At 74.0% G+C, this 47,229-nt stretch carries 41 protein-coding genes and 1 pseudogene (1 of these 42 running past the window's edge); 19 read left to right on the forward strand and 23 right to left on the reverse strand.

The genetic code is table 11. The features are described from left to right. Window positions 1–3,016: the 5' portion of an AfsR/SARP family transcriptional regulator gene (locus ABWI04_RS06695; RefSeq protein ID WP_353831770.1), read on the reverse strand. Its footprint begins 164 nt before the window's first position; only the first 3,016 of its 3,180 coding nucleotides appear in the window; the start codon lies at window positions 3,014–3,016; its stop codon lies off the left edge, out of view. A gap of 134 nt (window positions 3,017–3,150) precedes the next feature. Between ABWI04_RS06695 and ABWI04_RS06700 the strand changes: the two genes are divergently transcribed. Next, window positions 3,151–4,575 carry an MFS transporter gene (locus ABWI04_RS06700; RefSeq protein WP_353831771.1) on the forward strand — a complete coding sequence of 475 codons (1,425 nt, stop codon included), beginning with the start codon at window positions 3,151–3,153 and terminating at the stop codon, window positions 4,573–4,575. A 13-nt stretch (window positions 4,576–4,588) separates the two neighbouring features. On the opposite strand, the gene ABWI04_RS06705 is transcribed toward ABWI04_RS06700, so the two are convergent. Continuing rightward, on the reverse strand, window positions 4,589–5,434 hold the full coding sequence (locus ABWI04_RS06705; protein ID WP_353831772.1) for a hypothetical protein: 846 nt from the start codon (window positions 5,432–5,434) through the stop codon (window positions 4,589–4,591). Between the two features lie 66 nt (window positions 5,435–5,500). Here ABWI04_RS06705 and ABWI04_RS06710 point away from each other — a divergent pair, with 66 nt between their 5' ends. The 5 genes from ABWI04_RS06710 to ABWI04_RS06730 all read left to right on the forward strand — a co-directional run bounded on the left by ABWI04_RS06710 (window position 5,501) and on the right by ABWI04_RS06730 (window position 13,004). Then, entirely contained in the window at window positions 5,501–5,881 is a 381-nt protein-coding gene (locus ABWI04_RS06710) for a DUF3054 domain-containing protein (RefSeq protein ID WP_353831773.1), read from the forward strand. Between the two features lie 135 nt (window positions 5,882–6,016). After that, entirely contained in the window at window positions 6,017–7,666 is a 1,650-nt protein-coding gene (locus tag ABWI04_RS06715) for an AMP-binding protein (RefSeq protein WP_353831774.1), read from the forward strand. Window positions 7,667–7,719: 53 nt separating this feature from the next. Continuing rightward, window positions 7,720–10,740, forward strand: a complete 3,021-nt coding sequence (locus tag ABWI04_RS06720; RefSeq protein ID WP_353831775.1) for an AMP-binding protein — start codon at window positions 7,720–7,722, stop codon at window positions 10,738–10,740. A gap of 99 nt (window positions 10,741–10,839) precedes the next feature. Next, window positions 10,840–12,192: a cytochrome P450 gene (locus tag ABWI04_RS06725; RefSeq protein ID WP_353831776.1), complete on the forward strand. Its 1,353-nt coding sequence runs from the start codon at window positions 10,840–10,842 to the stop codon at window positions 12,190–12,192. A gap of 2 nt (window positions 12,193–12,194) precedes the next feature. After that, window positions 12,195–13,004, forward strand: a complete 810-nt coding sequence (locus ABWI04_RS06730; RefSeq protein WP_353831777.1) for an SDR family oxidoreductase — start codon at window positions 12,195–12,197, stop codon at window positions 13,002–13,004. Here the strand turns inward: ABWI04_RS06730 and ABWI04_RS06735 are convergent. Beyond that, complete coding sequence (locus tag ABWI04_RS06735; protein ID WP_345184940.1) at window positions 13,001–13,861, reverse strand: oxygenase MpaB family protein; 861 nt, start codon at window positions 13,859–13,861, stop codon at window positions 13,001–13,003. The two genes, ABWI04_RS06730 and ABWI04_RS06735, sit on opposite strands and share 4 nt — an antisense overlap. Window positions 13,862–13,963: 102 nt before the next feature. On the opposite strand from ABWI04_RS06735, the gene ABWI04_RS06740 reads away from it, so the two are divergent. Together ABWI04_RS06740 and ABWI04_RS06745 are read left to right on the forward strand one after the other, a co-directional pair. Continuing rightward, window positions 13,964–14,584 (forward strand): TetR/AcrR family transcriptional regulator, encoded by a 621-nt coding sequence (locus ABWI04_RS06740; protein WP_345184943.1) that lies wholly within the window; start codon window positions 13,964–13,966, stop codon window positions 14,582–14,584. Between the two features lie 393 nt (window positions 14,585–14,977). Beyond that, window positions 14,978–16,450, forward strand: a complete 1,473-nt coding sequence (locus ABWI04_RS06745) for a carboxylesterase/lipase family protein (RefSeq protein WP_353831778.1) — start codon at window positions 14,978–14,980, stop codon at window positions 16,448–16,450. Here ABWI04_RS06745 and lhgD read toward each other — a convergent pair. From lhgD to hisN, 3 genes are all read right to left on the reverse strand, one after another. Continuing rightward, window positions 16,447–17,637, reverse strand: a complete 1,191-nt coding sequence (lhgD, locus tag ABWI04_RS06750) for an L-2-hydroxyglutarate dehydrogenase (RefSeq protein WP_353831779.1) — start codon at window positions 17,635–17,637, stop codon at window positions 16,447–16,449. The genes ABWI04_RS06745 and lhgD overlap by 4 nt on opposite strands. A 25-nt stretch (window positions 17,638–17,662) precedes the next feature. Then, window positions 17,663–17,854 carry a tail-anchor membrane protein gene (locus ABWI04_RS06755; protein WP_141577897.1) on the reverse strand — a complete coding sequence of 64 codons (192 nt, stop codon included), beginning with the start codon at window positions 17,852–17,854 and terminating at the stop codon, window positions 17,663–17,665. A 147-nt stretch (window positions 17,855–18,001) separates the two neighbouring features. Further along, the gene (gene hisN, locus ABWI04_RS06760) at window positions 18,002–18,805 is read right to left on the reverse strand and encodes a histidinol-phosphatase (RefSeq protein ID WP_345184954.1); all 804 of its coding nucleotides are present in this window, start codon (window positions 18,803–18,805) and stop codon (window positions 18,002–18,004) included. A 135-nt stretch (window positions 18,806–18,940) separates the two neighbouring features. On the opposite strand from hisN, the gene ABWI04_RS06765 reads away from it, so the two are divergent. Further along, entirely contained in the window at window positions 18,941–19,789 is an 849-nt protein-coding gene (locus ABWI04_RS06765; protein WP_345184957.1) for a hypothetical protein, read from the forward strand. Here the strand turns inward: ABWI04_RS06765 and ABWI04_RS06770 are convergent. The 6 genes from ABWI04_RS06770 to ABWI04_RS06795 all read right to left on the reverse strand — a co-directional run bounded on the left by ABWI04_RS06770 (window position 19,786) and on the right by ABWI04_RS06795 (window position 26,253). Next, the gene (locus tag ABWI04_RS06770; RefSeq protein ID WP_353831780.1) at window positions 19,786–21,297 is read right to left on the reverse strand and encodes an FAD-binding oxidoreductase; all 1,512 of its coding nucleotides are present in this window, start codon (window positions 21,295–21,297) and stop codon (window positions 19,786–19,788) included. The two genes, ABWI04_RS06765 and ABWI04_RS06770, sit on opposite strands and share 4 nt — an antisense overlap. 56 nt (window positions 21,298–21,353) lie before the next feature. Continuing rightward, complete coding sequence (rsgA, locus tag ABWI04_RS06775; protein ID WP_345185038.1) at window positions 21,354–22,358, reverse strand: ribosome small subunit-dependent GTPase A; 1,005 nt, start codon at window positions 22,356–22,358, stop codon at window positions 21,354–21,356. A gap of 17 nt (window positions 22,359–22,375) precedes the next feature. Beyond that, on the reverse strand, window positions 22,376–23,647 hold the full coding sequence (gene aroA / locus ABWI04_RS06780; protein ID WP_353831781.1) for a 3-phosphoshikimate 1-carboxyvinyltransferase: 1,272 nt from the start codon (window positions 23,645–23,647) through the stop codon (window positions 22,376–22,378). 150 nt (window positions 23,648–23,797) lie between these two features. Beyond that, entirely contained in the window at window positions 23,798–24,523 is a 726-nt protein-coding gene (locus ABWI04_RS06785) for an anti-sigma factor family protein (RefSeq protein WP_353831782.1), read from the reverse strand. Further along, window positions 24,520–25,011, reverse strand: a complete 492-nt coding sequence (locus tag ABWI04_RS06790) for a sigma-70 family RNA polymerase sigma factor (RefSeq protein ID WP_218826252.1) — start codon at window positions 25,009–25,011, stop codon at window positions 24,520–24,522. Before ABWI04_RS06790 ends, ABWI04_RS06785 begins: the two co-directional genes overlap by 4 nt. Window positions 25,012–25,221: 210 nt before the next feature. Beyond that, window positions 25,222–26,253 carry a DoxX family membrane protein gene (locus ABWI04_RS06795; protein ID WP_345184965.1) on the reverse strand — a complete coding sequence of 344 codons (1,032 nt, stop codon included), beginning with the start codon at window positions 26,251–26,253 and terminating at the stop codon, window positions 25,222–25,224. 52 nt (window positions 26,254–26,305) lie between these two features. Here ABWI04_RS06795 and ABWI04_RS06800 point away from each other — a divergent pair, with 52 nt between their 5' ends. Continuing rightward, window positions 26,306–27,100 carry an SOS response-associated peptidase gene (locus ABWI04_RS06800; protein WP_353831783.1) on the forward strand — a complete coding sequence of 265 codons (795 nt, stop codon included), beginning with the start codon at window positions 26,306–26,308 and terminating at the stop codon, window positions 27,098–27,100. Between the two features lie 104 nt (window positions 27,101–27,204). Here ABWI04_RS06800 and ABWI04_RS06805 read toward each other — a convergent pair whose 3' ends face one another. Next, window positions 27,205–28,011: a class I SAM-dependent methyltransferase gene (locus tag ABWI04_RS06805; protein WP_353831784.1), complete on the reverse strand. Its 807-nt coding sequence runs from the start codon at window positions 28,009–28,011 to the stop codon at window positions 27,205–27,207. 362 nt (window positions 28,012–28,373) lie between these two features. Between ABWI04_RS06805 and ABWI04_RS06810 the strand changes: the two genes are divergently transcribed. The 5 genes from ABWI04_RS06810 (at window position 28,374) to ABWI04_RS06830 (ending at window position 33,492) form a co-directional block, all read left to right on the forward strand. Then, window positions 28,374–28,979: a sigma-70 family RNA polymerase sigma factor gene (locus ABWI04_RS06810; RefSeq protein WP_345184972.1), complete on the forward strand. Its 606-nt coding sequence runs from the start codon at window positions 28,374–28,376 to the stop codon at window positions 28,977–28,979. After that, a complete protein-coding gene (rsrA, locus tag ABWI04_RS06815) occupies window positions 28,976–29,296 on the forward strand; it encodes a mycothiol system anti-sigma-R factor (RefSeq protein ID WP_345184974.1) in 321 nt (106 codons plus the stop codon). Before ABWI04_RS06810 ends, rsrA begins: the two co-directional genes overlap by 4 nt. Before the next feature lie 19 nt (window positions 29,297–29,315). Continuing rightward, complete coding sequence (locus ABWI04_RS06820) at window positions 29,316–30,242, forward strand: NAD-dependent epimerase/dehydratase family protein (protein WP_345184976.1); 927 nt, start codon at window positions 29,316–29,318, stop codon at window positions 30,240–30,242. Window positions 30,243–30,803: 561 nt separating this feature from the next. Then, window positions 30,804–32,153, forward strand: coding sequence for an HD-GYP domain-containing protein (locus tag ABWI04_RS06825; RefSeq protein ID WP_345184980.1), 1,350 nt, complete (start codon window positions 30,804–30,806; stop codon window positions 32,151–32,153). Between the two features lie 10 nt (window positions 32,154–32,163). Next, window positions 32,164–33,492, forward strand: a complete 1,329-nt coding sequence (locus ABWI04_RS06830) for an HD-GYP domain-containing protein (protein ID WP_353831786.1) — start codon at window positions 32,164–32,166, stop codon at window positions 33,490–33,492. Window positions 33,493–33,542: 50 nt separating this feature from the next. Here ABWI04_RS06830 and ABWI04_RS06835 read toward each other — a convergent pair. Next, window positions 33,543–35,225 (reverse strand): annotated as a pseudogene (locus tag ABWI04_RS06835) (bifunctional copper resistance protein CopD/cytochrome c oxidase assembly protein); the annotation flags it as partial. A 142-nt stretch (window positions 35,226–35,367) separates the two neighbouring features. Here ABWI04_RS06835 and ABWI04_RS06840 point away from each other — a divergent pair. Further along, complete coding sequence (locus ABWI04_RS06840) at window positions 35,368–36,771, forward strand: SPFH domain-containing protein (RefSeq protein WP_353831787.1); 1,404 nt, start codon at window positions 35,368–35,370, stop codon at window positions 36,769–36,771. Here the strand turns inward: ABWI04_RS06840 and ABWI04_RS06845 are convergent. From ABWI04_RS06845 to ABWI04_RS06865, 5 genes are read right to left on the reverse strand one after another with little or no spacing between them, the layout of a single operon-like run. Next, the gene (locus tag ABWI04_RS06845) at window positions 36,740–37,936 is read right to left on the reverse strand and encodes a cytochrome P450 (RefSeq protein ID WP_353831788.1); all 1,197 of its coding nucleotides are present in this window, start codon (window positions 37,934–37,936) and stop codon (window positions 36,740–36,742) included. The genes ABWI04_RS06840 and ABWI04_RS06845 overlap by 32 nt on opposite strands. Beyond that, the gene (locus tag ABWI04_RS06850; RefSeq protein WP_345184990.1) at window positions 37,933–38,529 is read right to left on the reverse strand and encodes a GTP-binding protein; all 597 of its coding nucleotides are present in this window, start codon (window positions 38,527–38,529) and stop codon (window positions 37,933–37,935) included. The genes ABWI04_RS06845 and ABWI04_RS06850 overlap by 4 nt, the downstream gene beginning before the upstream one ends. Continuing rightward, on the reverse strand, window positions 38,507–38,863 hold the full coding sequence (locus tag ABWI04_RS06855; protein ID WP_345184993.1) for a DUF742 domain-containing protein: 357 nt from the start codon (window positions 38,861–38,863) through the stop codon (window positions 38,507–38,509). The genes ABWI04_RS06850 and ABWI04_RS06855 overlap by 23 nt, the downstream gene beginning before the upstream one ends. Beyond that, a complete protein-coding gene (locus ABWI04_RS06860) occupies window positions 38,860–39,294 on the reverse strand; it encodes a roadblock/LC7 domain-containing protein (protein WP_345184995.1) in 435 nt (144 codons plus the stop codon). Before ABWI04_RS06860 ends, ABWI04_RS06855 begins: the two co-directional genes overlap by 4 nt. Continuing rightward, on the reverse strand, window positions 39,291–40,607 hold the full coding sequence (locus ABWI04_RS06865) for an ATP-binding protein (RefSeq protein WP_353831789.1): 1,317 nt from the start codon (window positions 40,605–40,607) through the stop codon (window positions 39,291–39,293). The genes ABWI04_RS06860 and ABWI04_RS06865 overlap by 4 nt, the downstream gene beginning before the upstream one ends. Before the next feature lie 294 nt (window positions 40,608–40,901). Between ABWI04_RS06865 and ABWI04_RS06870 the strand changes: the two genes are divergently transcribed. After that, the gene (locus ABWI04_RS06870; protein WP_353831790.1) at window positions 40,902–41,723 is read left to right on the forward strand and encodes a helix-turn-helix domain-containing protein; all 822 of its coding nucleotides are present in this window, start codon (window positions 40,902–40,904) and stop codon (window positions 41,721–41,723) included. A 93-nt stretch (window positions 41,724–41,816) separates the two neighbouring features. Beyond that, window positions 41,817–42,872 carry a LysR family transcriptional regulator gene (locus tag ABWI04_RS06875; protein WP_345185002.1) on the forward strand — a complete coding sequence of 352 codons (1,056 nt, stop codon included), beginning with the start codon at window positions 41,817–41,819 and terminating at the stop codon, window positions 42,870–42,872. Here the strand turns inward: ABWI04_RS06875 and ABWI04_RS06880 are convergent. The 4 genes from ABWI04_RS06880 to ABWI04_RS06895 all read right to left on the reverse strand — a co-directional run bounded on the left by ABWI04_RS06880 (window position 42,869) and on the right by ABWI04_RS06895 (window position 46,355). After that, the gene (locus tag ABWI04_RS06880; RefSeq protein WP_353831791.1) at window positions 42,869–43,663 is read right to left on the reverse strand and encodes a hypothetical protein; all 795 of its coding nucleotides are present in this window, start codon (window positions 43,661–43,663) and stop codon (window positions 42,869–42,871) included. The two genes, ABWI04_RS06875 and ABWI04_RS06880, sit on opposite strands and share 4 nt — an antisense overlap. Before the next feature lies 1 nt (window position 43,664). Continuing rightward, window positions 43,665–44,234, reverse strand: a complete 570-nt coding sequence (locus tag ABWI04_RS06885) for a papain-like cysteine protease family protein (protein WP_345185006.1) — start codon at window positions 44,232–44,234, stop codon at window positions 43,665–43,667. 223 nt (window positions 44,235–44,457) lie between these two features. Further along, entirely contained in the window at window positions 44,458–45,702 is a 1,245-nt protein-coding gene (locus ABWI04_RS06890) for a sensor histidine kinase (RefSeq protein ID WP_345185009.1), read from the reverse strand. Beyond that, window positions 45,699–46,355 carry a response regulator transcription factor gene (locus ABWI04_RS06895; RefSeq protein ID WP_353831792.1) on the reverse strand — a complete coding sequence of 219 codons (657 nt, stop codon included), beginning with the start codon at window positions 46,353–46,355 and terminating at the stop codon, window positions 45,699–45,701. Before ABWI04_RS06895 ends, ABWI04_RS06890 begins: the two co-directional genes overlap by 4 nt. A 165-nt stretch (window positions 46,356–46,520) precedes the next feature. On the opposite strand from ABWI04_RS06895, the gene ABWI04_RS06900 reads away from it, so the two are divergent. After that, window positions 46,521–47,033, forward strand: a complete 513-nt coding sequence (locus tag ABWI04_RS06900) for a hypothetical protein (RefSeq protein ID WP_345185013.1) — start codon at window positions 46,521–46,523, stop codon at window positions 47,031–47,033. The last annotated feature ends 196 nt before the right edge of the window (window positions 47,034–47,229 follow it).

The raw sequence follows: 47,229 nt of genomic DNA on the forward strand, positions 1-47,229 counted from the left end.
CCGCGCCCAGCAGACGCGCGGCCCGGTGGTGTTCGCCCGCCAGGGTGTGGGCGGCCGCCAGCCCTTCCAGCGCCAGCGCCGCCGCCCGCGGGTCGCCGGTGCGGCGCGCTACGGCCAGGGCCTCCAGGTGCGCCTCGCGGGCGGCTCCGGCGTCGCCGCGCTGCTCGGCCACGAAGCCCAGTTCCGACAGGGTGAGCGCTACACCGGGGTCGAACCCGACGCGCCGCTGCCAGTCGAGCGCGTCGCGCAAGAGCTTCTCCGCCACGTCCAGCCGACCCTGCCGCCGCGCCCCCATCGCCAGGCCCAGTTCGGCGAACACCTCTCCGGGGCGGTTGCTCTGCTCGGTCGCCAGCCGCATGGCCTTCTCGTGGAGCCGCTCCGCCCCGGCCAGGTCGCCCGTCATCATCGCGATCCTGCCCAGCCCGGACAGCAGGTACGAGACCTGCGTCCAGATCCCTAGGTCCTCGGCCAGCCGCAGCCCCTCGCGGAGCAGACGGGCGGCGCCCTGGAGGTCACCGCGGATCTCGGCGAGCCTGCCTCGCAGATCGGCGGCCCTCAACCGGCCCCAGCGGTCGCCGAGCTCGTCGAAGAGCGCCGCGCCCTGTTCGGTGTGGCGCGCGCAGGCGGCCAGATCCCCGCGGATCAGCGCGTAGTGGGCCAGCGTGGTCAGCGCGGCCGCCGTGCCCCAGCGGTCCCCGGCCTCGCCGAAGGCGGCAAGGGCCCGCCGCGCCAGCCCTTCGCCGGTGGCCGAGTCCGCGCCGCCCAGCAGGATCTCGGCGAGGAACCACTCCGCTCGGGCCCGGCCGTCCGGGTCGTCCAGGCGGTCGTAAGGTTCCAGCGCCGCCTCGACCTGCCGCGTCCGGTCGATGCCATGGCGGCCGAGCATCTCCATGCCCGTCCGCCACGCCCCGGCCGCGGCCCGTGAGGAGGACGCCGCCGTGCCGTCGTGGCTGAGCGCCAGATCCAGCAGGCGGCGCCCCTCGCTGAGCCGCCCGCGCAGAAACCAGTACCAGGCCATCGCGTTGACCAGGCGCAGCGCGAGATCCGGGCGGTCGTGCCGCACGGTGCTCTCGATGGCGGCGCGCAGATTGGCGTGTTCCAGGTCCAGGTGCTGGAGCCAACGCCGCTGGTCGGGGCCGCGGAGTCGCTCCGCCGCCCGCTCCGCGAACCCGACGTGGTACCCGTCGCGCCGGGCTCGGGCATGCTCGGACTCGCCGGCCTCCCGCAGGCGCTCGGCGCAGTAGGCGGCGACGGACTCCAGCAGCCGGTAGCGGTGGCCGCGCACGCCGTCGGAGACCACGACCATGGAGCGGTCGACCAGGCGGGACAGCAGCTCCGCGACGTCCTCGCCCGCGACCCCGTCCCCGGCGCAGACCGCCTCGGCCGCCTCCAGCGAGCAGCCGTCGGCATGCACCGACAACCGCCGCAGGACGGCGCGCTCCGGCCCGGTCAGCAGGTCCCAGCTCCAGTCGATCGCCGCGCGCAGCGTCCGCTGCCGCCGCGGGACGTCCCGCCGGCCGGCCGACAGCAGCCGGAACCGGTCGTCCAACCGGGCCGCCAGCTCGTCCGCGCCGAGCGCGCGGACCCGCGTGGCCGCCAGTTCCAGCGCCAGCGGGATGCCGTCGAGACGGCGGCAGATCGCCGCGACGGCGCGGGCGTTGCCGGCGGTGAGAGCGAAACCGGGAGACGCGGCGGCGGCACGCGCGACGAACAGCCGGACGGCGCTGGACCGGCGCAGGGCCGACGGGCCCGCCTCCTCCGCCTCGCCGGGCGGCTCCAGCGGCGGCACCGACCAGATCGCCTCACCGCCGACCCCCAGCGGTTCCCGGCTCGTCGTGAGGATCCGCACCTGCGGCGCCGCCGCCAGCAGCCGGTGCGCCAGATCCGCCGCGGGCTCGATCAGGTGCTCGCAGTTGTCGAGCACCAGCAGCAGCCGCCTGCCGCGCAGCGCACAGGCGACCCGGTCGGCGGCAGGGACGGCTCCTCCACCGGCGTCATCGCGGACGCCGAGCGTGGCGGCGACCGCGTCCGCCAGCGCGTCCGGCCGGTCGTGACCGCCGAGACCGACCGACCACACCCCGTCGGGAAACGCGTCGAGAGCCCCGGCGGCGATCTCCAGGGCCAGCCGGGTCTTGCCGACCCCTCCCGGCCCCGTGAGCGTGACGAGACGGAACCGCTCCAGCAGCGCCCGCACCTCGCGGACCGCCTCCTCGCGGCCGATCAGCTCGCCGGGCGGCGCGGGCAGGTTGGTCCGGGGACGTCCGGGCGCCAGGTCCGGGTCCCGGGTGAGGATCGCCTGCCGGAGATCCGCCAGCTCGGGGCTCGGATCCAGACCCAGATCCTCGCGCAGCCGGTCGCGCAGCTCCCCGAAGCTGTCCAGGGCCTCGTGCTGCCTTCCGGCCCCGTACAGAGCGCGCATCAGAGCGGCGTGCAGCCGTTCCCTGAGGGGGTGGCGGGCCACCAGGTCGCGCAGCTCGCCCACCAGCGCGCTGTGCTCGCCCAGGGCGAGCCGGGCCTCGACGAGATCCTCCACGGCCGCCAGCCGCTGCTCCTCCAGGCGAAGGATCGCGGCCCGCGCGAACGGCTCGTCGCCGAAGGGGGCGTAGGCGGGGCCCCTCCACAGGGCCGACGCTTCGGTGAGCAGCGCGGCCCTGGCCCGAGGGTCGGCGGTCTCCCGCGCCCGGGCGACGAGCGCGGCGAACCGGCCCGCGTCCACCGCCTCGGAATCGACCCGCAGCAGATACCCCGGCGCCTGGTACACCACCAGATCCCTGCCGCCCGGCTCGGCGTCCTCCAGCGCCCGGCGCAACTGGGACACCTTGACCTGCAGGGCCCCCGCCGGGTCCGCCGGACGCGCCGGCCCCCACAGATCGTCGATCAGCCGGTCCGCCGACACCGGCCGCCCGTCCTGGACGAGCAGATCGGCCAGCAGCGCCCGGACCTTCAGCCCCCGGACCGCGACCTGGGTGCCGTCGGCCGTCCAGACCGCCAGCGGTCCGAGCACCCCGAAACGCATGATCCCCACGATAACGCCCTGACCGGGGCCTACGGCGGCGCCCGGGAGACGGTAGGCGGAGGGAAAGCGGGCGGTAAGCGGCCCGCCGCATAGTCGGGCGACGGCACCAGAACCTCTACCGAAGAAGGTCCATCATGCGTTCCGCGCCCAGGCCGGGATTGAGCCTGGCCCTGCTGGCGTTCTCCAGCCTCATCACCTCGCTCGACTTCACCATCGTGTACGTGGCGCTGCCCGACCTCGTCCGCGACGTCGGCTTCTCCGAGGGCTCGGCCCAGTGGGTGATCAGCGCCTACGCCGTGTTCTTCGGCGGCTTCCTGCTGCTCGGCGGCCGCTCGGGCGACCTGCTGGGACGCCGCCGCATGTTCGTCCTCGGCATGGTCGCGTTCGGCGGCGCGTCCCTGCTCGGCGGCCTCGCCACCTCCCCGGGCACGCTCGTCGCCGCCCGCGCGATCCAGGGGGTCGGCGCCGCGATCGTGTTCCCCGCCACCCTCGCGCAGGTCAACACCATGTTCGCGGAGGGACGCGAACGGCTCAGGGCGCTCGGGGTGTGGGCCATGGCCGGCGCCGGAGGGCTCAGCGCCGGGGCGCTCCTCGGCGGCGTCCTCACCCACGCGTTCGGCTGGGAGGCCGTGTTCCTCGTGAACGTGCCGCTGGTGGCCGCCGCGGCCGCCGCCGCGTTCCGGCTGCTGCCGGCGGACGGACCGGTCGACCGCGGCCGCGGGTACGACCTGCCCGGCGTGGTCACCGGCACCGCGGGCGCCACCCTCCTCGTGTACACGATCGCCGAGGTCCCCGACACGGGCTGGACCTCCGCGGAGTTCGCCGTCGGGGCCCTGCTCGCACTCGGCCTGCTGGCCGCCTTCCTCGCCGTCGAGGCGCGCAGCCGCAGCCCGCTGATGCCGCTGCGCCTCCTGCGCGACCGCGACCTGGCCCCCGCCCTTGTGATCATCTTCGTGTTCGGGGCGACCATGCAGAACGTCGTGTACTTCCTCACCCTGTACTTCCAGGACGTGCTGGGCTACACGGCCCTGCGGGCGGGACTGGCGTTCCTCGGCCTGTCCGCGGTGATCGCCCTGGGGAACTTCGCCGCCGGACGGCTGATGCTGCGCATCGGCATCCGCGGCACCCTCATCACCGCGCTCCTGCTCGGGGCAGGGGGCAGCGCCCTCCTGGCGGCCGGAATGATGGCCGACGGCTCGTACCTCACCGTCCTGGCCGGGATCGCCGTGTACGGGATGGGCATGGGCACGATCTACCCCACCCAGTTCGCCGCCGCGGCCACCGGCGTGGACGCGCGTGAGCAGGGCATCGCGGGCGGCATGGCCAACACCGCCATGCAGATCGGTGTGGGCGTCGGGCTGGCCGTGCTCGTCGGCGTCGCGGCATCCGGCAGCGGCGCCGCCGCCGGCCTGCGCGCCGCCGTCGCCGTGTCGGCCGCCCTGACCCTGGTAGGTGTCATCGCGGCTCTCGCCCTTCCCGGCCGCCCCGCCGGCGGGCCCAGCGGTGAGGTCTCCGGGAGTGCGGCGGCATCACCGGCCCCAAAGGTCGGCACGACCTGATGTGGGGAGCGTTCTACTCGGGTCTTGGTGTCCGCACGATCGCATCCGGATTCATCGGCCACTCCGCCGTGGTGAGGCTCAGGCGGTCGTTGTAGGGAAAGCGGTCGTCCTCGTCGCGGGGGAGGGCGGTGCGGACGAAGCAGCGGTGCAGCAGCAGCTCACGGCGCTCGTCCAGCGGGGCCTCATCCTCCAGGCGGCCGGCCGGACGGTGCGGAGGGTCCTCGCCGATGTCGATCGCGCCGTCCCAGTTGAGGTGCAGGCCGGCCTCGTCGGCGTAGAAACGGGGGAAGCTCGTCCGCCACTGCGATTGGGAACCCCAGCCGTGTGACAGGTCGCCGGCCGGGCGCGAGGCGCGGCGGAAGGTGAAGTACAGCGTCGAGGTCGTGGCGACCGCGGCGTCGATCAGATGCCGCGGCGCCCGCACCCGCACGCCGGCGCGGCAGAACAGCAGGTCACCGAACCAGAAACCGGGCCACAGCACCTCCTCCACGGTGACCCGCGTCGCGCCCGGATCCTGCACCACGGCGGAGATCTCGTGGTGGAACGGGGAGAACGCCTCCGCGTGCTCGAACGGGGTCAGCCCGATCTCGGTGAAGAAGTGCGTGTGGGCGGCGCCGCCCTGCTCGATCAGGTAGTCGCTGACCCGGCTCAGCGCGTACAGCTTCATCATCCGCCACAGGTGCTCGTCGTCCCCGGTGCAGCCGCCCGGCGGGATGCGCTCACGCCTGCGCAGGGGCGCCAGCCCGGCCAGGTGGGCGGCCACCGTCCGCCGCCGGCCCGCCAGGAACCGGCGGGGCTCGCCGTCGTGGTCCAGCAGATCCTCGTAGAGGCGGCGGAAGCAGGCCCGGTCGAAGTCCATCGCGCGATGATGGCGCGGCTGCTCCCCGGCGGCAAGAGCGCAGGCGGCGGCCCTTAGCCTGGAGGGGTGAGGAAGGTCTTGGGTGCGGTCGCCGACGTTCTCTGCGTGCTCGTTTTCGTCGCCATCGGGCGGGCTTCGCATGAGGAGGCGGCCAGTCTGGGCGGGTTCCTGTCCACCGCCTGGCCGTTCCTCGTGGGGCTCGGCGCCGGATGGGGTCTTCTGCGGGCCTGGCGGCGGCCTGAGGAGGTCTTTCCGGCCGGGGTCGGGATCTGGGTCTCGTCCGTGGCCGTGGGAATGGTGCTGCGGGTCGTGTCCGGGCAGGGCACCGCTCTCGCGTTCGTGATCGTGGCTTCGGTGTTCCTCGGCGCCGCGCTGCTCGGATGGCGGGTCGCGGCCCGGCTCGTGGCCCGGCTGGCGGCGGCTCGGAAGGTGTCCGCCTCCGGGTGAGGGGCCCTGGAGGACGCCCCCGAATGACCGGGCGGTCTCTTCGGCTGATCGAACCGGTTGACGGCGTCGCGCCGCCCTGGTGAAGTTACCCGCGAGTCATGTACGGGCGCGAGCCTTTCCTGTGAAGGGGACACGATGCCATCTGCGCTGCGCGACTGGCTGGACAAGCCGAACACCGGACGCGGCGTCCACCTGGCGGCCGACGACGGCGGCTGGGAGTTCCGCGACTACGGTGAGCTGGCGTCGGCCGCGCGGCGCACCGCGGGGGCGCTGGTCGAGGAGGGCGTCCGGCCGGGCGACGTGGTGTGCCTGATCCTGCCCACGGACTTCACCTGCGTCGAGACGTACTTCGCGGTCTGGGCCGCGGGCGCCACGGTGTGCCTGATCACTCCGCCGCTGTTCCAGGACGGCGACGACTACGTCGCGCACGTGGCGGCGATCCTGCGCCAGGCGTCGCCGGCGCTGGTCGTGGCCTCCGACGGGCTGGCCGACTACGCGAGGCGGGCCATGGCCGGCGCCGGGCTGGACGGGGAGCCGTGGCGGCCCCGCAAGGCCGACGAGGAGGCCGAGGTCCGGCCCGCCGGCGAGCTCGCCCTGCTGCAGTTCACGTCCGGGTCCAGCGGGTCCCCCCGGGGCGTCATGGTCACCTGGGAGAACCTGGAGGCCAACAGCGATCTGATCGCGCGGGAGGCCGGCTACGAGGACGGGGACGTGGTGGCCTCCTGGCTGCCGCTCTACCACGACATGGGGCTGATCGGCTGCTTCCTCACGCCCATCGCGCGGCAGGGGACGCTGAAGCTGATGCGGCCCGACCACTTCATCCGCGACCCGGCACGGTGGCTGCGGTGCTTCGGGGAGGCGGCCCACACGGCGGCGCCGCCGTTCGCGTACGCCTACTGCGCGCGGCGGGTCAAGCCCGAGCAGCTGGAGGGGCTCGACGTGTCCGGGTGGAAGATGGCGCTGATCGGCGCCGAGCCCATCGACCCGCACACGCTCGAGGTGTTCGCGCAGCTCATGGAGCCGTTCGGGTTCTCCCGGACGATGTTCAAGCCCGCCTACGGGATGGCCGAGACGACGCTGCTCGTCACCATGGACGACGTCCCGCGCAACCCGCTGGCGGTCCGGCCCGACCCGGAGGCGCTGGCGTTCGGGCAGCCCGTCCGGATCCTGGAGCAGCACCCGCTCGGACCGGAGTCCCTCGGCGCCAAGGCCGGCTGGGTCGTCGGCTGCGGGACGCCCGAGGACGACGTGCCCGTCGCCATCGTCGACGACGAGGGGAACGAGCTGGAGAGCGGCCTCCTCGGCGAGATCGTCGTCGGGGGACCGTCGGCGTGCCCGGGGTACTTCGCGGGGGCCGAGGCCAAGTCGACCCGGTTCATGGACGGGAAGGTCTACACCGGCGACGCCGGGTTCTTCCACGAGGGGCAGCTGTTCGTCCTCGGGCGGATGGGCGACAGCATCAAGGTGCGGGGGCGCTCGGTCTACGTCGAGGACCTCGAATCCAAGATCGCCGAGGTGAGCGGGCTCGGTAAGGGCCGCATCGTCGTGGTCGGCGTCCCCGGCGCCGGGCGCAAGGGGCTCGCGCTGTTCGCCGAGACGCAGGACGAGACCTGGATCGGCGGGGTGCGCGAGATGCTGCGGCGCCGGCTCGGAGACGACGTGGAGCTGACCATCGTCGTCGGCACCGGCCTGATCCAGCGCACCTCCAGCGGCAAGCCCCGCCGCAGGTACATGTGGGAGCGGTTGCAGGGCGGCCACCTGGAGGGCGCGCGGATCATCAGCTGATTGCTAAAGCCGGTGATAACAGGACAACATGGCGTTGACGCTGTGAGAGGGCCATGATGCCGGCTGTTGCCAAGACGCTGCTGAAGCTGGGCTCCCGCCTGGGTTCCACCGCCCAGAACGCCCTGGAGGTCGCCCGGTTCGGAGGGTTCGACACCGACGAGGACGCCTCGCCCTGCGAGGTGGTGACCGAGCAGCGCGTCTACCGGCTGCGGCACTACTTCCCCGGCGCGGGCGGCGGGCCGGTCGTGCTGCTCGTCCCGCCGCTGATGATCACCGCGGAGGTGTACGACATCTCCTCGCGGGTCAGCGCGGTGCGCGTGCTGCGCGACCTCGGCGTCGACCCGTGGGTGGTCGACTTCGGGGCGCCCGAGCGGGAGCCCGGCGGGCTGGAGCGGACGGTCAGCGACCACGTCCTGGCCGTCAGTGACGCGGTGGACCGGATCCGGGAGGCCACCGGCCGGGACGTGCACCTCGCCGGGTACTCGCAGGGCGGCATGTTCGTCTACCAGGCCGCCGCGTACCGGCGCAGCGAGGGCGTCGCGTCCGTGGTGACGTTCGGGAGCCCGGCCGACACCAGCGTCGGGCTGCCGTTCGGGCTGCCGAGCTGGCTCGCGTCCGAGGGCGTCGAGCGCATCCCCGACGCCCTGCTCGGCGGGTTCGCGGTGCCGGGCTGGGTCACGCGGCTCGGGTTCCAGCTCCTCAGCCCCGTGAAGTCGGTGCGCTCCCGGGTCGACTTCATCCTCCAGCTCCACGACCGGGAGCGGCTCGCGCCCCGGGAGCGCCAGCGCCGCTTCCTGGAGCGGGAGGGCTGGGTGTCGTGGCCCGGACCGGCGCTGGCGGAGTTCATCCGCCAGTTCATCCAGCACAACCGCATGCTGACCGGCGGGTTCCTCATCGGCGACCGGCTCGTCACGCTCGCCGACATCACCTGCCCCGTCCTGACGTTCGTCGGGGAGGTGGACGAGATCGCGGCGCCGCCGATGGTGCGCGGGATCCGCCGTGCCGCGCCGCGCGCCCAGGTGTACGAGGCGTCGCTGCGCGCCGGGCACTTCGGGCTCGTCGTCGGCAGCCTCGCCATCGCGCGGACGTGGCCGGCCGTCGCCGCGTGGGCGCGCTGGCGGGACGGCGAGGCGGAGCTCCCCGAGATCGTCGTGCCCGTCGCCGGGGACGAGGAGGCCGCGTCCGCCGGGCTCCCGGGCGGCCCCGCCGGGTACGGCCTCCAGCTCGCCATGGGCGTCGGGGCGAGCGCCGCCCGCTCGGCGTACCGGACGGCCTCGCGGGCCGTGCACGGAACCCGCCAGCTCGGCGGGGAGGCCGCGCAGAACCTGCCGCGCCTGGCCCGGCTGGAGCGCATCCAGTCCGACACCCGCATGTCCATGGGGCTGCTGCTGGACGAGCAGGCCCGCCGCATGCCGGACGAGGTCTTCTTCCTCTACCAGGGGCGCGGGCACACCCACGACGCGGCCAGGCGCCGCATCGACGCCGTGGTCCGCGGCCTGATCCACATCGGGGTGCGGCGCGGCGACGCGGTCGGGGTGCTGATGGGCACCCGGCCGACCGCGCTCGCTCTCGTCGCCGCGCTCAACCGGCTCGGCGCCGTCGCGGTGCTGCTGCGGCCCGACGGCGACCCGGCCGCCGAGGCGCGGCTCGGCCAGGTCACGCGGGTCATCGCCGACCCCGAGCACGCCGCGGCCGCCGCGGGGCTGGAGGACGTGCCCGGCTTCCTGCTGGGCGGCGCGGGACGCGGCGAGCGCGGTCCGCTGATGGACATGGAGGCCATCGACCCGGACCGGGTCGAGCTTCCCGGCTGGTACCGGCCCAACCCGGGCCGGGCCGGCGACCTGGCGTTCGTGGTCTTCCGCGGTGACGGGGACCAGCTGCGCGCCAGCCGCATCACCAACCGGCGGTGGGCCCTGTCGGCGTTCGGGACGGCGTCCTCGGCCTCCCTGTCCTCGTCCGACACCGTCTACAGCCTCACGCCGCTCCAGCATCCGTCCGCGCTGCTGATGAGCCTCGGAGGAGCCGTCGCGGGCGGTGCGCGACTGGCCCTGGCGAGCGCCCACGCCGATCCCGGGGGGAGCGGGGGGTCGTCCCCCCGCAAGGAGTACGACCCCGAGACGTTCTGGGACGAGGCGCGGCGCTACGGCGTGACCGTCGCCTCCTACACCTGGACGCTGCTGCGCGAGCTCGTGAACGCGCCGCCGGACCCGGCCGAGCGGCACCACGCCGTCCGGCTGTTCATCGGGTCGGGCATGCCGCGCAACCTGTGGCAGCGGGTCGAGGAGCGGTTCGCGCCCGCGCGGGTCCTGGAGTTCTACGCCTCCACCGAGGGCGAGTCGGTGCTGGTCAACCTGAGCGGCAAGAAGCCCGGGTCGCTCGGGCGGCCGCTGCCGGGCAGCGCCGGGGTGCGCCTGGCCCGCTACGACCTGGAGAACGGCCGGCTCGCCGAGGGGCCGGACGGGTTCGCCATCCCCTGCGAGCCCGGCGAGATCGGCATGCTGCTCGCCCGGGTGCGGCTGTCGGCGATCGGGTCGGCGGCCCGTCCCGTGCGGGGCGTGTTCCGCCCCGAGGACGCCTGGACGATCACCGGGGACCTGTTCCGGCGGGACGCCGACGGCGACTTCTGGCTCGTCGGCCGGGAGACCGAGCTGATCCGCACGGCCGACGGCATCGTCCCGCCCGGCCCCATCCGGGACGCGCTGGGCGACCTGCCCTACGTCGACGCCGTCGCCGTCTACGGGATCCCGGTGGGCGACACGGAACTGGCCGCGGCAGCCGTCAGCCTGCGGGCCGCCCCCGGGTCTTCCGCCGAGGGCGCCGTCAAGCCGGTGGACCTGTCCGAGGCGCTGCTGCGGGTGGAGCCGGGGCTGCGGCCCGCGATCGTGCGGATCGTGGACGAGGTGCCCGTCACGGCGGGACGGCGGCTGCGGACGGCGCCGCTGCGGGACGAGGGAGTCCCGCCGGCGGGGGACGGGCGCGCCTTCTACCGGGACAAGGCGGGCGCGTACCGGCCGCTGACGGACGCCGCGCGGCGGCGGCTCCTCAAGGCGGCGCCCGCCCGCGAGGCCCGCTGACGCCCAAGTCACCGCCGATAAGTCTGGACTTACAGGCGGCCGTTGCGTTAGAACAAAGCGACAGAATTCGCGCATTTGTTGCACGCGTCCGGAGGGGTCATGACGAGTGTTCTCGCGCCGCCGCCGCAGGGCAGCGACCTGAAACCGGTGCCCGGCGTCCCCGGCGTCCCCTACATCGGCAGCACGCTCGCGGTGATGCGCGACCCGATCGGGATGGCCCGCAAGCGGTACGCCGAGTACGGCCCGGTCGCCTGGGGATGGCTGCTCGGCCAGCGGATGGTCACCGTCCACGGCCCCGAGGCCGCCGAGGTCGTCCTGGTCAACCGCGACAAGGCGTTCGCGAACGGGCCCGCGTGGAGCTACTTCATCGGCCCGTTCTTCAACCGCGGCATCATGCTCCTGGACTTCGAGGAGCACCTGCACCACCGCCGCATCATGCAGCAGGCGTTCACCCGCCCCCGGCTGCGCTCCTACATGGACGCGATGGCCCCCGGCATCGTCAAGGGCGTGGAGTCGTGGGAGCCCGGGCAGGGCTTCAAGGTCTACGACCACATCAAGAAGCTCACGCTCGACCTCGCGGTGGACGTCTTCATGGGCGTCGAGCTCGACGACGCCGAGCGGGCGCGGGTCAACGGCGCGTTCATCGACGCCGTCCGGGCGGGGACGGCCTACGTCCGCTTCCCGGTGCCCGGCCTGCGCTGGCACAAGGGCCTCCAGGCGCGCAAGGTGCTGGAGGAGTTCTTCCACCGGCACCTGCCCGCCAAGCGCCGGGGCGACGGGAGCGACCTGTTCTCGGCGCTCTGCCAGGCCGAGACCGACGACGGCGAGCGGTTCACCGACGAGGACGTCGTCAACCACATGATCTTCGCGTTGATGGCGGCGCACGACACCACCACCATCACGCTGACGACGATGGCCTACTACCTGGCCAGGTACCCCGAGTGGCAGGAGCGGCTCCGCGAGCAGTCCCTGGGGCTCGGCAAGGAGAGCCCCGGCTTCGACGACCTGGACGCCTTCACCGGCATCGACATGGTGATGAAGGAGTCGATGCGGTTGGTCACGCCCGTCCCGGCGCTCCCGCGCAAGGTCGTCAAGGACACCTCCATCCTCGGCTTCCACGTCCCCGCCGGGACGACCGTCGTGGTGCCGATGCTCAGCAACCACCACATGGCCGACTGGTGGACCGACCCCGACGAGTTCGACCCCGAGCGGTTCTCCCCGGAGCGCCGCGAGGACAAGGTCCACAAGTACGCCTGGGCGCCGTTCGGGGGCGGGGCGCACAAGTGCATCGGGCTGCACTTCGCCGGAATGCAGGTCAGGACGATCCTGCACCAGATGCTCCTGCGGTACCGCTGGAGCGTGCCCGCCCGCTACGAATGGCCCCTGGACACCACGTCCCTTCCCTCGCCCAAGGACGGGCTTCCCGTCCGCCTCGACCGACTGGAGCAGTGAAGATGAGCAAGGTCGTCGCCATCACCGGGGCCGCGCGGGGGATCGGCCTCGCCACCGCCCGCGCCCTCAAGGCCAGGGGCGCCACCGTCGTCATCGGCGACATCGACGAGACCGCCGTCAAGGAGGCCGCCGAGTCGCTCGGCGTCACCGGCCTCGCCCTGGACGTCACATCCCGCGAGTCGTTCACCGCCTTCCTCGACAGGGCCGAGGAGGCCGCCGGGCCCCTCGACGTCGTCGTCAACAACGCGGGCATCATGCCGATCGGGCCGGTCACCGACGAGAGCGACGCCGACGCCCGCCGCTGCATCGACATCAACGTGCACGGCGTGATGCTCGGCACCAAGCTCGCCCTCGACCGGATGCTGCCGCGCGGCCGGGGCCACGTCATCAACATCGCCTCGCTCGCCGGCGTCATGTTCACTCCCGGCCTCGCGCTCTACAACGCCAGCAAGGCCGCCGTCGTCGGGTTCACCGAGGCGACCCGGCTGGAGGTGGCGGACCGCGGCGTGCACGTCAGCGCCGTCCTGCCCACCTTCACCAACACCGAGCTGACCGCGGGGACGCGCAGCCCGAAGGGGCAGAAGAACTGCGAGCCCGAGGACATCGCCGCCGCGGTCGTCGAGCTGGTCGGCAGGCCGCGCCCGCAGGTCGCCGTGCCGAAGAAGCTCGGCACGCAGGTCCGGCTCGGCGCGCTGCTGCCCGAGCGCGTCCGGCGGGCGACCTCCCGCCGCCTCGGCCTCGACAAGATCTTCCTGGAGTACGACCCCGAGGCGCGCAAGGGCTACGACGCCCGCATCCGGTCGGGTTCCTAGACCGCTCCCGCCCGCCGCGCCCTGCGGAAGGCGCGGCGGGCCGGCGGCAGGTAGCGGACGGCCTCGGGCAGCAGCGGCCACACCCGTCCCGCCGCGCGGACGGCCGCCGCGAACCGCCGGTGCCGGCGCTCGTCGGCGGCGCTCCACGGCAGGTCGAGCAGCTCGCGCATGCGCGGGTGCATCCCGCCGACCGTGATGAACCGGGCGACCGCGTTCAGCGGCGGCGACACCGCCCGCCACACCGGCGCCGGCACCCTGGGCGGCGCCGGCAGCCCCTTGGTCACGTACCCGACGCCGTACCGCGCGGTCCTGTGCGCGACGATCTCCTCGTCCAGCATCCGCTTCCAGTACGCCTGGAACGCCTCCCAGTCGTCCGGCATGGCCCGGTCGCTGACCCCGTACATCCGGAACCAGGTCTTGGACTCCTCGTAGATCCGGCGCTTCTCGTCCTCGCCGAGCGGCCGGATGAAGGTCTCGACGCCGTAGAGCATGTTGTCGAGGAAGGTCGCGTGCGCCCAGTAGTAGGTCTCGGGATCGAGCGCGTGGTAGCGGGAGCCGTCCGGCATCGTGCCCTTGATCTCGCGGTGGTAGTCCCGCACCCTGCGGCCCGTCTCGCCGGACCGCTCCCCGCCGTACACGGTGTTCAGGATCGGGCCCGCGGACCGCTTGACCCGCGCGAACGTCTCGGTGAAGAACACCGAGTGGTCCAGGACGCCCTGGCCGAGCGCGGGGAGCATGTTCTGCAGCACGCCCGCCCGCGGGCCGACGAGGAACATCCGGGTGTCGCCGAAGTACCGCCAGGTCAACGACCCGGGTCCGAGGGGGGCCGGGGTCCGCGCGTCGGCCTCGTCCGTCATGTGCACCGCCGGGGGTCGGAACGGGACTACAGAACGACGATCATTGTAACTGTGTCCCATCCGGTGGCGGGGCGCCGGCCGTCCGGCGGCTAGGGTGCGGGCATGACCACGGACGCGACCATCACGCAGGGGCTGCGGGACCGGCTGGCGGCGCCGGACGCCGGCGCCGACGACCTCGACACCCGCATCCTCGACGCCGCGCTCGCGGAGTTCGAGACCTACGGGCTGCGCCGGGTCAGCGTCGAGGACGTCGCCAAGCGGGCCGGGGTCGCCCGCACCACCATCTACCGGCGGTTCACCAACAAGGAGCAGCTGGTCCAGGCCGTGATCCTGCGGGAGTGCCGCCGCTTCCTCACCGCCATCGCCGACGCCACCGAGGACCTCGCCTCCCCCGAGGACGCCGTCGTCGAGGGCTTCGTGGTCGGCCTGCGCAACGCCCGCACCCACCCGCTCATGACGCGCGTCCTGCAGAGCGAGCCCGAGGCGTTCCTGCCGCAGCTCAGCATGAACGGCGGCGCGGTGATGCTCGCGGCCCGCGACATCCTCGCCGACCGCCTGCGCCGCGCCCGCCCCGGCGACCCCGATGACCACGGCACCGTGGCCGAGGTGCTGCTGCGGGTCGCGGTCTCGCTGCTCCTCGTCCCCGGCGGCGGCCTCGCCCTAGACGACGAAGACGCCACCCGCGCCTTCGCCCGCGAATATTTGTCGCGCCTTCTGTGTTAATTGCTTTTTTCTCCTCCTTCGGGCCTGGCGGCCCTCCATCGTCGACAAAAGCGGGCGATCGCTGGCATCGCTCCGGCTCGCCTGGCGGCTCGCTGCGCGATCAGGTTCTCGCAAGCTCGAACCTGCCTTCGGACGCGATCGCTGTACCTATGGCAGTGCTCTCCTCCTTCGGGCCCGGAGGCCCTCCATCGTCGAGAACTGCGGGCGATCGCTGCATCGCTCCGGCTCGCCTTGAGGCTCGCTGCGCGATCAGGTTCTCGCTTCGCTCGAACCTGCCTTCGGACGCGATCGCGACCATTGAGGTTGTTGCGTGGTTGCGGTGGGGGCTGAGGTTCTTGCGGGGGGTCCCGTAGGCTTTGGGTGTCGAATTTCGTTCTAGAAGCGAGGTGGGGCATGGCGGCGGTCGTGCAGACGTCCTACGGGAAGGTCCGGGGGGCGGAGCGGGACGGTGTGACCGCGTTTCTCGGGATTCCCTATGCCGCGCCGCCGTTCGGGGCCGACCGGTTTCAGGCTCCGCGGCCGCCCGAGCCTTGGGACGGTGTCCGTGACGCCGTCGAGTACGGGCCGACCGCGCCCAAGCCCGGCTACCCCCCGGTGTTCGCCGCTCTCGTGCCCGACCCCCAGATCCCCGGTGACGACTGCCTCAACCTGAACGTGTGGACTCCCCGCCTTCCGGACGGCGAGGAGGGCCTCCCGGTGATGGTGTGGATCCACGGCGGTGCCTTCCGGAACGGATCGGGCGCGGTGCCCGTCTACAACGGCCGCAACTTCGCCCGCGACGGCGTCGTCTGCGTGACGATCAACTACCGGCTCGGCGTCGAGGGCTTCGCGTATCTGCCCGGCGCTCCGCCCAACCGCGGGCTGCTCGACCAGATCGCCGCCCTGGAGTGGGTCCGCGACAACATCTCCGCGTTCGGCGGCGACCCCGCCCGCGTCACCGTGTTCGGCGAGTCGGCGGGCGGGATGAGCGTCACCACCCTGCTCTCCCTCGACCTCGGCCTCTTCCACCGGGCCGTCGCGCAGAGCGGCGCGGGCAGCATCGCCCAGGACCCGGCCGACGCCCTGCTCGTCACCAAGGAGATGGCGGCCCGGCTCGGCGTCGAGCCCACCGCCGAGGCGTTCGCCGCGCTCGACCCGGCCGCCGTCATCCCCGTCCAGAACGAGGTCGCCGCCGAGGTCGCGATGCTGCCCGACCCCGGCCGCTGGGGCGCCACCACCGCCGCGGGCGGCATGGCGCTCACGCCCGTCCTGGACGGCGAGCTGATCACCCGGCGCCCCGAGGACGCCATCGCCGCCGGCGCCGGGCGGGACGTGGACCTGCTCATCGGGTACACCACCGAGGAGTTCCGATTCTTCCTGATGCCGACCGGCATCGCCGCCGACCTGACCGACGAACTGGTCGGCGCGGTCGCCGCGGGCATGGGCGTCCCGCCGGGGCTGCCCGCCGCCTACCGCGCCCACCATCCGGAGGCGACGTCCGGCGAGCTGCTCGCGACGATCATCACCGACAGCCTGTTCCGCATCCCCGCCCACCGCGCCGCCGCCGGGCACTGCGCGTCCGGCGGGCGCACCTGGATGTACGAGTTCGCGTGGCGGTCGCCGAACCACGACCTCGGCGCCTGCCACGCGCTGGAGCTCGGCTTCGTCTTCGACAACCTCACCGGCGAGGAGGAGGGCCTCACCGGGCCGAACCCGCCGCAGGCGCTCGCCGACCGGATGCACCGAGCCTGGAACCGCTTCGCCGTCGACGGCGACCCCGGCTGGGAGCGGTTCGACCCGTCGGACCGCGCGGTGATGGTCTTCGACGGCCCCGGCGACGCGATCGTCCACGACCCCCACAGCGACGACCGCGAACTCTGGGACTAGAGCAGCCCTTTCACTACGTGCTCTGCGATGGCCAGGGAGGATGTGGCTGCGGGGGACGGGGCGTTGCGGAGGGTGGTGATCGGGCCCAGGCGGCCTATGCGGAAGTCGTCCACGAGCGTGCCGTCGGGGTCGACCGCCTGGGCGCGGACGCCGGCGGGGGCCGGGACGACGTCGGCCGCCGTCAGCTCGGGGACGAAGCGGCGGGCCTCGGCGACGAACGCCCGCCTGACCGCCGACCCGTACAGCTCCCGCGCGCCCGTGCGCCAGTGCCGCCGGGCCAGGCGGCGGAAGCCGGGCCAGCGGAGCGCCTCCCACAGGTCCTCGGGACGGACGTCGCGCCGCCGGTAGCCCTCCCGGGCGAGGGCGAGGACGGCGTTCGGGCCTATGTCCACGCCGCCGTCCACGCGCCGGGTGAAGTGGACGCCGAGGAACGGGTAGCGCGGGTCGGGGACGGGATAGATGAGACCGCGAACGAGATCCGTCCGGGACGGGACGAGCCGGTAGTACTCGCCGCGGAACGGGACGATCGCCGGGGCCGGGGAGTCGCCCGCCAGCCGCGCCACCCGGTCGGACTGGAGACCGGCGCAGACCACCAGCCGGTCGAAGGTCAGCTGCTCGTGCGGGGAGGCGACCGTGACGCGGTCGCCCGCCCGGCCGATCCGCACGACCTCGAAGCCGAGCCTGACCTCGCCGCCGCCGTCCGCGACGTCCGCCGCGAACGCGCGGGCCACCGCCGGGAAGTCGACGATCGCCGTGGTGGGGGAGTGCAGGGCCGCCACGCCCGCCGCGTGCGGCTCGATCTCGGCCAGCTCGCCGCCGGCCAGCCGCCGCAGCCCGGGGACGCCGTTGGCCGTCGCGCGGCGCTCGATCTCCTCCAGCGCCGCCGTCTCCGCCTCGTCGCGGGCGACGACGAGCTTGCCGCACTCCTCGTACGGCAGGTTCCGGTCGGTGCAGAACTCCTTGAGCAGGCCGACGCCGCGCCTGCACAGGGTCGCCTTCAGCGACCCCGGCGCGTAGTAGAGGCCCGCGTGGGCGACGCCGCTGTTGCGGCCCGTCTGGTGGGCCGCGACGCGGTCTTCCTTGTCCAGGACCGTCACTCTCAGCCCCGGACGCTCCAGCGTCAGCCTGCGGGCGATCGCCAGCCCGACGATGCCCGCGCCGACGACGCCGACCCGTGTCTCCGCCACATCCGCACCCTAGCGGGGGCGCGGCTCAGCTCCCGAGGCGCTTGCGCCCCTGCGCCCGCACCCGCTTGCGCTGGGACGGGTCGAGCATCATGTACCCGACGAGCGGCGCGCCGAGGACGCCGAGGATGATCAGCGCGCTCAGCCACCACGGGAAGACGAACAGGGTCAGGAAGCCGACGACGACGCCGCCGATCACAAGCTTGGTCTGGGTCGACATCTCGCACCTCCGTTGACGGACCGCCCACTTGTAGAACGGCCGTCGGGCGACCGCTGTTCCACGATATGTCGCGAGTCGGCCCGAGCGCCATGGCGGAGGCGCCCCGTCAGATGCGCCCGGCCAGATGCGCCCCGTCAGATGCGCCCGTCAGATGCGCAGGGACAGCTGGCCGCCGCCGAGGGTGCGGAGGACCTCCGCGTGGAGCCTGCCGTTGGTGCACACGACGCTGCCGCCGTCCGGGCCCGGCACGCCGGACAGGTCGGTGAACATGCCGCCCGCCTCCTCCACGATGACCTGGAGGGCGGCGAGGTCCCACAGGGACACCTCGGGCTCGGTGGAGATGTCGACCGCGCCTTCGGCGACCATCATGTGCGACCAGAAGTCGCCGAACGCCCGCGTCCGCCACACCGAGCGGGTCAGTTCGAGGAACCGGGGCAGCCGGTCCTGCTCCTCCCAGCCGCTCAGGCTGGAGAAGGACAGGGACGCGTCGGACAGCTCGCCCACCGACGAGACGCTCATGCGGGACGCGCGGGTCAGGCTGCGGCCCGTCCAGGCGCCGCCGCCCCGGGCCGCCCACCAGCGGCGGTTCAGCGCGGGCGCCGACACCACCCCGACGACGATCTCGTCGTTCTCCATCAGCGCGATCAGCGTGGCCCACACCGGGACGCCGCGCACGAAGTTCTTCGTCGCGTCGATCGGGTCGATGATCCAGCAGCGGTTGCCGTAGCCGGTCCTGCCGTACTCCTCGCCGAGGACCGCGTCGCGCGGGCGGGCCCGCTTCAGCGTGCCGCGGATCTGCTCCTCCACGCTGCGGTCGGCGTCGCTGACCGGCGTCAGGTCCGGCTTGGTCTCGACGTCGAGGTCGAGGGCGCGGAAACGCTTGGTCGTGATGTCGTCGGCCCCGTCCGCCAGCACGTGCGCGAGACGCAGGTCATCGGAATAGCCCGCCACGGCGAGCCACGCTACCCTGATCACCGCCCGTCGCGACACACGTACCCGGGCCGTTCCGGCTTTTCGGGCGGCCGGGACCGGCGCGCCGGGCGCGATGTCCCGCTTCCGGGCGCGGGTGGTGGCAGCATGGGGGCCATGGCGCACGATCTCCCCGAGTGGGTGGCCGAGCTGACCGATCCCCGCCGGGCCGAGACGCTCGACGAGCTCGCCGACCGCCTCGTCCCCCTGGCCGAACACGCCATCGACGTCTCCCGTCGATTGCAGGCGCAACTCAACGAGCTCAACGACCCGTTCAAGCGCGAGGCGCTGTACGGGCGGGTGGAGCGCCTCAAGGCCCGCGTCGGCGAGGCCATGGAGGAGATCACCGCGGAGATCGCCGCGTCCGGGGAGGAGCGCATCGAGCGGGTCTTCGCTGACTGGACCGACCGCGCGGGCCCCGCCGGCGACGGCGACCGGGGCCGGGAGATGCGCCGCCGGCTCGACCGCGACGTCGTCCCGGCGCTGTCGCGGCAGCAGCAGGACGTCGCCGAGCGGGTCGCCGAGCGCACCTCCAAGGCCCTGGAGGAGGCGACGCAGCTGCTGCTCACCCGGGTCGAGGAGCTCGCCAGGGCGGTCACCGACCTGATCCACGACGTGCTCCCGCTGGCCCGCGAGGGGCTGACGCTCGCCAGCCGGATCTCGGCCCTGTCCGGCCACGCCCGCAAGGCGGGGCGGGGGCCGGTCCCGGCCGAGCTGAAGGACGCCGGAGCCGAGACGTCCCGGGCGTTCGACGAGGCCGTGGCGCGGCTGGAGCTGGAGTGGTCGGCGCTCGGCGCCCGGTCCGCGACCGTCCGGGCGGCGCTGCGCGGCGCGGAGGAGGCCGCGTTCAGCCAGGTCACCGAGGAGATGACCCGGTGCGTGGAGGAGCTCGCGCCCCGGCACGTGCAGGCGCTGAACGAGGCCGAGGCCAAGGCGCGCAGCCTGTTCGAGGAGTCGCGGGGCTAGACGGCCTGCGGGAAGCGGAACAGGCGCCCGGGGTCGTGGGCCGCCTTCACCTTCCTGAGCCGGTCCAGGTTGGGGCCGTAGTAGGCGCGGGCCCAGTCCTTCAGACCGGCGTCGATGTAGTTCACGTAGGCGGCGCCTCCCAGGTGGGGCTCCATCGCGGCGTGCGTGGCCGACAGCCAGGCGTCGTCAGGCGCCAGGTACTGGACGCAGAAGAGACCCTTGCGGTGCGGGAAGGCGGTGTCGCCCGGCCCGACGCGCGCGATCGCGGCGCCCATCGCGTCCATGAGGACCGAACGGTTCCCGACGTCGTTGCCCTTGTCGAACCGGGCGAGCAGAGCGCTGATCGCGTCGTCGGGCAGCGGCCTGTAGGCGATGTGCGACTTCCCCGAGTACTCGGTGCGGGGGAAGGCGCCGCCGGGACGCCGCCCCGGCAGGGCACCCCGCCCGTGGCACTGCTCGATCGACTGCCCGGCGCAGCCTCCCATGAACTTCATCGCGTCCATGTAGGGCCGGCTCTGGGCGGTGGTGGAGGCGGGATCCGCGCCCACGGCGGCCGTCAGGCGTTCCATGGGGCCGTCGGCGCCGGCGAGCGCGAGGCCCGTCACCTCGACGCCCGGAGCGCCCTGATCGGGGGCGGTGTCGAGGTGCAGGCTCGTCCAGACCTCGCCGGGCGCCGCCGGCGCCCAGCGCTGCCAGCCGCGCACCACGGCGGCCGCCTTCCGCCAGGGCCAGCGCATGCTGAACGGCGTCACGTCGCCGACCTCGTGCGTCCGGAACGTGAACGCCACCGCCACGCCGAAGTTGCCGCCGCCCCCGCCCCGGCACGCCCAGAACAGGTCCGGGTTCCGCTGCCCGTCGCAGGTCAGGACCCGTCCGTCCGCCGTGACGACCTGGACCTCCTCCAGGACGTCGCACGACAGCCCGTACGCGCGGGACGTCACGCCCAGCCCGCCGCCCAGCGTCAGCCCCGCCACGCCCACCGTGGGGCAGCTTCCGGACGGGACGCTCACACCGTCGCGGGCGAGCCCGTCGTAGAGGTCGATCAGCCGGGTCCCGGCCCCGACGGCCGCGCGGTCGCCGTCGCGCCTCACGCCGTCCATGGGGGAGACGTCGATCACGAGGCCCGGCCCCGTCGACCAGCCCGCGTAACTGTGCCCGCCGGACCGCACCGCCACCGGCATGCGCTTCACCGTGGCGAACGCCACGCATTCCGCGACGTCCTGCGGGGTCGCGCAGTAGGCGACGCCCGCCGGGCGGACCCGGTCGTAGCGCGGGATGTAGAGGCGCCTGGCCTCCTGGTAGGACGCGTCGGACGGGCGGACCAGCTTTCCTTCCAGGCCGCGTTCCAGGGCGTTCCAGTCGGCGGGGCCGGTCGGCATCGGCCTCGGCGGCGAGGACGGAGCCCGGCGCGGGCGGGGCCGCTCATCGGAGCACCCGGCGACGCCGAGCCCGCCAAGCCCGCCGAGCCCGCTGAGGGCCGCCGCCTTGAGCATCGCTCGCCGCTCCATGCGGCCATTGTCGCGCTAGATCACCTTTTGGCGGGCGGAATCCGCGGCGCCGCGGCCTATTCGGGCTCGCCCTCGCGGGCGGCGAGGAGGCGGCGCAGGGAGTCCAGGCGCGCCCGGCTGGCGTGGCCCTCCTCGACCCAGCCGTCCAGGCCGCAGTCGTCCTGGAGGTGGTCGCAGCGGGGCGGGCAGCGTTCGGCGGCGCCCTCGGCGAGGTCGTCGAACGCGCCGAGCACGTTCTCCGGGTCGACGTGCGCGAGGCCGAAGCTGCGCACGCCCGGGGTGTCGATGATCCAGCCGTCGCCGCCGGGCAGCTCCAGCGCGAGCGCCGAGGAGGAGGTGTGGCGGCCCCGGCCGGTGACGGCGTTGACGTGGCTCACCGCGCGTTCGGCGTCCGGGACGAGGGAGTTCACCAGCGTCGACTTGCCGACGCCGGAGTGGCCCACGAGCACGCTCGTGCGGCCGGCGAGGCGGCGGCGCAGCTCGCCGAGGTCGCCGCCGCGCTCGGTCACGACGTAGGGGACGCCGAGCGGCGCGTACTCGGCGACCAGGGCGTCCGGGGACGCGAGGTCGGCCTTGGTGAGGCAGAGCAGCGGGGCCATGCCGGCGTCGTAGGCGGCGACGAGCTGCCGGTCGATCATGCGGGGCCGCGGCTCGGGGTCGGCCAGCGCCGTCACGATGACCAGGCTGTCGGCGTTCGCGACGATGATCCGCTCGAACGGGTCGGTGTCGTCGGCGGTGCGGCGCAGCGCCGAGGTGCGCGGCTCGACCCGCACGATCCGGGCCAGGGTGTCCTGGGCGCCGGTGACGTCCCCGACCAGCGCGACGCGGTCGCCCACGACGACGCCCTTGCGGCCGAGCTCGCGGGCCCGCATCGCGGTGACGGCGCGCTCGTCGTCCGTGCCGGGGTCGGCCAGGCACCGGTAGCGGCCGCGGTCCACGGCCGTCACGAGGCCGGGCGAGGCGTCCTCGTGCGCGGGACGGCGGCGGGTGCGCGGCCGCGACCCGCGGCGCCCGGGCCGCACCCGGACGTCGTCCTCGTCGTAGTCGTGTTTTCGTGCCAGTGGTCCGTTCCCTGCTGTCAGGCGGACGCCAGCATCGACGCCCACTGCCGGGTGAAGTCCGGAAGAGTCTTGCCGACGGTGCCCGGATTCTCCACTTCGATGCCGGGAACGGCCAATCCGAGCAGGGCCGCCGCCATCACCATCCGGTGGTCGTCGTAGGTGCGGAAGACGCCGCCGCGCAGCGGGCGCGGGCGGATCTCCAGGCCGTCGGGCAGCTCCCGGACGTCGCCGCCCAGCCCGTTGATCTCGGCGACCAGCGCGGCGAGCCGGTCGGTCTCGTGGCCGCGCAGGTGCGCGATGCCCGTCAGCCGGGACGGCGAGCCGGCCAGCGCCGCGAGGGCCGCGAGCACCGGCGTCAGCTCGCCGACCTCGTGCAGGTCGGCCTCCAGGCCGCCGAACCCGTCCCCGCCGCGCACGGTCAGCCCGTCAGGCCCGCGGGTCACCTCGGCGCCCATCGCGGCGAGGAGCTCCCGCAGCGCGTCGCCGGGCTGGGTCGTCTCGGCCGGCCAGTCCGGGACGGTGACGCGCCCGCCGGTGACCAGCGCCGCGCCGAGGAACTGCGCCGCGTTCGACAGGTCCGGCTCGATCATCACCTCACCGCCGCGCAGCGGACCGGGCGCCACGCGCCAGACGTCGTGCCCCGCCTCGACCTCGGCGCCCGCCGCGCGCAGCATCTGGACGGTCATCGCCAGGTGCGGCGCCGACGGGACCGGCGGCCCCTCGTGCCTGACCTCCACGCCCTTGTCGAACCGCGGCGCGGCCAGCAGCAGCCCCGACACCAGCTGGGACGACGCCGACGCGTCGATCGTCACCCCGCCCCCGGCCACCGAGCCCGAGCCCCGGACGGTGAACGGCAGCGCGTCGCGCCCCCCGTCGTCGATCTCGGCGCCGAGGGCCCGCAGCGCCGTGATGATGGGGCCCATCGGCCGCTCGCGGGCTCGCGGGTCGCCGTCGACGAACACCTCGCCGGACGCCAGGGCGGCGACCGGCGGCAGGAACCGCATCACCGTCCCCGCCAGCCCGACGTCGACGCGCGCCGGGCCCTCCAGGCGCCCCGGCAGCACCTGCCAGTCGGCGGAGTCCTCCCCGACGCCGGCGCCGAGCGCGCGGAGGGCCCCCGCCATCAGCTCGGTGTCGCGGCTGTGCAGGGGCCGGGCGATGCGGGTGGGCGCCCCCGCGAGCGCGGCGAGGACCAGCGCCCGGTTGGTCATCGACTTCGAGCCGGGCAGCGGCACGGTGGCGTCCACCGGGGCATGGGCGACCGGGGCGGACCAGTGCGGAGAGGCCATGCCCCAAGGTTATCGGGCCGCCGCCGGAGAGAGCGGGACGATCGGGCGGCCCGCGGCGATCAGAGGGGACGATCAGAGGGGACGATCAGAGGGGACGATCAGAGGGGACGATCAGAGGGGACGATCAGAGGGGACGATCAGAGGGGACGATCAGAGGGGGATCGACAGGAGCGTTCCGCCGCCGTCCAGTCGGACCTCGAAGTGGCCGATCTGCTGGCGGCTGAGCCCGGTCCCGCCCTGCATGACGAGCGGCTTGGGCTGGCCGGGGACGCCGTAGCCCTTGTCCGGGACGCTCCACCCGGCGACGACGCTGCGCTCGCCGGTCCGCGACACCGCCTCCAGGTGGCACTTCAGCGGCCCCCGGACGCCCTTCAGCTCCAGCCCGACCTGCGTGCCCCAGCCCTTGTCGACCAGCGCGACCGTCCCGGACGCGCCCGTGCTCGCGTCGGCCGCGTGGAACTTCTGGCCGGTGAGGGCCTGCGTCACGGGCGGCTTCGGGGCGGGGGCCTCGTCGTTCACGGCAGCGCCGATGCCGATGCCCGCGGCCAGCGCCGCGGCGGCGGCGGCCGTGCCCGCGAGGTACGCGCCGCGCCGGAACCGCTGGTCGGCCCGCCGCCTGCGCCGCATCATGTCGATCACCGGCGCCGGAGGCGCGGACGGCTCGCCGGCGCCCTCCCATCCGGGCCCGTCCGGGATCGGGCCGGCCGCCGCGGGTGACAGCCCGGACAGGGCGCCGGCCGCCCCGGACAGCTCCCCGAGCTCGGCCTGGCACGACCCGCATCCCCGCAGATGCGCCTCGAACGCCCGACGGTCGCCCTCTTCGAGAAGGCCCAGCGCGTACGCGCCGACATCGGTGTGCTCGACCTGGGAACTCATGACGTCACCCCCCTCTCCTCCAAGGCGACCCGCAAAGCGCGCAACGCGTAGTACACGCGGGACTTGACCGTCCCCACCGGGATGCCGAGGTGCTCGGCGGCCTGGTTCACCGTCCGGTCGCGCAGCACCGTCTCCGTCAGCGCCTGCCGGTGCGCGGGGGAGAGCGACTCCAGCGCCTCGGTCACCACGACCTTGCGCAGCAGCGCGTCCATCTCGTCCGCCATCGGGAGGTTCTCCAGGGGCCCGTCGCCGACCTCCGGCGGCCTGACCTCGCGCTGCCGCCGGTTGTCGATCACGATACGCCGGGAGACCGTGGCCAGCCACGGCATCAGCGAGGACGTCCGGTCGTCGAGCCGGTCCGCGCTGCGCCATGCCCGGATCATGGTCTCCTGCACCACGTCCTCGGCCCAGGGGCGGTCGCCGCCCGTCAGCCGCAGGACGAACGCGAGGAGGGGCCGATGGTACTCGCGGTACAGCTCGGCCGCCATCTCCTCGTCGGCCGCGGTCTGCGCGGCCCGCGCCGCGCCGGGGCGGCGGAGCAGGCTGCGCAGGCCGCCGCCGGGGCGGCCGGTTGATCCGGGAACTGCCATGGCCGGGGCGTCTCCGTCGTGCTGGAAGGGCGGTCATCTGGCAGTACGGGACCGCCCCGGCCTTCGGTTCAACGCCCTTGAGACTCTTTTAAGGTTCTCTTCGGGAAGTCAGCGTTTGACGGCGTGCAGGGCCTTGCCCGCCTGGGCGGCGGTTCCGGCCTTGACCGTCCGGCCGGCCTTGGCGGCCTTCGCCGCCTGGGTCGCCGTCCCGGCCTTCACGGCCTGCCCCGCCCGCGCGGCCTTGCCCGGCTTGGAGGCGCGGCCGAGCTTGAACGCGCTCCCCGCGGCCAGGACGCCCTTGAGCGCGCCGCCGCCCCTGCCGCTCTTCCTGCCCCGGGCCTTGCCCGCCTTCCCGGCCGCCTTGCCCGCGACGAGGGCGCCGCCCGCGCCCGCGCTCTTGAGCGCGCCGCCGGCCTTGCGGGCCGCCTTGCCTCCGGCCTTGCCGCCCGCCTTGCCGGCCTTGAGCGCGCCGCTCGCCGCCCCGGCGGCCGTGAGCGCGCCGCCCGCCTTGCCGCCCGCCTTGCCCAGCCGGAACATGCCGCCGGACTTGGCGGACTTCGCGCGGCCGGACGCCTTGGCGGCCTTGCGCCCGCCCTCGGCGCGGGCGACGCGAACCTGACGGGACGCCTCGCGGCGCGCCTCCCGCAGCGTCGCGGCGGCCTCGCGGCGCATCGCCTTGGCCTCCGCGCCGCTCTTGATCTGCGTCTCCCGCACGGCGCGGCGCAGCTCGGCCGTGCGCGGCGCGCGGCGGGGCTCGGTCGCCACCATCAGCAGCGCGCCGAACAGGCCGGCGTTCTTCAGCAGGTGGGAGCGCTCGTTCGCGCGGCGTTCGGGGTCGTCCTCGGTCCAGTAGCGGTGCTCGGTCGCCAGCGCGGGGACGAGCTGGGCGGCGAGCACCAGCGTCGTGAGCCGCCGGAACTTCCCGGTCAGCAGCAGCGCGCCGGTGCCGAGGCTGAGCGCGCCCTGCATGCGGACGAGGGTCTCGGGGTCCTTCGGCAGCCAGTCGATCCGGTCGGCGACGGGCTTGACGGCCGGGCCCACCCGCTCGGCGCGTTCGCGCGGGTCGCGGAGTGCCTCCAGGCCGGTCATGATGTACGGCGCCGCCACGAACGGGCGGGCCAGGGTCGTGAAGGGTCGCATAGCCCGCTACATGCCCAGCGCGCCGCGCCTCAAGCGCGGCAGGATGGGACCCATGTGCGGACGCTACGCCACCTCCCGCGCGCGGCAGGAGCTCCTGGACGAGTTCCAGGTGCAGCTCGACGCGGTGGACGGGGACATCCAGGCCGACTACAACGTCGCCCCCACCAAACAGGTCCCGGTCGTGCTCGACCGGCGGCCGAAGGACGAGCCCGACGAGGCGGCCGCGGTGCGCCAGTTGCGCACGGTGCGGTGGGGGCTCGTGCCGTCCTGGGCCAAGGACCTGTCCATCGGGTCGCGCATGATCAACGCCCGGGTCGAGACGGTGCACGAGAAGCCGTCCTACCGCCGGGCGTTCGCCAGGCGCCGCTGCCTGCTGCCCGCCGACGGCTACTTCGAGTGGTACACGCTGCAGGACCAGGGCGACGGGGCCGACCCGGCCGAGGGAGAGAAGAAGGCGAAGGGGAAGCCGCGGAAACAGCCGTACTTCATCCGCCCCAAGGACGGCGCGGTCATGGCGATGGCGGGCCTGTACGAGTTGTGGAAGTCACCCGAGGACGAGTGGGTGTGGACCTGCACCGTCATCACCACCAACGCGCCGGACGACCTCGGCCGCATCCACGACCGGATGCCGATGGTCGTCGAACCGGACCGGTGGGACGCCTGGCTCGACCCCGCGCTCACCGACACCGAGCAGGTGCGCGGCCTCCTCGTTCCCGCCATGGCCGGGACAATGGACGCCTATCCCGTCTCGAAGGCCGTCAACAACGTGCGGAACAACGGCCCGGAACTTATAGAACCGGCAAATTCCGGGGATGGTTCCGGTGACCATTCCGAGGGTCTCTTCTGACACGGGCCGCGCCGGAGGGTCCGGCGCCATTCCGCTCGGGGAGCGCTCCGGGCGCGACAATTCCGCCACGGCCGGCCTGACCGCGTGACGGCGTGACGTGCCGGCTAGCGCAGCCGGGCGCTGGCCAGGAGGTGGATGCCGAGCGACTCGTCGGTCTGGCGTGCGCCCATCTCGGTGCGGACGAGGCGCTGCAGCGCCCGCGGGGACTCGCCGAGGACGTGCTCGACGGTCGAGGGGGACAGCACCGTGCGCGGCCGGATCCACTCGACCTCCAGGCCGGCGTCGGCGAGCAGCTCGCGGAGCTGGTGGGCCGAGAACGAGCGGGTGATCGTCCCGTCCGGCCAGGGCACGAGGACGACCTCGGCGCTCGGGACGTCCGACAGGTGCGCCCAGTAGTTGCGCTCGGCCAGCAGCGCCATGCCGAGGGTGAGGGAGTCGACGCACAGCAGGACCCGGCCGCCGGGGCGCAGCACGCGGGCGATCTCGCCGATCGTCGCCTCGGTGGCCAGATGCCGCGACAGCACGCGGTTCTCGGCGATCACGGCGTCCACGCAGGCGTCGGCGAGGTAGGACAGGGTGCCGGAGTCGGCGATCAGCGGGACCGTGCGGGCGGTCCGCCCCCCGGGGGTGCCGGGGCGGACCGGCGCCGGACGGCCCCGGCGCTCGGGGTCGCGCACCTCCAGCACCGTGTGGCCCGCCGCGGCCGCGCGGGCGGCGCTGTGCCCCTGCCCGCCCGAGATGTCGAGCACGCGGGACGGCCTGCGCGGCAGCCACCGGGTGAGCTGGGCGTCCGCCACCGCCTCGTAGAAGGTCCAGTAGCGCGCCAGGGAGTCCCCTGACCCGTCACCGGAGGTGTCCCGCAGGCTGGCGATGGTGGGCTCGGAAGGTCGCGCCGAAGGCACCGAGTGCACCAATTGCTCCTGTTCTAGCCGTGTACGTCACATCTTTCCCCGTCCGGGGCCGGTCATCACCCTGAGTGAGGGACGGGACCCGGCGACACGGTCGCGGAGCGCCCGCCCCCGCCCGGGAATCGGCGGGGGCGTTCCGGTGTTGCACCCTCTCACAGAGCAGCGAAAGCGGAGGTGCGAGCCGGATGACCACAGCCGTCGCCGATCAGCAGCGGAGAGCCGGCACGGCGGCGCCCCGCGGCGACGCGCGGGCCCCCGCCCGCGTCGGAGGGCCGCGCGGACCGATATCGTCTGTGGGGTCGATATCGTCTGAGGGGTATGGCGCCGCCCGGCCGGTCAAGGCCACGGGCGCCAGAGCCGAGGGGGTGGGTCAGGTACCGGGCACCGCGGAGACCGTGGAGCAGCGCCAGGAGCGCTTCCAGCGCGACGTGCTCCCGTTCTTGGACCAGCTGTATTCGGCCGCGCTGCGCATGACGCGCAACCCGGCCGACGCCGAGGACCTCGTCCAGGAGACGTTCGCCAAGGCGTTCGCGTCCTTCCACCAGTTCAAGGAGGGGACGAACCTCAAGGCCTGGCTGTACCGCATCCTGACCAACACGTTCATCAACACCTACCGCAAGCGGCAGCGCCAGCCGCAGCAGGCGGCCACCGACGACATCGAGGACTGGCAGATCGCGCGTGCCGAGTCGCACACGTCGAGCGGTCTGAAGTCGGCCGAGGCCGAGGCACTGGAGCACCTGCCCGACTCCGACGTCAAGCGGGCGCTCCAGGAGCTGCCGGAGGAGTTCCGGATCGCCGTCTACCTCGCCGACGTCGAGGGGTTCGCCTACAAGGAGATCGCCGAGATCATGGGCACGCCCATCGGCACGGTGATGTCCCGGTTGCACCGGGGCCGGCGCCAGCTGCGCGGCATGCTCGAGGACTACGCCGACGAGCGCGGGCTCACCCGCGCGAGCAGGGGGTCGACATGAGCTGCGGCAACCACCACGACACGCCCTGCGACGAGGTGCTCGCCCGCGTGTACACCTACCTCGACGGCGAGCTCGACCAGGGCGGCTGCGGCGAGGTGCGCCAGCACCTCGACGAGTGCGGCCCGTGCCTGCGCGAGTACGGCCTCGAAGAGGCCGTCAAGAAGCTCGTGAGCAAGTCGTGCGGGTGCGAGCAGGCCCCGACCGAACTGCGCGCCAAGGTGCTCGGCCGCATCGAGGAGATCTGCGGCGAGATCCAGGCGTCCGGGGCCGGCGAGGTCCCGGCGTCCGGTGGCGCCGGCAAGCCGGAGAGCGCCTGACCGCCGGTATCTTTCCGGTGTGCTGACACTCGTCACCGGCGCGGCCGGATTCATCGGGTCCCATCTCGTCGACAGGCTCCTCGCGGACGGCCACGAGGTCGTGGGAGTGGACGACATGTCGTCGGGCGCGAACGCCCGGCCCGGGGTCGAGCTGTGGGAGATGGACGTCGCCGACCCGGCGCTCGCCGAGCGGGCCGCGGCCCGCCGCCCCGAGGTGGTCTTCCATCTCGCCGCGCAGGTGAGCGTGCGGGTCAGCGTGGGCGACCCGCTGGGCGACGCCCGCACCAACGTGGTCGGGACGGCCAACGTCCTGGAGGCCGCGCGGGCGGCGGGCGCCCGCAAGGTCGTGTTCACCTCCAGCTGCGCCGTGTACGGGGTGCCGGACGCGCTGCCCGTCCCCCCGGACGCCGAGCTGCGCCCCGCGTCGCCGTACGCGGCCTCGAAGGTCGCCGGCGAGGTGTACGCCGGGATGTACCGGCAGCTGCACGGGATCGACTTCACGACGCTGACGCTGGCGAACGTCTACGGGCCGCGGCAGACCCCCGAGGGCGAGGCGGGGGTCGTCTCGATCTTCACGGACGCGCTGCTGGCGGGCCGTCCGACGCGGGTCTTCGGCGACGGCTCCCAGACCCGCGACTACGTCTACGTCGGTGACGTGGTCGACGCGTACGCCCGGGCCGCGGGGGAGGCGGGCGGCGGGCTGCGCCTCAACGTGGGCACCGGCCTGCAGACGACCGACCGCGAGCTGCACGCGCTCGTCGCCGAGGCGGCGGGGGCGCCGGACGACCCGGAGTTCGCGCCGCCCCGGCTGGGAGACCTGCCGGCGATGTCGGTCGATCCGCGCCGGACCCGGGAGGCGCTCGGCTGGGAGCCGGCCGTCGGCCTGCCCGAAGGGCTTGCGGAGACGGTCGCCTGGGCGCGGGAACGGAACCCCGCGCGCCGCTGATTGGTCCACGCTTTCTCCAACTCCGGGGCCTCGTTCGCCGACCTTTAAGGAATTAGGTGGATGCATTTGCGGATGCACGTGCATTCATGATGTGCAGCGGGATTGTGCAGCCGGTTTGTGCAGCCGGTTTGTGCAGGCTGGAGAGAGGGCCGATGATTGGATTTTCAACCAGGACAATTGATCACCTAAGGTGACGATTGGTTCACGCTTTGCTCACGTTTTCCTGCACGCCTGTGTGACCTGGGCAGTCCGCGTTAGGCTTATGCCGAAATCAGTGACGGAGCGCGTGCACTCCGAGGAATTCGGGGTACGTGCTCGCCCGGGAGACCTGGACCGCACCGGTCCCGGTGGCCGGCCGCGAGGCCGGTCGGCCCGGCTCGGCTGGGGGGAGGCAAGGAGCCATGCACAAGCGCGTGACACCGCATGGACACGGGCGGCGCCTGAGCGTCCCGTCGTCGTCGTCGCTGATGATGACCAAGGGCGTGTCCTGGGTCTAGGTGCCGGCTGGCACGTGTGAGCCCGGTGGCGGCCTGCCAACTCGTCACTCCCCGAGGGGCGGCAATGCGTGGACTACCTCTCGCTGCCTGGGCGTACGTCTGCGGTGTGGTCGCGCTCGCGGCGGGCCTCATCGCGACGTCGTCCTTCACGGATATCGACTGGACGAAGCTCGCCGTCCTGGCGCTTCTGTTCCTGATCTGCGACTCGGCGCCCGCGCGGCTGAACATCACGCGGGCCAGGGTGTCGCTGAGCTTCGCCGCCAGCCTGGCGTCGGTGGTGCTGCTCGGCCCGGTCGGCGCCGCGCTGCTCGGCCTCTGCGCGCTGGTCACCGGGCAGCGGATCTTCGCCCCGGTCAAGCGGCTCTTCAACGGCGCGCAGTTCGCGCTCAGCGGCTTCATGGCCGGGACGGTGTTCAACCTCCTCGACGGCGACCGGTTCCACCCCGAGAAGGCCCGCTGGGTCGAGAACGTCATCGGGCCGTTCCTCGGCGCGCTGGTCGCCTTCGTCCTGGTGAACCTGACGCTGATGGCGGGGGTGCTGCTGCTCAGCCGGCAGGCCTCGCCGCGCGAGCTCCTGCGCGAGAGCGGCCAGCTCGCGATCGGCTGCCTCGGCTACGGCATGGTCGGCCTGCTGATCGCCGGGCTCTGGCCGCGGGTGGGCCTGTTCGCGGCGATCCTCGTCCTGCTCCCGCTGTTCATCGCCCGCTGGGCCATGGACCAGGCGTACGCGCAGCAGCAGGCGCACGCCGCGACGCTCGCCGCGCTGTGCCAGGCGGTCGAGACCAAGGACTTCTACACCCGCGGCCACTCCGAGCGCGTCTCCCGCGGCTCGGTGATGATCGCCCAGGAGATCGGGATGCGCGCGGACCGGGTCGAGGCCATCCGGTACGCGGGGATGCTGCACGACGTCGGCAAGCTCGGCGTCCCGACCAAGGTGCTGCAGAAGTCCGGCTCGCTCACCGAGGAGGAGTTCGCCGCGATCCAGCTGCACCCGATGCGCGGGCTGGAGATCGTCCGCGAGATCGGCTTCCTGGACGAGGCGCTCGCCGGCATCATGCACCACCACGAGAAGATGGACGGGCGCGGCTACCCGATGGGCCTCGCGGGCGACGAGATCCCCGAGTTCGCCCGGGTCATCTCCGTCGCCGACGCGTTCGACTCGATGACCTCGACGCGCTCCTACCGGGCCGCCCGCACCAAGGACGAGGCCGTCGAGGAGCTGCGCCGCGGGATGGGCGACCACTTCGACCCCGCGATGGTGGAGGCGTTCCTGCGGGCGCTGGAGCGGGAGGGCTGGGAGCCGCCGCGGCCGGTCGTGCTGCCCGACGACGACGTCGTCGAGACCACCCAGCAGGACCACGACGACCCGAGCGCGCCGCTGCGCGTCGCCGGCGGCGACGGGGTGCGCCAGTGAGGGGGCGGCGGTGAGCGGGGAGGCGCGCGCCCGCGACCGGGCCGCGTGGCAGACCATCGACTCCGGCCAGCTCCTGCTGATCGCCACCGCCGGGCTGTTCGTCATCGTCGCGATCGCCGAGGTCGGGTCCGTCGGGCTGCGCCAGCCCGACGTGGCGATCATCTTCGGCGTCCTTATCGCGCTCGGCGAGCTGTTCCGCATGGTGATGCCGGGCAACCGGGAGGTCGCGCCGATCGCCAGCGCCGGCGCGATGGGGTACGCGATGCTGGTCGGCGTCGGCCCGGAGGGCGCCGCGCCGGACGCGCCGCTCGGCGTCGTGGCCGCCGAGCACTCCGCGCTCCAGGTCGTCGCGGTCGCCGCGGCCGGGATGCTGGTCGGCTCGCTGCCGCACATCGCGGTCGGCCGGTCGCCGCGGCCCGACGCGATGGCGCGGCGGCTGTTCACGGTCGCGGTCGTCGCGCTGTGCTTCCGGCCGCTGCTGTCCCTGCACCTGCCCTGGCAGCTGCTGCTGGCCGTCATGTGCTTCGTCGTGGTGCTGTCCTGCTTCACCGACATGCTGATCGCCGCGATGATCCGCGCGGAGGCCGTGCGGGCGCGGTTCGGCATCGCGCTGCGCGACGAGATCGACGCGAAGATGGCGCTGTGCGCCGCGACCAGCGCGACCGCCATGCTCATCGCGGTCTCCACGACGGCGATGGGCGAGGCCGCGCTGCTGATCTTCACGGTGCCGATCCTGGTGACGCAGTTCGCGTTCCGCCGCTACGCCGGGATCCGCGCCACCTACCTGCAGACCGTCCGGGCGCTGTCGCGCGTCACCGAGGTCGGCGGCTACGTGGAGGCGGGGCACTCGCACCGGGTGTCCAAGCTCGCGGTGGCGATGGGGCGCGAGCTCGGGATGTCGGAGGAGGAGCTGCTCGAACTGGAGTACGCCGCCCTCATGCACGACATCGGGCAGCTGTCGCTCGGCGACCCGATCCCCGGCGGCGCGACGGTGCTGGCGTCCCCGGCCGAGCAGCGCCGCATCGCCGAGCTCGGCGCCGAGGTGATCAAGCAGACCGGCGTCCTGGACCGGGTCGCGCACATCGTCCAGCTGTCGTCGCACCCCTACCGGACGGGGCGCGAGCCGTCCGGCGACTCCGGGGAGCGGCCGCTCCCGCCGCCGCTCGCCGGCCGCATCATCAAGGTCGCCAACGCCAACGACGACCTGGTCGGCGACTCCGCCGACCGCGACCGGGGCGCCGCCGTGCTGGAGAGGCTGCGACTGGACTCGGCCTCCGAGTACGACCCGACGGTGGTGGAGGCGCTCAGCCGGGTCGTGGACCGGGGGCCCCGCCAGTAGAGCCCGTGGGCCGCCGCCACGGCGAGCGTGACGGCGGCGGCCGCCGTCCAGAGCAGCAGGGCGCCGAGGTGCTGGTCCTCCAGGGGTGACGCGCCCCAGCTGCGGCCGAGGTGCTCGTACCAGCCGCCGAGGACGGTCCCGTTCCGCGCCAGGGCGGTCCCGGCGATGGCGTGGAGCGGCAGGAGGGCGAGCGGCATCGGCGTCCCGGTCGTCCCGTGGAAGTAGGCGAGCCCGACGGCCAGGAAGGCGGCCAGCGCCAGCGAGTGCAGGGCGTGGTTGCCGAGGGACGCCCCGAACAGCGGCGAGCCGTAGAACGCGTAGAGGCTGAGCAGGAGCAGCACGGACGCCGCGGCCGGGTCCGTGAGCACCCGCACTGCCCGGCATCCGGCAGCGGCGGCGAGCAGGGCCCCGCCCCCGCCGCGCGCCGCCTCCAGCGCCAGCCGGAGAGGCGCCCCGTGGAGCAGCAGCACCGGCGCCACCAGGCCGATCAGAACGTGCTGGACGGCATGGGCGCTGAACAGGACCATGCTGTACCGGGAGAGCCCGCCGCAGGACGCGAGAAGGACGACGAGGAGCCCGGCGGCCCAGGACAGGCTCCGCCGGCGCGGCCAGCCGCGCACCCGCGCGACGCCCGTCCCGTACAGGACGGCGCCGCCGACGACGAGCACGAGGAACAGCGGGTCGATCCACCAGTCGAGCAGGAGCGGCCCGGCCCCGGCGGGACGGGGCAGCGGGAACCCGAGCCGCAGCGCGACGACGTCCAGCGTGCCCGGCGCGACCTCCGGCGGCGGCGTGCGGGACAGGCCGGTCGCGAGCGCCATCGCCGCCGCCATCACGAGGACCTCGACGGCGCCGAGCCGCAGGAAGGGCCGCGCGCCCCTCCCGCCGCCCAGGGCGGGCAGGGTGGCGCGGCGGTGCCGCCAGCCGATCGCGCCGAGCACGGCGAACGCGGCGGCTTTCGCGACGACGAGCGCCCCGTACCGCGATCCGAGGTGGGGTCCGCCGAGCCGCACCCACGCGTTGACCGCGCCGCTGGCGCCGACGACGGCGAACGACACCAGCGCCAGCCGGCTGTAGCGCTCCGCGACGCGGGGAAGCCGGTCGCCGACCGCCGGGGCGAGGGTGACCAGGGCGACCAGGCCGCCGGTCCACAGCGCGGCGCCCGCGATGTGGGCGACCAGGCTGTAGACGGCGAGGGCGTGGCCCGCGCCGCTCGCGGCATGCCCGGTGAACAGCGGCGGCAGCATCCCGGCGAGCGCGCCCGCCAGCAGGTACCCGGCCCCGCCGGCGGCGCGGGGGAGCCTCGCCGCGACCGACACGGCGGCCGTGGCGGCGAGGACGAGGAGGAGGGCCCGCCCCTGCGGCAGCTCGACGAGGAACGTTCGCATCATGTCGCCGGTGACCTTGGTGACGCCCACGCCGAACAGGTCGAGGACGGTGCACACGATCAGCGCCAGCGTGCACGCCGCCCAGGCCGCGGCGGTGAGCGACGCGGCGCGCAGGCACTTCCGCGCGGCGGGCGTGCCGGGCACGAACACGGCCGCGACCAGCAGCCATCCGACCGTCAGGACGGCGGCGGCGTTACCGCCCAGCCGCGCCGTCACCAGGCCGGTCTTGGCCAGCGCGCCCGCCTGGGAGAGCCCCGGCGCCGCGGTCCCGCTGAACGCGCCGCCGAGCCGCACGGCGAGCGCGAGGACGACCAGCGCGATCGCTCCCGCCCCGAGCGCGAGCATCGGCAGGTCCGTCCCGGCCGCTTCCCGCCGTTCCCCTTCGCGCGTCGCCGTCGCTTCCTGTGCTGCCACGAAGGCAAATACGCACGCATCAAAGCAAAAGGTTCATTAATGTATCGGCCACACCGAATTCCGGGGGAGCGAGATGAGCGCCTCAGACCAGGGCAACAGTTATCTGGACAAGGTCGTCGCGCAGCAGGCGGTGCTGGAGGACGACCTGAAGGCGCGGCGCTCTCCGCCGCCGCCCCCCGGCCCGCCCGGCGCGGTCCCGGCGCCGGGACCGCTGGCCAAGCGCGACCGCGCGCTCGGCGGCGCGGCGCCCGCCGACCGCCCCGGCCCGGGGCCGGTGGACGTGCGGATCAGCGGGTTCTGGCGGTGGAAGAACGTGCTCGTCCCGCCCAACGCGTTCGTCGTCCACACCCGGCGCGGGCGCGCCGAACCGCTGCACATCGGCCTCGGGGTGTCGTTCCGCTTCAACCCGTCCACCGACTCCTTCCTCGTGGTGCCGGGCGCGACGCAGACGATCCTGATCAACGCGTACTGCATCTGCCGGGAGCTGCAGGGCGTGCTCGTCCAGGGCTACGTGCAGTGGATCATCCAGGACTTCGGCACCGCCTACCGCAAGCTCGACTTCGGCGGCGACGACCCGATGCGGCTGGTGAACCTCCAGCTCCGCGAGCAGGCCGAGGCGGCGATCAAGGACAAGGTCGCCACGATGGGGGTGCGCGACGTCCTCAGCGACAAGCAGCCGATCATCGAGGAGCTGACGGCCCGGCTGCGCGCGGTCGCCGAGGGCGAGGACAACAGCGACCAGGGGCTCGGCCTGCGGATCGTCACGGTGCAGATCAAGGAGGCCGTGGTCAGCTCGTCGCGGCTCTGGGAGAACCTGCAGAAGCCCTACCGGGCCGAGCAGGGGCAGATCGCGCGGCTGGCGGAGCTGGAGGCCGAGGAGGCCGTCGCGCAGCGGGAGATGGCCGCCGCGCGGATCAAGGAGACGCAGCGGCTGGAGCACGAGCGCGAGCTCGCCGAGCTGCGCGCCCGCAACGAGTCGCAGCTGTTCGACACCGAGGCGGCCGAGAAGCTGCGCCGCACCCGGCGCGAGCACGACGACACCCGCGAGTTCGCCGAGCTCCAGACCGAGACCACCCGGCACGCGCTGCGGATGGAGCGCGAGCGGCACGAGGAGGAGGCCGAGACGGGCCGGCTGCGCATCGAGCGCGACCACGAGCTGGCCCGGCTGCGCACCGAGGGCGAGCTGGCCCTCGCCGACCTGCGGGCCCGGTCGCGGCACGAGCAGGCGCTGCTCGACCTGGAGCGGGACGCCGCCCGCGCCGCGCTGGAGAACGAGCGGACGCCCGCGGCCGTCCAGGCGCGGCTCATCGCGTCGCTGCCGGAGATCATGGCGAGGCTGCCCAAGCCGGACGAGCTGCGCACCGTCACCGTCAACGGCGCCGACCAGGCCGGCGTCGCCGGCCTGGTCACGCAGCTCGCCGCCGTCATCGGCGCGCTGCGCGCCGCTACGGAAGGGCCTGGTCCGGCGGGAAGGTGACCGGGAGGGCGATGAGGGCCCGGTGGAACGGGCCCGGCCGCCATTCCAGGTGCTCCACGGGGACGGCCAGCTCCACCTCGGGCAGCCGGTCGAGGAGCTTCTCGACCGCGACGGACGCGATGAGCCGGGAGTGGCTCCTGGCCGGGCAGCTGTGCGGGCCGCCCGCGTAGGACAGGTGGGCGCGGTTGCCCCGGCGGTCGGCGATGCTCCGGGACGGGTCGGTGTTCGCCGCGGCGTAGCTGACCAGGACGGGCTGGTGGGCGGGCAGCCGGTACCCGTGGAAGTCGATGTCCTGGCGGGGGAAGGTCCCTCCGTAGTTGGCCATCGGCGGGTCGGTCCAGAGGATCTCGTCCAGCGCGTCCTCGACGGGAAGGGCGCCGCCGGACAGGTCGCCGCCGAACCGGTCGTCGGAGAGCAGCAGCAGGATGCCGTTGGCGATGAGGTTCCCCTCCGGCTGGGTGCCGGCCCCCATCAGCAGGATGACCTGGTGGATCGTCTCCAGGTCGTCGAGTCCTGCGGGGTGGCTCAGCATCCAGGACGTCACGTCCGCGCCCGGGTTGACGCGCTTGTGCGCGATCAGCTCGCCGGCCGCCTCCCCGAGCAGCGCGTTGCCCTCCTCGGCGGAGACGGTGTCGAAGATGGCGTTCATGCCGCGCAGGAGCTTGTCGCCGATCTCGGGCGTGCAGCCGAGGAGCTCGTTGAACACCAGCAGCGGCAGCATGCGGGCGTACTGGCCGAGGATGTCGGCCTTGCCGTCGCCGCTGAACCGGTCGATGAGGGTGTCGGCGCTGCGCTCGACGTTCTCGCGCAGCGACACCGGGTCGACCCGGTCCATGCTGTCGACGATCACCGACCGCAGGCGGGCGTGCACGGAGCCGTTGGTGAACAGCGCGTTGGGCCGCGCCATCAACATCGGCAGCACCGGGCACTCGGGGCCGACCGTCTCCTCCCACACCTCGCTGCAGCGCGGGAACGTGGCCGGGTCGCGCAGGATCTCCAGGGCGGCGTCGTAGCCGAGGACGAGCGTCGCCGGCACGCCCGGCGCCAGTTCGACGGGCGCGAGGTCGCCGTACTCGCGCATCCGGGCGTAGGCGGCCTGCGGGTTCCTGGCGAACTCCGGCCCGTACAGCGGGACGCGTTCGGGCGCGGTGCGGTCGATGGTCATGGGTGCTCCCCGTCAAGGGTGAGGAGGTGGTCGACGAGGGAGATGAGCGCCTCGGTCGAGGAGACGCGGTCGCGGGCGTCGCAGCTGACGAGCGGCGTCGACGGCGTGAGGTCGAGGGCCTCGCGCACCTCGGCCTCGGGGAACCGCGGCGAGCCGTCGAAGTGGTTGACGGCGACCGCGTACGGCAGGCCCTGCTTCTCCACGATGTCCATGACGGCGAACGACTCCTGGAGGCGGGCGGTGTCCACCAGGATCAGCGCGCCGAGGGCGCCGCGCGCGAGGTCGTCCCACAGCCGGGTGAAGCGCTGCTGCCCCGGCGCCCCGAACAGGTACAGGACGAGGTCGTCGCTGAGGGTGAGGCGGCCGAAGTCCATCGCGACGGTCGTGGTCGTCTTGTCCCTGATGCCGGCGAGGTCGTCCACGGCCGCCCCGGCCTGCGTCATCCGCTCCTCGGTGCGCAGCGGGCGGATCTCCGAGAGCGTTCCGACGTAGGTGGTCTTGCCGACCGCGAAGTGCCCCACGATGAGGATCTTGACGGCGGTCCGGACGCTCTCGCGCAGGTAGGGGGTCTCAGAGGCGAGCGCGGAGTCCATCGAGCACCTCCTGAAGGAGCCGGGCCTTGGACTGCTGGGCGGAGGGCGCGGCGGCCCGGGTGGAGAGGTGCCCGCTGTCGACGAGGTCGGACAGCAGCACCTTGGTGAGCCCGACGGGCAGGCTCAGATGGCCGGAGATCTCGACCACCGACAGCGCGCCGCCGCGGCACAGCTCGACGATGCGCGTCTTCTCCGGGGACAGGCCGGTGCGCGGCAGGTCGCCGGTCGCGGTCACGAGGGTGACGAGATCGAACACGTTGCGGGTGGGGTGGGCCCGCCCACCGGTGACGACGTGCGGGCGGACCAGGGCCCGCCTGCTGCGGCGCGGGGTCATGCGGGACGGCCGGCGCCCGGACGCGGCGGGGTGGTCAACTCCTTGCCGAGCCGCTGCACGAGTTCCTGGAGCCGGAACGAGACGGTCTCCATGTCGACGTGCTGCGTCGCCGACACCGCCAGGTAGGCGCCCGGGCCGGCGGCGACGAGGAAGACGTACCCGTCGTCGAACTCGTTCACGGTCTGCCGCCAGGTAGTGCCGGCGTCCCCGCAGAACTCGGCGGTGCTGCGGGCGAGCGACTGCAGGCCCGCCATGCCGGCGGCCTGCCGTTCCGCCTCGTCCCGGTTGATCCGCTCGGAGTGCGCCATGAGCAGCCCGTCGGCCGACAGCAGGATCGCGTAGCGGGTCTCCGGCATCCGCAGCGCGTCGTCCAGCATCCAGCCCAGCCGGTTCGTACCGTCGTCCATCGCGCCGTTCCATCCCTCGTTCATGGCCGCAGGTCCTTGCTCTCGATGCCGGGGCCCTCGCCGTCGGACGGCGTCGAAGCGCGGCCGGACCGCGTCCCGCGCTGCCAGGCGCCGAGGCCCGCGGCGGTCTCCCGGGCCGGCCTGAGCGGAGGCGGCGCCCCCGCGTCGGGCACGTCGGGCGGCTCTTGTTCTTCGGCGGGGCGTTCGGCGACCGCGACGCGGGTGCGCTTCGGCAGCCCGCCGGGGGTGGCGGGGGCGGGGGTCCAGGCCGCGGGCGCGGGGCCCTCCGCGGCCGGGCGGGACGCGGCGGCCGGGTCGGGCGCGTGCTCGCCCGGGAGGTCGGTGAGCAGCGCGGACGGCACGAACACGACGGCCCGCACGCCGCCGTAGGGGGAGCGGGTGTCGACCGACACCCGGAAGCCGTAGCGCGCGGCGAGGACGCCCGCCACCGCGAACCCGACGCGGGGCGGGTCGCCGAGCCGGTGGATGTCGACCGACGCGTCGCCGGACAGCAGGTCGGCGGCGCGCTGGAGCTCCTCGGCGTCCATCGCGACCCCGGCGTCGTCGATCATGATGGCGACGCCGTTGTGCGTGGACTGGAAGTTGACCTCGACGGTGGTGTCGGGGCGCGAGTGCCGCGCCGCGTTGTCCAGCAGCTCGGCCAGCGTCAGCACGATCGGCTCCACGGCCCGGCTGGTCACCGCGGTGTTCACCGGCCCCTGCATGTTGACCCGCAGGTAGTCGCGGATGCGGGAGGTGGCGCCGCGCACCACGTCGCTCATCGACGACGCCGAGCGCTGCTGGCCCGGCCACGACCCGCACAGCACCGCGGTGGCCTGGGCGCGCCGCCCGAGCTGGGCGTTCATGTGGTCGACACGGAGCAGGCCCTCCAGCACGTCCGGGTCGTCGTGGCGCTCCTGCATGTCGGAGATGGCGAGCTGCTGCTCGTTGGCGAGGCTCTGCACGGCGCGCATCATCGCCCGCAGCGTCGACTTGGCCGACAGGTCGGCCCGCTCCCGGACGCGTGCGGCGGACCCGGCGAACAGCTCGGTGACGGTCCGCAGCGCCTGCCCGTAGGCGGGCGCCTCGCGGTCGAGGTCGTGCAGCGGGCCGGTGACGCGCACGCCGGGGTTGTGCAGGGACTCCATGAGCTCGGGCAGCCGGACGTCCGCGAGGTGCCGCAGCTCCCTCTCGCGCAGGTCGAGCCCGCGGGCCAGGGCGGCGTTCTGCGCGCGGAGGCCGGCCGTCTCCCGCCGCTGGCGCACCAGCAGGGCTGCGGCCGCGATGCCGGCGCCCGCCACGACGACGAGCGCCGCCGCCAACAGGAATTGCTCCATCAGATCCTCGGTGCAGAAGTCTTCGGGCGAGGTGGGGCCCGGTCCGGTGTCGGCGACACCCGGCGGACCGCCTCATGGCTGGTGGGGGCGGCGCGGATACGCCGCAGTTTCGGCACCGTAGGACGGGTGCGCGGGGCCGCGCTTGTGCTCGCGCGCAGAGAACTTGCCGCCGGGCGCATCGCAAGATCACCCATCGTCCGAATCACGTTACTTTCCGATGGATTCGGCTGTTTCGCAGGTGACGGCGGTACTACGCTCGCCCGAAGGTGATCTAGAGCGGCGGAGGGGCCCGGGGTGGACGATGCGCTCGGCGGGGCGAACGGCGCCGAGTACCGGCTCGTGCTGCACCTGTCGGACCGGGCGGAGTACGACCGCGCCCCCGGGCAGGGGCGCCGCGACCGCGGCTACCGGTTCCTGCTCCCGCTGGACGGCGAGATGCTCATGGTGCAGGACGGCCGCGAGGCGCGGCTGCGCCCGGGGACCGGTGGCCTCATCGCGCCCGCGGCGCCGTTCCGGGTCGTCCAGCCGCGCCCGGCCCGCGCGCTCGTCATGACCATCCCGGCCCGCGAGATGGACGGCCGGCTGGGCGGCCCCGTCCTCCCGGCGACCGGCCTCGACCTGTCCGCCGGCCTCGGCCGCGTCGTCGCCGACATGGTGCGGGCCGTCGGCGAGGAGCGCCGCAGCCTCACCGCGCCGCAGTTCGACGCCGCCTGCGAACGGATCACCGAGCTGCTGTGCCTGCTGCTGGCCGGGGACGAGCGCCCGCCCGCGCCCGGCCACCTCGCCGAGGTGGAGGCGGTCGTGCGCCGCTACGTCCGCGAGCACGCCACCGACCCCGGGCTCACCGGCGCCGCGATGGCGCAGGACCTCGGCTGGTCGCTGCGGCAGGTGCAGCTCGCCCTGCAGCGCGCCGGGACCACGCCCCGCGAGCTGATCCGCGAGGAGCGGCTCCGGCTCGTCCGCGACCGGCTCCGCAACCCCCTCGACCGGGACGTCACCATCACCGACCTCGCGCACGCCACCGGGTTCTCCTCGGCCAGCGCGCTCAGCCACGCGTTCCGGCAGCGCTTCGGGGTCAGCCCGCGGGAACTGCGCCGGCACGGCGCCGCCCGCTGACGGGCACGGATTTCCAGCCGGCCCGGACCGATCCCGGGTTACGATGCGGCTGAGATCACCGGACGGGGCGGAGAGACGGTCAGGAGCGCGCCCGTGGACCTCGGCCCCCACCACCTCAGGATGATCGAGGCGATCGCCGCGACCGGCAGCATCAGCAAGGCCGCCGCCCGGCTCGGCCTCACCCAGCCCGCCGTCAGCACCATGCTGCGCCGGGTCGAGGGCCACCTCGGCGTGCAGCTGTTCGTCCGCTCCCCGGAGGGCGTCACGCCGACGCCGGTCGGCGCCGAGGTCGCCACCCGCGCCCGGGCCGCGCTGGCCGGCATCGACGACCTGAACGCCGCGCTCGCCCACCGGGTCAGCGAACCCGCCGCCGCGCCGCTGCTGCGGATCGGGGTGCAGGCGTGCCCGGTGCTCACCCGGCTCGGCGACCATCTCGGCTCGCTCTCCCCGGAGTCGCGGCTGCACCTGCGCGTGGATCCCGGGGGCGGGCGCATCCCCGCGCTCCTCGCCTCCGGCACCCTCGACATCGGGCTGTTCCAGGAGCCCGTCGACCGTCCGCCGCGGCCGCGCGGCGGCCTGGAGCGGCTGGTGCTCGTCGAGCGCGAGCCGGCGCTCGTCGGGATGTCCTGCTCCAGCCCCCTCGCCGCCGGCGCGACCGTCGACCTGGCCGACCTGGCCGACCACGACTGGATCGACGATCCGCTCGACGACGGCCCCTGGCCCGCCTACCTGCGCGGCGTGTGCGCCGAGGCGGGGTTCCGGCCGCGGGTCAGGTACTGGGCGACGGACTGGCAGATCTCGGCGTCGCTCATCCGGTCCGGGCGCGCCGTCGGCATCTACCAGCCGACCGCGGCCCCCCGCGCGGGGGTCGCGTTCCGCCGGATCACCGGCGACCCGCTCGGCCAGCGGGTCGTCCTGATGTGGCGGCCCGGGGCCGGGCGGGCGGCGGCCCGGCTGCGCGACGTGTTCGACGCCGTCTACCTGGACCTCGTCCGGGCCCAGCGCGCCTACGGCGACTGGTGGGACGAGCATCCCGAGGCGCACCCGGCGCTGCCCGTCCCCGCCGGCCCGGTGGAGGGCGCGGGGACGGGCGCCGGTGCGGGGCCCGGGGAGGGGGGCGGTTCCGGGGACCCGCGGGAGGGCGGCTAGCAGCCGCCCTGGCGGCGGCGCCGCGCGAGGGCGACGCCCGCGGCGGTCACCGCACCGCCCGCGCCCAGCGCCAGCAGGGCGGGCGCCGGGCCCCCGTCCGGCGCCGGATCGCTGACGCCGGTCACGGGCGAGAAGCCGCCGAACTTCCCGGAGCGCTGGTAGGCGCTGCCCGGGAGCTTGTCGGCGTACCGGGAGCGCACGAGCCTCCGGTACGCCGCCACCGTGACGCCGGACCTGCCGACCGACGACGCGGCGGTGCCGTTGAGCGCGGTGACCCGGCCGTCCTTCAGCCGGTACCACGCGTGGATCTGCGGTTCGGTGAACACCGTGCCGCCCCGCGCCCGCGCCGGGTAGACCGCCTCCTCCGACCCGGAGATGACGTTCATGACCTGCCAGCCCGCGCCGGACCTGGTCAGCCACACCGTCGCGTGCTGCCCGGTGGCCGACGCCGCGCCGACCGCCACGTAGGCGAAGGTCGCCACGGGAGCGCCGCCGTCGCCCTTCACGAACGCGGGGTTCAGCGAGTAGACGCGCTGGACGGCTCCTTCGAGGCGCGGGGCCTTGGCCTGCGCCTCGGCCTTGGGCACGGCCTGGTTCACCAGCCGCCCGCGCCGGTGCTGGTCGAGGTGGACGAAGAACGCGCCGAGCCTCTGCTGCGCGGCGGGGGACGCGGCGGCCCTCGCCGCGGCGGCCTCGTCGGAGGACGGCCCGGCGGCCTGCGCGGCGGTGCCGCCCAGCAGGACCGTCCCGCCGATCAGGGCTCCGGTCGCGAGTCTCGCGGTCGTGCGCATGTCAGCCTCCGATCCTGGACAGGGCCTGGCCCCAGCGGAACTGGTAGTTGCTGACGTAGCTGCTGTACGCCATCTCCCCGTACCGGGGACTGGAGGGCCACGGGTCGCCGTAGGAGACCGTCTGGCCGGAGTAGCCGTAGATGACCTGGGCGTGGCCGCCGCCGGCCGTCCAGTAGATGCCGGTGAGGATCGGCCGCTGCCCGTTGATCTCGGTCGTGACCGCCTGGTACGACAGGGGGCCGCTGACCTGGCCGGGGGACACGCCGAGCGCCTGGAACGCGCGCTGGTCGTACTCCAGGTAGCCGGCCTGGTTCGGGCAGGCGCTGCCGCGCGGGTAGCCGCGTCCGAGCGCGCAGAAGTCGTTCTGGCTGACGTTGCCCTTGCCGAAGAACTTGGCGATCGTCAGGCCGCTGGCGACCCAGCACCACTGGTCCTGCTGCTGCACCTGCTGCGTGATCGGCAGATTCTGGGCCGAGGCGACGCCGGTGGACGCCGCGAGGGCGGCGGCCGCCCCGGCGAGTCCGGCCGCGAGCCGCCGGCGCGCCCGGGCGGGTCGGGTACGCGTTCTCATGCACTTCCGCCTTTTCTCCCGGCGAGGGCCGCACCGCCTCTCGCGAGGGAGCCGAGCGAGTCCCGTCCGGCGCCGGGGGAGTGTCCGGGCGGGGAGGCCGCGAGAGGCCGAATGAACGCGATAAAAGTCTCATTCGCGGTCTTGGCCCGGTAATGCCAGCAAGACATAACAAAGCGGAATAACCCCGGTGAACTCGGCTTTTCTCCCCGAAGGCGGCCCGCGCCTAGGCGCGGGCGGCGAGCGGGCCGGGGCGGTGCTCCGGCTCCGGCTCCGGCTCCGGATCCGCGGACGGGAGGGCGACGGTGACGGTGAGGCCGCCTTCCCGGCGGGGCACGGCGGTCACGGTGCCGTTGTGGGCGCGGACGATGGACTGGACGATGGAGAGGCCGAGACCGGCCCCCTTGGCGGTGACGAGGCGGTCGGCGTCGAGCCGGCGGAAGGGCTCGAAGAGCGCGGGGATCTCGTAGGGCGGGACGGCGGGGCCGGAGTTGGCGACCTCCAGGACGGCGCGGCCGTTCTCGGTCCGGCAGGAGACGGAGACCCACCCGGAGTCGGTGTTGTGGCGCAGGCCGTTCTCCAGCAGGTTCTGCACGACGCGTTCCAGCAGCAGGGCGTCGCCCGCCGTCATGGCCTCGGCGGCGTCGGTCTCGACGGCGATGCCGGAGCCGTCGGCCTCCAGCGCCGTCTGGGCGGCGACGTGGGCGACGACGTCCGCCAGGTCCACCGGCGCCCGGTTGGTGATCTCGTTCTCGGACCGGGCCAGCAGCAGCAGGCCGGTGATGAGGCGCTCGTGCCGCGCGTTGATCTGCAGGAGGGTCTCGCCGAGCTGCCGGACGTCCGGGGACGCCGACTCGCGGTGCATCGCCACCTCGACCAGCGCGCGGCCGAGGGTGAGCGGGGTGCGCAGCTCGTGGGAGGCGTTCGCGACGAAGCGGCGCTGGCCGTCGAAGGAGCGGTCGAGGCGGTCGACCATCGCGTCGAAGGTGTCGGCGAGCTCCTTGACCTCGTCGTGGGGGCCCCGCAGCGCGATGCGCTCGTGCAGGCCGCGGTCGGCGGCGGGGGAGCCGGCGATGCGGCGGGCGGTCTCGGTGACGCGGTGCAGCGGGGACAGCGCCCGGCCCGCGATGAGCCAGCCGAAGCCCGCCGCGGCGCCCCCGACCACCAGCAGCGCGATCGACCCCTGGGTGACCAGGGAGGTGACGGCGGCGTCGTGCAGTTCTTCGCGCCGATCGCGCATCCAGCGGTCGGCGTCGGCCATCGCCCTCGCCTCCTGCGACGCCTGCTGCGCGCTCCCGGCCGGCGGGGCGGTGCCGGGCGCCGGGTTCACCCGGGTCGCCAGCACCTTCGTACTGGACCGCGACAGCTGCTGGTCGAACAGGGCGTAGGTCGCGCCGAGCAGCACCACCCCGGCGACGAGGAACAGGCCGCCGTAGGTGAGGGTGAGCCGGGCGCGCAGTGACAGCCTCATGGGATCCGGTACCCCGATCCCTTGACGGTCTCGACGACGGGCGGGTCGGCGAGCTTGCGGCGCAGCTTGAGGACGGTCAGGCGGACGGCGCCGGTGAACGGGTCGGCGTGCTCGTCCCACGCCTTCTCCAGGAGCTGCTCGGAGGACACGACGGCGCCCTCGGCGCGCAGCAGCTCGGCCAGGACGGCGAACTCCTTGCGGGCGAGCGGCACGTAGCGCCCGTCCCGGAACACCTCGCGGCGCGCCGGGTCCAGGGTGATGCCGGCGCGGTGCAGCGCCGGCGGCGCGGCCGGGCGGCAGCGGCGGCCGAGCGCGTGGACGCGGGCGGCGAGCTCGGGGAACGCGAACGGCTTGGTCAGGTAGTCGTCGGCGCCGAGGCCGAGCCCGGCGACGCGGTCGGTGACCTCCGCGGCGGCGGTGAGCATCAGGACCCGGGCCGCGCCCCCGCCCCGGACGATCTCGCGGCACACGTCGTCGCCGTGGACGAGGGGCAGGTCGCGGTCCAGCACGACCACGTCGTAGTCGTTGACGGTGAGCCGCTCCAGGGCGGCCGCGCCGTCGTGGGCCAGGTCGACGGCGTGCGCGTCGTCGCGCAGCCATTCGGCGATCGCGTCGGCCAGGAGCCGCTCGTCCTCTGCCACCAGCACTCTCATGAAGCCTCCTCAGAACGCCGATGGTGCCGGAAGACGTGTTTCGTTTCCGTTAGCGGCCGCCTCCCGGCGAGAACGCGGGAGGGCGGAAACACGGGGGAAACGCTCCTCCGGGTTGCATCGCTCCTCGCCGGCCGGAACCGCTCCGGCCGGGAGTGAGGAGGAGACATGCGACTGCGGATCCTGGCGATGGTGCCGCTCGCGCTGGCGCTGACCCTGACCGGGTGCGGCTCTGACGGCAAGGGCGACGGCGTGGCCTCGGCGAACGGGGGCGCGAAGCAGGGCGGAGCGAAGCAGGGCGGCGAGCAGCTCGCCCCGGAGGAGCGCGGCGTCAAGTTCGCCCAGTGCATGCGCGAGCACGGCGTCGACATGGAGGACCCGAAGCCCGGCGGAGGCATCCGGATCCAGAACAAGGGCGACAAGGGCGCCATGGACAAGGCCATGGAGGCGTGCCGGCAGTACAACCCCATGGCCGACCGCACCGGCGCGCCCGATCCGAAGATGCAGGAGCGGGCGCGCGAGTTCGCCGCGTGCATGCGCAAGAACGGCGTGGAGAAGTTCCCGGACCCCGACCCGAACCAGCCCGGCATCCGGATCGACAAGAACACGGTCGGTGACGACCCGGATCTGGAGACGGCGCAGCAGGCGTGCGACAAGGTCCTGCAGGGCGGCGGGAAGTGACGGGGGAGACGGTCGCGGAACGCGCGCCGGCCGAGCCCGCGGGCCGCCGCGCCCGCCGCCGCGGGCCCCGCCTGAAGATCGCTCTGGCCGTCGCCGCCCGTGGTTGAGCTGGTTGACGATGAGGTCCCAGCCCTTGTTCTCCTCGCCGATCAGCATGTCGGCCGGGACGCGGTAGAGGTTCCAGCCGTTCTCGGTG

This window comes from Actinomadura sp. NPDC000929 (assembly GCF_040492065.1).
In the GTDB taxonomy this organism is placed as follows: domain Bacteria; phylum Actinomycetota; class Actinomycetes; order Streptosporangiales; family Streptosporangiaceae; genus Spirillospora; species Spirillospora verrucosospora.

What these genes read in the sequence shown, in the direction of transcription:
- ABWI04_RS06705 (WP_353831772.1), bottom strand. Translation starts at nt 5,434, where the DNA reads ATGGACTTCGACCGGGCCTGCTTCCGCCGCCTCTACGAGGATCTGCTG.
- ABWI04_RS06825 (WP_345184980.1), top strand. Translation starts at nt 30,804, where the DNA reads ATGCGTGGACTACCTCTCGCTGCCTGGGCGTACGTCTGCGGTGTGGTC.
- ABWI04_RS06850 (WP_345184990.1), bottom strand. Translation starts at nt 38,529, where the DNA reads ATGGACTCCGCGCTCGCCTCTGAGACCCCCTACCTGCGCGAGAGCGTC.
- ABWI04_RS06845 (WP_353831788.1), bottom strand. Translation starts at nt 37,936, where the DNA reads ATGACCATCGACCGCACCGCGCCCGAACGCGTCCCGCTGTACGGGCCG.
- ABWI04_RS06885 (WP_345185006.1), bottom strand. Translation starts at nt 44,234, where the DNA reads ATGAGAACGCGTACCCGACCCGCCCGGGCGCGCCGGCGGCTCGCGGCC.
- ABWI04_RS06800 (WP_353831783.1), top strand. Translation starts at nt 26,306, where the DNA reads ATGTGCGGACGCTACGCCACCTCCCGCGCGCGGCAGGAGCTCCTGGAC.
- ABWI04_RS06860 (WP_345184995.1), bottom strand. Translation starts at nt 39,294, where the DNA reads ATGAACGAGGGATGGAACGGCGCGATGGACGACGGTACGAACCGGCTG.
- ABWI04_RS06855 (WP_345184993.1), bottom strand. Translation starts at nt 38,863, where the DNA reads ATGACCCCGCGCCGCAGCAGGCGGGCCCTGGTCCGCCCGCACGTCGTC.
- aroA (WP_353831781.1), bottom strand. Translation starts at nt 23,647, where the DNA reads ATGGCCTCTCCGCACTGGTCCGCCCCGGTCGCCCATGCCCCGGTGGAC.
- ABWI04_RS06740 (WP_345184943.1), top strand. Translation starts at nt 13,964, where the DNA reads ATGACCACGGACGCGACCATCACGCAGGGGCTGCGGGACCGGCTGGCG.
- ABWI04_RS06770 (WP_353831780.1), bottom strand. Translation starts at nt 21,297, where the DNA reads ATGGAGCGGCGAGCGATGCTCAAGGCGGCGGCCCTCAGCGGGCTCGGC.
- ABWI04_RS06725 (WP_353831776.1), top strand. Translation starts at nt 10,840, where the DNA reads ATGACGAGTGTTCTCGCGCCGCCGCCGCAGGGCAGCGACCTGAAACCG.
- ABWI04_RS06720 (WP_353831775.1), top strand. Translation starts at nt 7,720, where the DNA reads ATGATGCCGGCTGTTGCCAAGACGCTGCTGAAGCTGGGCTCCCGCCTG.
- ABWI04_RS06745 (WP_353831778.1), top strand. Translation starts at nt 14,978, where the DNA reads ATGGCGGCGGTCGTGCAGACGTCCTACGGGAAGGTCCGGGGGGCGGAG.
- ABWI04_RS06700 (WP_353831771.1), top strand. Translation starts at nt 3,151, where the DNA reads ATGCGTTCCGCGCCCAGGCCGGGATTGAGCCTGGCCCTGCTGGCGTTC.
- ABWI04_RS06790 (WP_218826252.1), bottom strand. Translation starts at nt 25,011, where the DNA reads ATGGCGGCCGAGCTGTACCGCGAGTACCATCGGCCCCTCCTCGCGTTC.
- ABWI04_RS06795 (WP_345184965.1), bottom strand. Translation starts at nt 26,253, where the DNA reads ATGCGACCCTTCACGACCCTGGCCCGCCCGTTCGTGGCGGCGCCGTAC.
- ABWI04_RS06735 (WP_345184940.1), bottom strand. Translation starts at nt 13,861, where the DNA reads ATGACGGACGAGGCCGACGCGCGGACCCCGGCCCCCCTCGGACCCGGG.
- ABWI04_RS06840 (WP_353831787.1), top strand. Translation starts at nt 35,368, where the DNA reads ATGAGCGCCTCAGACCAGGGCAACAGTTATCTGGACAAGGTCGTCGCG.
- ABWI04_RS06880 (WP_353831791.1), bottom strand. Translation starts at nt 43,663, where the DNA reads ATGCGCACGACCGCGAGACTCGCGACCGGAGCCCTGATCGGCGGGACG.
- ABWI04_RS06765 (WP_345184957.1), top strand. Translation starts at nt 18,941, where the DNA reads ATGGCGCACGATCTCCCCGAGTGGGTGGCCGAGCTGACCGATCCCCGC.
- ABWI04_RS06785 (WP_353831782.1), bottom strand. Translation starts at nt 24,523, where the DNA reads ATGAGTTCCCAGGTCGAGCACACCGATGTCGGCGCGTACGCGCTGGGC.
- ABWI04_RS06890 (WP_345185009.1), bottom strand. Translation starts at nt 45,702, where the DNA reads ATGAGGCTGTCACTGCGCGCCCGGCTCACCCTCACCTACGGCGGCCTG.
- rsrA (WP_345184974.1), top strand. Translation starts at nt 28,976, where the DNA reads ATGAGCTGCGGCAACCACCACGACACGCCCTGCGACGAGGTGCTCGCC.
- ABWI04_RS06730 (WP_353831777.1), top strand. Translation starts at nt 12,195, where the DNA reads ATGAGCAAGGTCGTCGCCATCACCGGGGCCGCGCGGGGGATCGGCCTC.
- ABWI04_RS06865 (WP_353831789.1), bottom strand. Translation starts at nt 40,607, where the DNA reads ATGGAGCAATTCCTGTTGGCGGCGGCGCTCGTCGTCGTGGCGGGCGCC.
- ABWI04_RS06895 (WP_353831792.1), bottom strand. Translation starts at nt 46,355, where the DNA reads ATGAGAGTGCTGGTGGCAGAGGACGAGCGGCTCCTGGCCGACGCGATC.
- ABWI04_RS06715 (WP_353831774.1), top strand. Translation starts at nt 6,017, where the DNA reads ATGCCATCTGCGCTGCGCGACTGGCTGGACAAGCCGAACACCGGACGC.
- ABWI04_RS06755 (WP_141577897.1), bottom strand. Translation starts at nt 17,854, where the DNA reads ATGTCGACCCAGACCAAGCTTGTGATCGGCGGCGTCGTCGTCGGCTTC.
- ABWI04_RS06900 (WP_345185013.1), top strand. Translation starts at nt 46,521, where the DNA reads ATGCGACTGCGGATCCTGGCGATGGTGCCGCTCGCGCTGGCGCTGACC.